The sequence below is a fragment of the Corynebacterium sp. 401_CJEI genome (assembly GCF_001076435.1).
Taxonomy (GTDB): domain Bacteria; phylum Actinomycetota; class Actinomycetes; order Mycobacteriales; family Mycobacteriaceae; genus Corynebacterium; species Corynebacterium jeikeium_D.
The window spans coordinates 57,672-115,342 of sequence record NZ_JVIP01000015.1; the positions used below are offsets into that span (position 1 = coordinate 57,672).

Sequence of the window (57,671 nt, forward strand, 5' to 3'; positions counted from 1 at the left end):
ACAATTTCCGCGACCCAGTTGATAAAGGACCAGGTGAAGGAAAGAGCCAAAGTTTGCACGGGCAACTTCACGCTGGTCAGCTGTTTGACGGACTCTTCAAGTCGGTCGACATCGGTGTCCGCGGGCTTCTTTCGAATCTTGTTAAAGACACGCAGACACCACGCGCCTGTCTTGTTGAGAAAAGCCGGGTTCTGCGAAATCCGCCACAGCAAAATGGTGGCTAGTAAAACCGCAATTGCCATAGCGATGAGCACCGCGGTCGTGCCACCCTGTCCGACGAAGAAGAGGCTGCCAAGCCCCAGAAATGCCAGACCTAAAAACGACAACGCGCCCGAAAAAAGCACGAACCAGCTGACAAGGACCGCGGATGCGCCCCACTGCATCATGCGCTTAATCTGTAGCGCCGTGGAGAATGCAGCACCACCGGGAACGGTGACCGCCCACGCGTTGGATGCGAGGGTTAGCGCATTGGTGCTACGGCGAGTGGCTGCTTTTACGCCTCCAGCTCGCAACAGCAGACGCATCACTTCCGCCATCGCGTAGAGCGAAAAAGCCACGGAAAAAATAGCGATGAACAGCCACTTAGCGTCGACATCCGCAAGGATTTGGAGCCCCTGGACGACGCTGTCCCAGTTTCTTACCGTCAGGACGACACCGGCAATCACGAGGGCCACGAGGATTATCGATCGTAGCCAGCTCGAATTGCCGGTTTTGAGGACTTTTTTAAGTCGTGACATAAATAAGAAGCCTGTTCGTCTTCCTGTTCGTCTCCCTAGACGTCGCCGCAGTGGTCTCCCTAGTCGTCGTTCTTGCCGTCGCGCTCCTTGAGCAACGAAGTGAGCGGACGGAACGGCTGCAGCCACGCACCGCCATCAGGCAGGCGGTCGAGATCGATACGCGGTAGCGGCTCGCGGAAGACGCCCTTGATTTCCTCCAGGTCAACGAAGCGAATCGCATCGGAGGCCAGCGCCCAGGAAGCGTGCTCGTGAAAACCGATGACGGTTACCCGAATCCCCTCGGATGCGAGCTTTTCCAGCAGCTCCTGGAAATTCTGGCCATCGGCGGACGCAACGACGACACTGCGCAACACGCCCTCGTCGTAACGCCGTTGGATGTGCGCAATCATGTCCGGGTCAACGTCGGTGTCCTCTTCGATCTTCGGCTTTGCGAAGACCGCGAAACCGACATTGCGCAGAGCCTCGACCCAGGGGCGGACAATCTCCGCTGAGCCCGGGTTGACGTTGGTGAACACCGTGGCCTCGGGGAGGACATCGGAACCGATTTTGTGGGATACGCGCTCGGCTTCGTCGATAAGCCATTTGCCCACGGCGTCGAAGCGGGGGCGGTGCGCGGCGGTCGGGCGGGAGCCCAAAATGGCGCCGAGCCCCATGTCCAAGTTCGGGGCATCCCACACGAGCAGTGCGGTGGGGTGCGTCTCGGTGGTGTTGTAGCTGGCAGAGGTGTTTTGGGTAGTGCTCATGTTCCTATGCCTCTTTCTTGCGCCAGATGAACTCGTGGATGTCGTGGTCGAGGTTCAGGCCGCGGGCTTCGAACTTGGTCGTCGGTCGGTCGAGAAGCATGGGGGATTCCGGCCAGGGCCAGGCGATGGGCTCGAGCGTCGGCTCGACCTCGCGGAGCTCCTCGATCCATTCGGCGTAGTCCGCATGGTCGGTGGCGGCGTGGAAAATGCCGCCGGGCTTCAGACGCGAAGAAATCAGGCGCAACGTGCCGGACTGCACAATGCGGCGCTTGTGGTGGCGTGCCTTCGGCCACGGGTCCGGGAAGAACAGGCGTACGCCGGCCAGCGACTCCGGCTCGATCATGCGCTGCAGGACCTCGACGCCGTCGCCGCGGACCATGCGGATGTTCGACACCTCATTGCGCACGGTGGCGGAGAGCAGTTTCGCCAGGCCAGGGCGGTAGAGCTCAACGGCGATGATGTTGTGGTCCGGTTCTTGCGGAGCCATAGCCACGGTGGACGTGCCGGTGCCGCAGCCAATCTCGACGATGGTCGGTCCCTTGCGGCCGAACCATTCCTCCACGTCAATGACTTCGTCGGAGAGGACCTTGCCGTACGTGTCCCAGTTGTCTTCCCAGATCTTTTCCTGGTTGGGAGTCAAAGTGCCGCGGCGGAAGGACAGATTGCCGATGCGCGGGTAGTCAAGACCATCGTCGAATTGGGTCTTTTCCGGACGACCTGCAGGCAATTCGCCCTTCTTCGGCTGGCGTTCATGCGGTTGTTCCGCCTGCTCGTCCGCGCGAGTTGGCAATGGTTCAGATTGCTGCGAAACCGCAGGCTGTTCGATATTTTCAGAAAAATCAGAAGTAGTCACGTTCCCTATTGTCCACGACATCGGCCAACTATCCAATCATTGCCCCTAGGATTTTTGTTGTTGTCCTGGCGGTTTCACGCCGGTTGACGATGCCGCGTCGTCCTGAATAGGCGGCACGGCGGGGAAAGTTGTTTTGTCGACTTGCCGAATCCGCGGTCCGCTGTAGGCTGAACGCGAAGCCGCGCTTATTTGTTGGTTGAAGCGGCGCTTGGGGTCTGCCTAGCGCAGCGTTTCAGGGCGCGGAATCTGGCTCACGGGCCGTATGGGGGTTACGCAGGTTTTAACTAAACCACGCAGGGGCTTTATGGGAGGGGACTAGGCCGAATGGACCTTATTTCCGCAACTGATGTCACGGAAACAACACAGCCGTCAACGGGATCTACATCGTCGTCGTTGCGCGCTGCCGTGGTGGACTGGCTGTCATCACGGCAGGCCGCGCACTCGGACACCGCTAACACGAGCGGCGCGGAGGTGTGCGTCGCCAAGGCGCTTGAGCGCGAGAAACGGCCACCGATAATCTGCGCGCGATTGCGCAGGGGCGTGCGCGAAACCGCTGTGCGCGAGGCATTTTCGCAATGTCACGCGGAGCTGGCCGACAAGCTGCCCGCCCCTGTCGCGCTGGTCATCGAGCAACAACCGATTCGCCATTCGCTTGCCGACGAGTATTGCGACATCTCCACAAACGAGACAGCTGAACACACTTTTTTGTTCAGCTCCGCGTTGCGGAAGATTGCTGAACGCTACGGTGCGGAAGACGAATCACGCGATGATGACGGGCTACTCGCAGTGCAGTTGACTGAGATCGCGGCAGCCTTTCCCGCGGCTAGAGACAGCCTGGAGGAGTTGCTATGGCAACACCGGACGTAGTTGAGCCACGCCCGGTCTCGGCGGAGGGGTCTGAGCAGCCACCGCTCCTTGTCACCAAAGCTGGGGATGCAGCGGACCGCGCGGACCTCTCGCAGATCGTTGACACTGCGATGCCGCCACGTCGGCTGGAGTTTGTGGATAAACGCAGCGCCGTCGTGCTCTATGTTGCAGACAGCGAGGTGCAGCCCACGCGGGAGTGTGTCAGCACGGTTGCAGCAATTAGCCAGGCCACCGGCCGCGTTGCAGTTGGCCTGATTGGCAATGGTGAGTATGCCGAGGCCTGGCGCCAGGAAATCGACAGCACAATCCCGATGGGAGCGCTGGACGAGAGAATGGCCAGAACCCTGGTTCTGCTGGCAGAAGGCCCGCCCAGAAACTCGGGAGAAACACTGAGTGCGCGCCGGGCTCGAAATGTGCGAGCTCAGCTGGCGCAGGAGCGATCGCGCGGAGCCGGGGCGGCGGCGCGATTGCAGCGGAAGATGCAGTTGGTAGCTGAGAGTGCAGTGCGGGATGCGCTCCAGGAAGTGGCTGACGGACCCGCAGGTGACCAAGCGGAACTTCAGGGCCGCGCCGAGGTCGCAGCGACGCGGCTGCAGCAGCGGTGTGGCGACGAATTGGGCTTTCGTGTGGAAATCCCGGTGCCCGCTCCAGAAAACCCAGCTCGCCCCAGTTATGCCATGGACGCGCTGGTGGCGGTGGCCTCGCTTGGCGTGGCGGTCGGCGCAGTGCGGATCATCCACGGGGTGCTGATGTGGGTTGGGGTGCCGACGCTTGCGGCGCAGCTGGCCGCACTTGCAATAGGCCTCGGCGTTGCGGTGGTGGCGGTGGGCGCAACGATTCGTCGTAACGCACGCCAACGCACCGCGCAGTGGCGGGCAAATTACCTCGCCCATCTGCGGCGAAAATGGACACAGTCCGTGGAGATGACGGTGCGCGAAGCCCTTGGTGCGCGGGGTCCGGGATGGCGGATAGAGCAGCTGGCGGAGTACACCGGAACGCCTGCCCGATAGCCGTGACAGCGAAGAGAAATAGGGGGATATCACGATGGATGAGTTTTCATTACTGCAGTACTTTTCCGACCAACCCGCGTCCGAGGTCGGGGTGGAGGTGCGTTCGCCCGCTACGCCGTGTGGTTTGGAGGCGGCGACACCGATTGATGGGCAGTCGGTGGACGTTGGTGGCGCCGGGCTGGTTGTGGAGGTCGATGGGCAGCTCTACGACCTCGGCGACGACGAGGGGTCAATTACGCTTGCCGACGATTCCGGGTTGTCAATCTATTCAGATTTGGACGGTGACGGCACGGTGGATCACGTTACGACGGTCCGTTTTGACGGCACTTGGGAGTCTTGGAGCAGTGATGATGTGAGGGCTGCTGACGCGATGGGCGAAGCAGCAGTGGAACCGGCATCAGCCGCGGGGAAGTGGGATGCGTACTCATGGGAGCAATCCGCTCGGGGCAGCTGGGACTAACGACTTTGGAACCACGGTGCGCGGGGGTACCCGTGTCTCGGTTGCTTACAAATGGGGGTAACTGCAGCCAAAGGGTTAATGGTTGTAAATTTATGCGGTGAGGCTGGCCTTATTCGCTGGTTATAGCCATAAATGAACAGGTCGCAAGAATGGGGCGAGGAAAATTATTTGTTGTAAAGCCGTGATGTAACGGCTTGCAAATGAGGGAACGAGCCGATTGTCGATGTGGGGCCCGGCAACTTTCGGTATCCCCCGGTAGCCTTAAATTAAGACGCGAATCAATGAGTCAGGAGAACTGATGTCCGCACCTTCTATTCCTGGTCTCGAGGGCCAGGCCCCGACCGAGAACGCCGAACTGCTGCGCTGGATTGCTGAGGTCGTAGAACTGACCCAGCCAGACAAGGTTGTCTTTGCTGATGGCTCGGAAGAAGAGTGGAACCGCCTTACCCAGGACCTGGTTGATAAGGGAACTCTTATCAAGCTGAATGAGGAAAAGCGCCCGAACTCTTTCCTTGCCCGCTCTAACCCGAAGGACGTTGCTCGTGTGGAGTCCCGCACGTTCATCGCTTCTGAAAAGGAAGAGGACGCTGGCCCGACCAACAACTGGGCGGATCCGGTCGAGCTGAAGAAGGAAATGACCGAGCACTACCGCGGTTCCATGAAGGGTCGCACCATGTTCGTCGTTCCGTTCTGCATGGGTCCGATTACCGACCCGGAGCCGAAGCTGGGTGTTCAGCTGACCGACTCGGAGTACGTGGTTCTCTCCATGCGAATCATGACCCGCATGGGTCAGGATGCCCTGGACAAGATTGGTCCGGACGGGGACTTCGTCCACGCTCTGCACTCCGTTGGCGCTCCGCTGGAGGAAGGCCAGGAGGACGTTGCATGGCCGTGCAACGATGAGAAGTACATCACCCAGTTCCCGGAGACCAAGGAGATTTGGTCCTACGGTTCCGGCTACGGCGGAAACGCCATCCTGGCCAAGAAGTGCTACGCACTGCGTATCGCTTCGGTCATGGCCAAGGAAGAGGGCTGGATGGCTGAGCACATGCTCATCCTGAAGCTCACCAACCCAGAGGGCAAGGCCTACCACATCGCCGCTGCATTCCCGTCTGCATGTGGTAAGACCAACCTGGCTATGCTGACTCCGACCATCGAGGGCTGGAAGGCCGAGGTTGTCGGTGACGACATCGCATGGCTGAAGTTCGGTGAGGACGGCCGCCTGTACGCTGTCAACCCGGAGAACGGCTTCTTCGGTGTTGCACCGGGTACCAACTACTCCTCCAACCCGAACGCCATGAAGACCATGGAGGCCGGTAACACCCTGTTCACCAACGTCGCACTGACCGACGATGGCGACGTCTGGTGGGAAGGCATGGAAGGCAAGCCGGAGCACCTCATTGACTGGAAGGGCAATGACTGGACTCCGGATTCCGACGAGCTGTCCTCGCACCCGAACTCCCGTTACTGCACCCCGATTTCGCAGTGCCCGGTCGCTGCACCGGAGTATGACGACCCGCAGGGTGTCCCGATTGACGCCATCCTGTTCGGTGGCCGTCGCCCGGACACTGTGCCGCTGGTGACCCAGGCTCTGTCCTGGAACCACGCAACCTTCATCGGTGCAACCCTGGCTTCCGGTCAGACCGCTGCTTCCGCTGAGGCTAAGGTTGGCTCCCTGCGTCACGACCCGATGGCAATGCTGCCGTTCATTGGCTACAACGTCGGTGACTACCTGCAGCACTGGATTGACATGGGTGTCAAGGGCGGCGACAAGATGCCAGAGGTCTTCCTGGTCAACTGGTTCCGCCGCGGCGAAGACGGTCGCTTCCTGTGGCCGGGCTTCGGCGACAACTCCCGTGTTCTCAAGTGGATCATCGACCGCATTGAGGGCCGTGTTGGCGCCAAGGAGACCGTTGTTGGTCACACCGCTAAGGCGGAGGACCTGGACCTGACTGGCCTGGACATCGACTTCGCCGATGTCAAGGAAGCCCTGAAGGCGCCGGCTGCTAAGTGGCAGGGTGACCTCCCGGACAACGAGGAGTGGCTGAAGTTCCTCGGCGACCGCGTTCCGCAGGAGGTCTGGGACGAGTTCGAGGCTCTGAAGGCTCGTATCGAGAAGAGTCTGCAGGACTAAGATCTTGCTAGCTAGCCTTGCTAAAAGCTAGAACCTAGAACCACCCCCTTGTTGCCCGAAGTGGCTGGCAAGGGGGTGGTTTGTGCAGTACAACGATGAAGGGTGACACGCAATGCAACTAACGCTTTTCTCTGATTTGAGCCTGCGTGTCATCACTTTGATGGCGACGGGGGAGCCAAGGCGCAAATACACCGCTGCCGAGGTAGCGGAGTCTCTCAATGCGTCTCGCGCGCATGTTTCCAAGGTTGTCTCGCGGCTTGTGGAGCTCGGCTTCTTGGAAGCGGTCAAGGGGCGCAATGGTGGCATTTATCTGCGGGATTCGGCTACGGAAAAATCCGTCGGCAAGCTGCTGCGCACTCTGGAAAACAACGAGGTCGTCGATTGTGTCGGCACTGACTGTCCATTGCTGCCGACGTGCCTGTTACGCGGCAAGTTAGCGGCCGCACAGGAGGCGTTCTTCGCCGCGCTGGATCCGGTGTTGATTGCTGATCTCATTCCCGCCAAGTCGGTTGATGGTGCGGATGGTGATACTCCCGAGGGAGGTAGCTTGCCTGAGGGTTCTCGGCTGAATATTCGTCCGGTTTAGGCGTAGAGCTGAAGGCCTGATTTCGATTCGAAAAGAGCTGAGAGTGGTGCTGTCGAAGCCTGTCTGTCAAAACTTTCGGTGGCGCCGTTTCTGCAGCTAAAAGCGGTTGATTCGCAACTGCAAAGACTAATTTTGGCGCCAACAAACTATATTGCGCAAACAAAATGCGCAATATAGTGATAGTGTGAAGTCATGCCAAACCTGAATGTCAACAAGAACGGTCTGACTCCAGAGCAGGCCGAAGTCGTCACCCAAACCCTGCCCGTCGTCGGTGCCAACATCGAGAAAATCACGCCGAACTTCTACAACCGGATGTTCGCTGCTCACCCCGAACTCATTGCCGATACCTTTAACCGCGGCAACCAGAAGCAGGGGGCTCAGCAGAAGGCGCTGGCGGCATCCGTCGCTACCTTCGCAGCTACCCTGGTCGACCCAGACGCTCCTGCCCCGGAGGAACTGCTTTCCCGCATCGGCCACAAGCACATTTCCGTTGGTATCAAGCCGGAGCAGTACCCAATCGTGCACAAGCACCTCTTCGATGCCATCGAGGAAATCCTCACCCCAGAGGTCTTTCAGGGAGCTGTCCGCGACGCATGGGATGCCGTCTACCTGGAGATGCAGCGTGTTCTCATCAACTTCGAGAAGGGGCTCTATGACGACCTCGGTGTCGAAGCAGGTGATGTTTTCCGCGCCGCTCACGTCGTCTCTCGCGAAGAGCGCGGTGATGATGTCGCAGTATTCTCCGTCAAGCTTGACGGCGAAACCCCCGTTTCCTACCTCCCGGGACAGTACATCTCCGTGCGTCAGACCATGCCGGACGGCGCCGGCCAGCTACGTCAATACTCTCTGGTCGGCGGCAAGGAAGGTGTTCTGACATTCGCGGTTCGTCGTGTCGATGCCTCTGAGGACCTGCCGGCTGGCGAAGTTTCCACACAGCTGTGGGAAAAGGTGCAGCCGGGCGATGCCATCGAGATCTCTCTGCCTGCAGGCGACCTGGTGTTGGACACCAAGTCCGATGACCCGGTGGTGCTCATTTCCGCAGGTATTGGCGCAACTCCGATGATCGGCATGCTGGATGCCCTGGTGGCTGCCGATTCCAAGCGTGATGTCGTCGTTCTCCACGCGGACCGCGCAGAAACCGCAGATGCCCTGCGCGCAGAGCGCAACAATGCTGTCGCCGCATTGGCCAATGCTCGCCAGCAGGTGTGGTACGAGCCGGATTTGATGAATCTGGCGGATACGGAGCTGCCGGAGGGCGCTCAGTACTACCTCTGTGGTGGCAATGGCTTCCTGCAGGCTATTCGCCAGCAGCTCGCCGATCGCGGTGTTGCTCGCGATAACGTTCACTTCGAGCTGTTCAGCCCGAACGATTGGCTGCTAGACGCTTAGCGCCACAACCGCGCCGTCGCCATAAAAGCCGTCGTCACAAATAAAACCGAATGACCAGCCGCGAAATAGGTCCGGGGCTGGTCATTGTGCTGTTTGTGGCTTCGGTGACTTCGTATTACTCGGCTGAGCCGGAAAGCTCCGCAACAACATCGCCCGCATATTGAACCTCGCACTGCGCAAACGCGATACCTGCCCACAAATTGAGATACTCGGGATCGACGGCCTTATTCGCCGCGCCGCGAAGCGGTGTGGTCAAGTAGTGCAGTTGCGGGTAAAGCTCCGGCGCGACCCTAGAAAACTCCCGGGTAAACGTGTTCTCGATGGCACGTGCAGGTTTACCGGAAAAGGCGTGAGTCAAAACAGTTTCACGCTCCACCAAATCACGCAGTGCCCGTCGGTGCGTCTCCTTCGTACCCGCCTCCGCGGTGGTGAGGAACCGTGTGCCAACTTGCACAGCCACCGCGCCGGCTTCCACAAGCTTGACGACGTCCTCTCGGTTACCCACCCCACCAGCGGCGATGATAGGTACATCGGTTACCGCACATGCTTCGGTGACTGCTTGGGCGAGCTCTTCTACAGAGGCCCCAATGCTGTCGGACGAATCCTTCCCCTTCACAAATGCGCGGTGCCCACCCGCAGCTAGTCCCTGCAGGACAATGCGATCAGCGCCAGCCTCCGTCGCCGCCCGTACACCCTCAATTGAGGTCGCATTCAAAATCACTTTGCGGCCTGATTCCTTTACCCGAGCAATGACCTCGTTGTCTGGGTGGCCAAAGGTGAAGGAGACGAACTTCAGGGCATCGGGATTGGGCAGAAAGTCATCAGCGAGAATTGCCTCGACTTTCGCCGAGAAGTAGTCATCTGACCAGGTCGGAGTGTCAGGCAAATCGATGTCGAAGTGGGCAGCGGCCGGCGCCAGACGATTACGAAAAGCGGTCCACTGAGCAAGTTCCTCCTCTGAGGTTCCGACACCGGCGTCAGCTGTGTTGGGGCAGAAGAGGTTGATGCCGAAACCTTTGCCGTCGTCAAGCAGTGTGCACGTCTGCTGTGCCTGTTCAGTGAGCTTTTCGACAGTGAGGTAGCCGGCGGCAAGGGTGCCAAGCCCGCCAGCATTGGAAACGGCAGCGACGAGTTCGGGCGTGGATGGGCCACCGGCCATCGGTGCCAAAATGATTGATGAGCGTCGGAGGTTTTCGAGTGTCTGCGAGGTTGTACTGCTCATAAGGGCGAGAGTAACACTAAGGCCGGATTCCCCCGCGTGGGAGAACCCGGCCGGTTCCGACGAGCGACGTTGCGCAATAGACGTCGCGCTACCGCCTCAAAAACTCAAGAACTACTTGGTGCTCTCCGGCGGATCCAGCGGCATACCCTGGCCAGCGCGGTAGAACGGAATGTCCTGCGGTGCCAGCGGGGTCTTGCCGGCGATGAGATCAGCGGCCTTTTCGGCAATCATCATGGTCGGTGCGTAGATATTGCCATTGGTGATGCCCGGCATGACCGAAGCGTCAACCACGTAGAGGCCCTCGGTGCCGTGAACCTGCATGGTTTCCGGATCGACCACGGCCATCTCGTCGGAGGCCGGCCCCATCTTGCAGGTGCAGGATGGGTGCAGTGCGGTCTCGGCGTCCTTGCGGACCCACTCGAGAATCTCCTCGTCGGTCTGCACATCTGCACCCGGGGAAATCTCGCCGTCGGTGTACTCCTTCATTGCCGGAGTGTCCAGCAGCTTACGGGAGACCTTCACAGCCTCGACCCATTCACGGCGGTCCTGATCAGTGGACAGGTAGTTGAACAGAATCGACGGCTTGACCTTGATGTCCGAGGAGGTGATGTGGACATGGCCACGGGCATCCGAGTACATCGGACCAACGTGGAACTGGAAACCGTGCGGGCTATCGATCTTCGTGCCGTCGTAACGCATGGCCAGCGGCAGGAAGTGGAACATCAGGTTCGGGTAGGGCTCGTTGTCGTTGGAGCGCGCGAAACCGCCACCCTCGAAGTGCGACGTTGCCACCGGGCCCTTGTGGGTGAGCAGCCACCACAGGCCAATGAACGGCCAACGCCACTTCTCCAGGTACGGCTGTGAAGACACCGGCTGGGTGGCGTTGTACTGAATGTAGACCTCCAGGTGGTCCTGCAGGTTTTCGCCGACACCAGGCAGGTGCTTGACGACGTTCACTCCGGCGGCATTCAAGACCTTCTCATCGCCAATGCCGGAGACCTCGAGCAGCTGCGGAGAGTTGAAAGCGCCACCGCAGAGGATGACCTTGTCTGCTCGCACCTGACGTGTGCGCCCCTTCCAGGCGTACTCCACGCCGACGGCCTTGGTGCCCTCGAAGAGAATGCGGGTGGCTTCTGCGCGGGTGCGAAGCTCCAGATTTGGACGCTGCAGAGCCGGGTGCAGGTATGCGCGGGCAGCGGAGAGGCGACGGCCCTTGTCGATGTTCGCGTCGAAGGGGCCGAAGCCCTCCTGGCGGTAGCCGTTGACGTCCGGGGTGTAGTTGTAGCCGGCCTGCTGGACAGACTTGAAGAAGGCCTTGAACAGCGGAGAATCGGCCGGACCGCGCTTCATGCGCAGTGGGCCGTCGTGGCCACGGCGCGGGTCGTCCTTGTCGGAGCCGAGTGCATTTTCCATGCGCTTGAAGTAAGGCAGAACGTGGTTCCAGCCCCAGTTCTCCAGCCCCTTGGTGTCGCCCCACTTGTCGTAGTCCATGGGGTTACCGCGCTGGTAGATCTGGCCGTTGATGGAGGAGGAACCGCCGACGACCTTGCCGCGGGCGTGGTAGATACGGCGACCGTTCATCTCCGGTTCCGGCTCGGATTCGTACTTCCAGTCGTAGTACTTGTTACCGATTGGGAAGGAGAACGCCGAAGGCATGTGAATGTAGAGGTCCCAGAGGGAGTCCATGCGGCCGGCCTCGAGTACGAGCACCTGCTGAGTGTGGTCTGCGGACAGCCGGTTAGCCAGCACAGAGCCGGCAGAGCCCGCGCCAACGATGACGACGTCGCGGTGTTCGACTGTGGTGTTGCCATTCTTTTTACCGAAGTTGAAGACAGCCGGGAAAGCTCCCATGTTCTGGTGTACCTCCGTAGGTTGTTTGCCGATGTATATCGGACTGGTTTTCAAGGACTGCGATAAGCCCCGATAAGCCCCAAGTAATATTTAAAGGCAGGCCCTATATATTGATATTGGAATAAGTGGCCGGAGGCGTATCTCAAATCCCCTTCACCTATATAGAATGCCACACAATTGGTATTCAATTCCAGTTGGAATGATTTTAAACGCCTTGAAAACTGGATAAATATGCAGGTGAAGATGTTGATGTTGGGGTGGAGAATTCTTCTGAATCGATTCTTAAACTTGAGGGATTATTCAAACTAGGTATGCTGGGTTAGTTCCCGAATCTGAAGGATTTTCCTATGTCTGATACTCCGCCAACTGAGAAGGTAACGGAGGAAAAATCTGGATCGTCGCAAGGAATGCAGCGATCGCAGTCGGCCCCTCCACAACAAGCGCAAGCGAGTGTGACCTCCGAGCCTGAGGTCAACTGGCCTGTATTTATTATTTCAGGTGTTGGCATTCTTGCCATTGCCCTGTGGGCTATTTTTGCCCCGGACAATGCAGCGGACACCCTAGCTGGCATTGTCGCCTGGGTATCGAAGAACTTCGGCTGGTTCTATATTGTGACCGCGACGGTGGCAGTGCTCTTCATGCTCTACGTCGCTATCTCGCGAACGGGACAGATTAAGCTCGGCCCCGATCACGCCAAGCCTCAGTTTGGTCTGTTCTCCTGGGCCTCTATGCTCTTTGCGGCGGGTATCGGCATTGACCTGCTCTTCTTCTCGGTAGCGGAGCCGGTGGCACAGTTTTATGGCCCGCCGACCGGAGACGCGGAGACCATCGAAGCTGCACGTCAGGCAGTGGTGTTCACGCTCTTCCACTATGGCGTGACCGGTTGGGCACTCTACGCCCTGATGGGTATGGCATTCGGCTACTTCGCGTATCGCCTGAACATGCCGCTGACCATTCGTTCGGCGCTCTATCCGATTATCGGCAAGCGCATCCACGGCCCCGCTGGTGAAGCGGTCGAAATCGCGGCGATGCTGGGTACCGTTTTCGGTGTCGCAACCTCGCTGGGTATCGGCGTCGTCCAGCTGAATTACGGCCTGCGTGTGCTGTTCGGGGTGGATGAGAGTACGTCCTGGCAGATCGCTCTAATCGTCGTGGCCGTATCGGTGGCTATCGCCTCCGCAGTTTCCGGTGTCGACAAGGGAATTCGTCGTCTCTCGGAGCTCAACGTTGGCCTGGCCATCTGCTTGATGCTCTACATCCTGGTTACCGGCCGCACCGCGTTCCTGTTTGACGCACTGGTGATGAACGTCGGTGAGTACGTCTCGAAGTTCCCGTCCATGACTATGGATACCTACGCGTTCTCCGGAGCGCAGGAATGGTTGAACTCCTGGACCCTGTTCTTCTGGGCTTGGTGGGTGGCCTGGGCACCGTTCGTCGGTTTGTTCCTGGCTCGCATTTCCCGTGGCCGTAGTCTGCGTCAGTTTGTCGTCGGCACGCTGACCATTCCATTCCTCTTCGTTCTGATGTGGGTATCGGTGTTCGGTAACTCGGCTCTGGACCTGGTTATCGGTGGCGATTCGGAGTTTGGGCAGACTGCATTGGATTACCCGGAGCGCGCCTTCTACCTTCTGCTAGAGCAGTACCCGGCACCGATGTTGGTGGCGGCAGTCGCCTCCCTGATCGGTCTGCTGCTCTACATCACCTCGGCTGACTCGGCAGCACTGGTGATGAGTAACTTCACTTCGAAGATCACCGACACACAGCAGGACGGTAAGAAGTGGACCCGTATTTTCTGGGCTGTCGTGGTCGGTGTGCTGACCATCGCGATGCTCTACGTCGGCGGTATTCCGACACTGCAGTCCGCGACGATTGTGATGGGCCTGCCGTTCGCCTTTGTCATCTATCTGGTGATGTATGGCCTCTTTAAGTCGCTGCGACTGGAGCTGCTGCAACAGGATTCGACACGTCGAGCCCTCCATGGGGCGATGTCGGGCCGCGCCGTAGATGGCGAACAGGGCGACTGGCGTAAGCGACTTGCCCGCTCCATGTCCTTCCCGGGCAAGAAGCCAGTCATGCGCTACCTCGACCGAGTGGTACAGCCCGCGCTTGAACAGGTGGCAGAAGCTATCAGGGATCGTGGCGGCGAAGTGACGCTGCACCGTGAACCAGCAGAAGAAGTTGGCATCGACCAGATTGACCTGCAGGTCGGTTTCGGCGAGGAGATGAGCTTCCGCTACCAGGTCTATCCGGTTGAACACTTGACGCCGTCTTTCGCTGGCCTGGTACACCTGGACAGTGATGCTGATATTTACTACTACCGTCTCGAGGTCTTCACGCTTACCGGCTCGCTCGGCTACGACGTCTATGGCTACACCCAAGAGCAGCTGATTTCCGACGTCCTCGACCTCTACGAACGGCACTTGGAGTTCCTGCATATGCAGTCTGATCTCCCGGGCACCTCAGATCTGTCCGATAATGCCGAACCTGTCCGCGAATGGTCTGATGACTACGCCAAGGAGGATTCCTAAATGACCTTTAAGCCTTCCACTACTGATAAGGCTCTCGCAACCGAGACCGCCAAATCTCACGAAGGGGCCGCCACGCTGTTTATCAACGGCACCTGGTCCGCTGCAGCCGCTGGCAATACTCGCACCATCGAGTGCCCGGCCGACGGCTCTTTCATCGCCGAGGTCGCAGAAGCAGACGCAACCGACACCGAGCGCGCCATCGCCGCCGCCGACGCTGCTTTCCGACGTACCGGAGAAGGTTCCTGGGCATCCTGGAGCACAGCTGAGCGCAGCAAGTTGGTACTCGATATCGGAGCTGCCATCAGGCAGCGCAAGGACGAATTTGCCTGGGCAGAGGCTATGGATACCGGCAAGCGCCTGCCTGAGGCGGCAGCCGATATGGATGACATCATTGCCTGCTTTGAGTACTTCGGGAAGCTCGCGGGCAATGATGCCGGTCGTCTCGTGGATGCGGATGACCCGTCCGTCGTCGCGCGTATTGTGCGTGAACCTGTTGGTGTCTGTGGCCTGATTACGCCGTGGAACTACCCACTGCTGCAGACCGCATGGAAGGTTGCACCGGCGCTGGCCACGGGCAATACCTTTGTGCTCAAGCCGGCGGAGCTGACTCCGCACACAGCAATTCTGCTCATGCACGTCATCGATGATCTGGGTGTTCCGGCAGGCGTTGCCAACCTCATTACCGGAGCCGGTGCCGAAGCGGGCGCACCGCTGTCCTCGCATCCGAAGGTGGACATGGTCTCCTTCACTGGCGGTCTTGTCACTGGCAAGATTATTGCTGGTGAAGCGGCTAAGTCTGTGAAGAAGGTCGCGCTTGAGCTCGGCGGCAAGAACCCGAACATCATCTTCGCCGACGCCGATTACGAAGCCGCTTTGGACAATGCCCTCAATGCTGCGTTCCTGCACTCCGGTCAGGTGTGCTCGGCGGGCGCTCGCTTGATTGTGGAGGAGTCCATCGCCGAGAAGTTTGTCGACGATCTGGTCGAGCGCGCCGGACACATCCAGCTCGGCGGTCCGCTCGACGAGAAGGCCGAGACCGGTGCGCTGATTTCGAAGCAGCACCTGGATAAGGTCGCGGCATACGTCGATCGAGCTCGTGAGCAGGGCGCTCGTGTGCGCGTAGGCGGCGAGATCGCCACGGGCACCACCGCCGATGGTTCCGCCTCGCTTGCCGACGGCTACTTCTACCTCCCAACCGTGATTGACCAGGTCACCCGCGATATGGACTGCGTCCACGACGAAGCCTTTGGCCCGGTAGTGACGGTGGAGACCTTCACCACGGTTGACGAGGCCATCGAGATCGGCAACGACACCGAATACGGCCTGGCCGGTGCGGTGTGGTCATCCAACCGCGAGGTGTCTGAGCGCGTTTCCCGCGAGCTGCGTCACGGTACCGTCTGGATCAACGACTTTGGCCCCTACCTGCCACAGGCCGAGTGGGGTGGCTTTGGTCAGTCCGGTATTGGCCGCGAGCTGGGCCCGACCGGCCTGGAGGAGTACACCGAAGCCAAGCTGGTCTACGAGAACACAGCACCGGCTGTTACCGGTTGGTTCGAGGATCGTCGTTAAATAACTCGGAACAAGCCCGAGTAAAAATACGGGAAAACGACCCATCGGCCGTTATACTCACCGATTGAAAAAAATCGACTCTGCGCACAACTGCGATAAAGGTTTGCAGTTGTGCGCATTTTGTTCTCTAAAGGACATCTGCCGTGAACGCTACTACTCGCTCCGACAATGCCAGTTCTAGTACCGCCAGTGGGCCAGATACTGCCTGCGCCGATACTGCCAGCACCGCCGCGACCTTCACCCGCTTCACCTGGCGCCAGCATGTCATCGCCTGGGCTGTGCATGCCTTCACGCTGACCGGTTTGGTGTGGGCAACGCTGGCTGCGGTCGCACTGCTGGAGGGCAGCCCACATTGGATGTGGCTCTGGCTGGGCATTGCCCTCGTCGTCGATGGTGTCGACGGCAATATGGCGCGTAAGCATCACATCAAGGAAGTCGTCCCGTGGTTTAACGGCGCAGTGGTGGACAACATCGTCGACTATCTCACCTGGACCGCCATACCCGCGGCTTTCATGGTTATGTATCTGCCACTGGGGCCACGGCCGTTGGCGATTGCCCTGATTATTTTGGTCCTGGTGTCGTCGATGTTCTGCTATGCCAACGAAGCCGCCAAGTCCGGCGACTACTACTTCGTTGGTTTCCCTGCCGCGTGGAACATCGTGGCAGTCTTGCTGTGGGTATGGAACGCGCCCATGGCGGTGTGCATCGCTGCCATTTTTATCTTCAGCGCAATGACGCTGGTGCCGCTGCACTACACGCATCCATTCCGCGTGGAACGCGGCCGGATTGCCAACATTGCCGCAACGTTCATCTGGATTGTCTCGACCGGCATGCTTATCGCAAGTGAGACGATGGCAGCGTCGTTAAGCAAGGCGTCTATCCACGGGCTTGTGGCTGTCAACGTTGCCGCCGGTGCCTGGCTGATTATTGGCGGCGTGCGGCGCTCGCTTAGCGGTCGCTAGCGGCAGTTGGTGGGTGGTTGGCGCAGGATTGCGGAGATGGCGCGGTCGCGCAGCCAGCGGACGTATTCGACGGCGCAGGCTGCGACAATTAACGCGATGACAAAGATGGTGACCCACATCGGATAATCGCGCCCATTGGCCCAGAAGTAGACGTAAGGCGAGACGAAAGTCACTAGGGTGATCAGGAGCCCCAGCATTCTTCGGCCGAATGAGCGGCCGGTGATCATCTCGACAATTCCCCAGGTGTAGGGGATAGCGGTAATGATGTCGATGCTCCACAGCACCCAGACATTGCCGTGGAATCCGGGGACGAAAACCACAGGTAGCGCGCGGAGCGAAGAGTAGACCATCACCACCAGGTAGGCCAACACTTTCGGGTTGTAGAGCAGGCGCCACACGGGGTTGCGCTCGATGAGTTTGGTCCCGACTTTGCGTAGTGCATGCAGATCCTTTTGCTGCATGACCAGCGTATTTGTTCCCTCCAGCAGGTAAGCGAGCAGTTTTTGCTGCACGCGACTGCCGTGTGCCCAGGCCTGTACCAGCTCGCTTGGCGAGATAGCGATGGGCACCAGTGGTTCTCCGCGCTGTTTCAGTGCAGTGGGAAGCTCGAGGGTACTGTCATCGAGCTTATCGACGGCCAGTTCCGGGCCCACCACATGAACGATGTCGCTACCGAGGATGTTTTGTACCTTGTCCACATCACTTTCGGGCAGCGAGCTGAACCAGAGTAGCTGCCGGGAGGAAATCGCCATTCGCAAGGCGGTACCCAGAGCTTCTGCCGCGTCATCGATGGCGTAAAAGTCCTGCGTGTTGGTGTGGGCGAGTGAACGCAAGCTGTCGATTATTGCGACATTTTTGGCATTGAGCTCGCTGAGGCGGGCCACGCCGGAAATATCGATGACCGCCTGAGGATCAAGGGCGAAAGCATGGGTAAAAGGAAGGTCGAGTATCGAGCGCATCGCAAGGAACCGCTGGTGTCGCTGGTGTCCAACCAGGGCTGAATTCTGTGCGCTCATAGTGTTTTAGCTTGCCACAACTTGCGCTTCTCACCAGCAACTATACGGTTCGGTCTGTCTATTGGCAGGTGTTCTACCCTATGAAAACTTCATTAAGTTGGACTTTTTTCGCTGTGTAGAGTAGCTTCTAATCCACTAATAGACAGGTCTGTTCATTATGGCTTTGATGGCGGACTGGCTCATAATTTTAGGAGAAACACTCTCATGCTCATCTCAGGACTAGCGCTGGGCGCCGTGCTCGGCTTTGTTATGCAGCGAGGACGTTTCTGCGTCACCGGTTTCCTGCGCGATATCTTCACTCAGCGCAGCTGGCGCGGCTTCGTCGCCTTGCTGATTGTTATTTCCGTCCACGCCATCGGCCTGGCCGCACTGACCAGCGCCGGCGTGATTACTCCCGAATACAACGAACTGGCACCGGTGGCCGTTATCGTCGGTGGCGTTATCTTCGGGCTGGGTATCGTCCTGGCCGGTGGCTGTGCCTCGGGTACCTGGTACCGCTCCGGTGAGGGCCTGATCGGCTCTTGGATCGCACTGGTCTTTTACGCCCTATCCGCTGCTGCTATGAAGACTGGCTTCCTGGGCGGCCTGCAGAATTCCCTGAAGGACCGCACCGTCGGCCTGACCAGCATTCATGCCTCTCTCGGCATTAGCATTTGGCCACTGGTCATCGCGCTGAGCGCCGTCACGGCATACTTCGCCGTCCGCTTCCTGCGCGAAGAATTCTCCGGCCCGCGCCCGGTAACTCTGGCACCGCGTAAGTCCGGTCTCGCGCACATCCTGGCTGAGAAGCCCTGGCACGTGTACGCCACCGCCGCCATCGTCGGTGTACTTGGCGTTATCGCATGGCCGCTGTCCGCAGCTACCGGCCGCAACGATGGCCTCGGCATCACGACTCCGTCCTCCAACCTTGCCAACTACGTTGTCACTGGTGACACCGAGCGTTTCGACTGGGGCGTCCTCCTCGTCCTCGGCATCCTCGTCGGCTCCTTCATCGCGGCCAAGGCCTCCGGTGAATTCCGCCTCCGCGTCCCGGACGCCACCCAGGGCGCTCGCTCGGTCGTCGGCGGCATCTTCATGGGTGTCGGCGCTGCGTGGGCCGGCGGCTGCACCGTCGGTAACGGCATGGTCCAGACCTCGCTGTTCAGCTACCAGGGTTGGCTTGCGCTGGCGTCCATCGCCGCAGGTGTCGCTATCGCCGCAAAGCTCTGGCTGAAGCCGTCCGCACCTTCGCTTAACGACGTCCCGAGCACCCCTTCCACCACCAACGACACGGCGGTATCGGCAACTGCTCCGGTCGCTTCGGCTGCTACTTCTCCTGTGTCCCTGCCGGGTAGCGACAGTGCCGGTGCCGCTGGCACCGAGGCCTCCCCTCTGGCAGGTGCCTTTGCTGTCGCGCCGGTGGCGTTGCTCGACCGGAGCGTCGTAAAGCAGGAAGACGGCAAGCTCAAGCCGCTGGGCGGCGGGCGTTACGAGCTCGACACCGTCGGCGCGGTGTGCCCATTCCCGCTGATCGAGGCCAAGGACGCGATTGGCAAGATTGAGATCGGCGAGGAGCTGGTGATTCCATTCGACTGCACCCAGGCCACGGATGCGATTCCGCGGTGGGCTGCGAAGGATGGCCACGAGGTCACCAATTTCGAGCAGACCGGTGAGGCTGGCTGGACTATCTCTGTTCGCCGAGGGCGATAAGTCCTGGTGACGCTGGGGGAGCGTTGTTAGGCTGAGGTCATAGATTGATTGACACCAACAACAAAGGAGCTCAACCATGGCAAAGAATATTCGACCACTAGATGCTCTCGTAGCCGCGGGTGCCGCCAGCGTCCTTGTGCTGGCCGGTTGCTCCTCCGATGATTCGGCTAGTACTGAGGCAAGCAGCACTGTTAGCGAGACCAGCTCTTCCGTGTCGGCCACCAGCACTGAGGGCCATGACGACATGGATGATATGGACGATGCCGATGATCATGGCGGTCATGGTGACCACGGTGATGACGCGATGGCCGGCCATGACCATCCGGCCGATGGTGGTCCGGCTCCAGAGGGAATGATTGCGGCGGACAACGCGAAGTTCCCGGTCGGCAGTGAAGTGCAGGTTCTCGCCGATCACATGCCGGGCATGAAGGGTGCAGAAGGCAAGGTTGTTGGTGTTTTCAACACCACTACCTACTCCGTTTCCTACACCCCGACCGATGGCAGTGAGCCGGTGAAGGACCACCGCTGGGTCGTTCATGAGGAGCTGGAGAACCCAGGCGAAGCACCGCTTGCCGACGGCTCCGAGATCACCATCAACGCCGAGCATATGGCGGGCATGAAGGGGGCCAAGGGCACTGTTGACTACTCCACCCAGGAGCCGGTGTACATGGTCGACATTGACGATGATGGTATGACCATGAAGAACCACAAGTGGGTTACTGAAAGCGAGCTTGCTCCGGAGGACTAATCAGCTCCGGCGGACTAATTAGCTTTGGTTGGTTAGTTAGGCACTTCTAGGTCGGCTAATTCAGGTCGGTTGCTTCGACCTACCTCAATCCATTTACAAACCGGGTATCACGCGGTAAGCGTGGTGCCCGGTTTTTTTGATGCTCGCGTCCAAAAGCCTTCGGGTAGCGCGTGGTCCGGCTGGGGGCGGGGCGGAGATGGCGGGGGCTGAGGCGGCGGGGCGAGGGCGGGGACGGGGTTGGGCGGCCACTTGTCGATGCGTTATTCACTGATGCCCACGCTATAGCGCATCGACAGGTGAATAGCTCATCGACAAGTAGCCAGGTAGACCCCACAGCGTGCGCATAAGTGGTGGAAAACCATCGATAAGACAAGGGAAGTCATCGACAGGTCACGGAAAACCATCGATAAGTCGGCGACATCAGCGCGCCTGCCCAGATCTCCCTCCCCACTTGGTCCCAGAAGTGGCTATTAATTCGCCGCGTACCTGCATTGGCACTTTCTTAATCAGAAGTGCATTCGCGCATCTCTAAGCGCATAACCCCAGTTCAGTCGGGTGTTAAAAAAGCGTTAATAGGTGCCCGCCGCAGTAGGTATGGGTGTTTTATAACTGTCATGTTCGTAGACATTTTGCTTCTTCTACTCACCATTGCGGCCTTCCTGCTACTGCAGGGCTGCGCAAAGGCGGTGAAGAAACTATGACGTGGGAATTGATCGTCGGCGCCATTTTAGGTTTGGCGGCATTGGGCTATGTCCTGGTCGCCCTGATTGATCCGGAGCGATTCTCGTGAGCAACGTCATTATGGGATTTGTCCCGGTAATCATCGTGATGGCCGCACTGGCCATCCTTTACATCCCGCTCGGCAATTACATGGGGCGGGTATTCACCACTGATAAACACTTGGGTGTTGAGCGCGGTTTCTACCGCGCCATCGGTGTGCGCCCAGAGGCCAACCAGCACTGGACAAAGTACACCGCCAGTGTGTTGAGCTTCTCCGCTGTCAGCGTCATCTTCGTCTACCTGCTGCAGCGAGTGCAGCAGTGGCTACCGCTCAACCACGGCAAGGGCCCAGTTTCTCCGGACCAGGCGTGGAACACCGCGGTGTCGTTTACCACCAACACCAACTGGCAGTCCTACTCCGGTGAAGAAGCCATGACAGTGCTAACCCAGATGGCTGGCCTGGCAGTTCAGAACTTCGTCTCCGCCGCAGTCGGTATTGCAGTGGCGGTGGCGCTGGTCCGAGGCCTGGCCAACCGTCACGGTGACGGCAACATCGGCAACTTCTGGGTAGATCTGACTCGTACCGTCCTGCGAGTGCTGCTGCCCATCGCCGCTATTGGTGCAATTCTGCTGATTTCGCAGGGTGCCATCCAGAATTTCTCGGCCCCACAGACTATCCAGACTGTCACCGGCGGCAGCCAGACTATCCCGAGCGGTGCCGTGGCATCGCAGGAGGTCATCAAGGAATTGGGCACCAACGGCGGTGGCTACTTCAACGCCAACTCCGCGCATCCATTTGAAAACCCGAATGCGTGGACCAACATGCTGGAAATCTTCCTTATCCTGTTGATTCCGGTCTCGTTGACCAGGGCATTCGGTGTCATCATCGGTGACAAGCGTCAGGGCTGGGCAATTCTGTCCACCATGGCGGTGCTCTACTTCATCTCTCTGGCTGTCGTTATGTCCAGCGAGACTGCGCTGCAGACCTTCCAAGGTGGCGGCATGGAGGGCAAGGAAATGCGCTTTGGCGTGCTGCCGAGTTCCTTCTTTGCGGTGACCACCACCATGACGTCGACAGGCGCGGTGGACAGCTTCCACTCCAGCTACTCACCACTGGCAGGCGGCATGCTCATGCTGAACATGCTGCTGGGCGAGATCAGCCCTGGTGGTGTGGGCTCCGGTCTCTACGGCATGCTCATCATCGCCATCCTGACCGTATTCATCGCCGGCCTGATGGTCGGCCGTACCCCGGAATACCTGGGCAAGCGCATTGGTGTTTCGGAAATCACCAAGGTTTGCCTCTACATCCTGGTCATGCCAGTGCTGGTGCTGGCAGGTGTCGGTATCTCCACCATGCTGCCGTCGACGCTGGACTCCGTGTCCGCTGACGGACCGCACGGTTTCTCCGACCTGATTTACGCCTTCACCAGTGCGTCCAACAACAATGGTTCGGCATTCGCGGGCTTCGGTGCCGATACCCCGTGGTTCAACATGAGCCTCGGTTTCGCCATGCTGTTTGGTCGCTTTCTTCCAATTGTCATGGTGCTGGGTCTGGCTGGTGACTTCGCCAAGCAGCGACCAGCCGCCGAGACCGCTGGCACCCTGCCAACTCACCGACCGCAGTTTGTCGGCCTGACCGTTGCCATCGCAATCATCGTCAGCGCCCTGACCTTCCTACCAACCCTCGTCCTAGGTCCGCTGACGGAGGCCCTGTCATGAGCAAGAATTCCAACGCATCTTCCGCATTTTCTCCCAGCGCACTGAAAGCGGCTCTGCCGCTGGCGCTGAGCAAGATGAACCCGCGCCAGCTCATCGCCACCCCGGTGATGTTCCTGGTCGAAGTCGGTGCCGCATTTACGCTGGTCCTGGCCATTGCGCACCCGTCGCTGTTCAGTATTTCCATCACGGTGTGGCTGTGGTTGACGGTACTTTTTGCAACGCTGGCGGAAGCCGTCGCTGAGGGCCGCGGCAAGGCACAGGCGGAATCGCTGCGCGCTTCGCGCACCACCTCTGATGCCTTCAAGCTCAACAACGGCGCCAACGCCGCTGCAGCACTGGAGAACCCAGCCGCGCAGACCACCAAGGTCGCGGCCACGGACCTGGTTCCGGGTGACATCGTCATCGTCTCCGCCGGCGAGCCGATTCCCGCCGATGGCGACGTGATCGTCGGCGCTGCCAGTGTCGATGAGTCCGCCATTACCGGTGAGTCCGCGCCGGTCATCCGCGAGGCCGGCGGTGATCGGTGCGCGGTCACCGGTGGTACACGCGTGCTTTCCGACGCCATCGCCATCGAGGTCACCACCATGCCCGGTGAGAGCTTCATGGATCGCATGATTGGTCTGGTCGAAGGCGCACAGCGCAAGAAGACTCCGAACGAGCTGGCACTTGGTTCCCTGCTGCACGTGTTGACCCTGATCTTCCTCATGGTCGTCATCGCCTTGGCACCAATGGCTGTCTTCAACGGCGCTGAGCAGGACCCATTGGTACTGGTCGCACTGCTGATCTGCCTGATCCCGACCACTATCGGCGCGCTGCTGTCCGCTATTGGTATCGCCGGTATGGACCGCCTGGTTCAGCACAACGTGTTGGCCATGTCGGGCCGTGCGGTTGAGGCCGCTGGTGACGTCGCCACGCTGCTGCTAGACAAGACCGGCACCATCACCTTCGGTAACCGTCAGGCTGCGGAGTTCTCCGAGGTCGGCGACACCACGCACGCTGAATTGGTACACGCCTGCCAGCTTTCTTCGCTTGCCGACGAAACCCCCGAGGGCCGCTCCATTGTCGAGCTCGCGGAAACCGAATCGAATGAACGCATCGACGAATCCGTCTATGCCAATGCGACCTTCATTCCCTTTACCGCTCAGACTCGTATGAGTGGTATCGAGTTCCCCGCTACCGGCGGCGAGAAGAAACGCAAGGTAGTCAAGGGTGCCGCAATGGAGATTGTGAAGCTGATGAAGTGCATCGGTGCCACCGTGCCGCCCGAGGTCGATGGCATTGTCCAGCGCATTTCGGAAGCGGGCGGTACCGCGCTGGTGGTCGCCGAGGTATTTGGCGGCGACGAAGTAACCAGCGGTGAGTCCGGACGAGTGCTGGGTGTTATTTATCTCAAGGACGTCGTTAAGCCTGGCATGCGTGAGCGTTTCGATCAGCTGCGTGAAATGGGCATTCGTACCGTCATGATCACGGGCGACAATGCGGTGACGGCGCATGCGATTGCGAAGGAGGCCGGCGTCGACGATGTGCTCGCTGAGGCCACCCCGGAGCAGAAGCTAGAGTTGATCCGCAAGGAGCAGTCGAAGGGACGCCTGGTCGCCATGACCGGTGACGGCACCAACGATGCACCGGCATTGGCGCAGGCAGATGTGGGCGTGGCAATGAACACTGGTACGTCGGCGGCGAAGGAAGCGGCCAACATGGTGGACCTGGATTCGGATCCGACCAAGCTCATTGACGTGGTGGGAATCGGCAAGCAGTTGCTGATTACCCGCGGTGCGCTGACCACCTTCTCCATTGCCAATGACGTGGCGAAGTACTTCGCCATCATTCCAGCCATGTTCGTCACGGCGCTGCCTGGCCTGGACAAGCTCAACATCATGAACCTGCATTCGCCGGAAAGCGCCATCCTGTCTGCAGTGATCTTCAACGCGCTGGTGATTGTCGCCTTGATTCCGCTGGCTCTCAAGGGCGTGAAGTACCGCGCCGGGTCGGCTGCCTCACTGCTGAGCCGCAACCTGCTCATCTTCGGTGTCGGTGGCATCATCGCACCGTTTGTCGGCATCAAAATTATTGACCTCCTGCTCTCCGGAGTGTTCGGGATGTAAGTGCCTTGGCCTCGCGCCAAACGGCGCAGCCAGCGCACAGCACTTGGCATCTCGCAACATGTGAAAAGAATCGAGAAGGACATGAACAAGAACTTTCGGTTGGTATCCACCACAATCAAGGCATATTTGCTGCTCACCGTGGTTATCGGCCTGCTGTACCCAGCCGCAATCTGGGTAGTGGGGCGAATCTGGTCCGATAACGCTGATGGCTCGATGATGTATGACTCCGCAGGCAAGGCCCAGGGCTCGGAGCTCATTGCCCAAGAAGTGACAAAGCCGGGGTTTTTCTACCCGCGCCCGTCTGCTGCGGGGGATAATGGCTACGACGCGATGTCGTCTTCGGCATCGAACGTGTCGCCGTATAGCAAGGAGTTCCAGGCTGAAATCGAACAGCGCCGCACCGATGTCGCTGCCCGCGAGGGCATCGACCCGGCCCAGGTACCGGTGGAGGCAGTCACCGCCTCCGGTTCCGGTCTGGATCCGCATATCTCCGAGAAGTACGCACAGCTGCAAGCACCGCGCGTGGCCAAGGAGCGCAACCTGCCACAGGCAGAGGTTGAGCGGTTGATCTCGGAAAATAGTGAAAACGCAATTACGGAACAGGGCTCGCAGGATGGTGGGCGACTGGTCAACGTCGTAAAGCTGAACGCCGCTCTGACAGACGGACAGTAAGCATCCTGCGATTGGGCAAGGTATGGCAAGTAAAGGTCTGTAAGAAATGGCCAAGCGAGGAAAACTGAAGGTCTACCTGGGGTTCGCCCCGGGCGTGGGTAAGACGTGCGCCATGTTGAGCGAGGGGCACGATCTGTACTCCCGTGGGCACGAGGTAGTCATTGGTCTGGTGGAACACCACGGTCGCGAGCGGACGAAGAAGCTCATCGAAGGCCTGCCAGTGTTGGATTGTCGAAAGGTGTCCTACCGCGGCAACACCTATCGTGAGCTGGATGTTGATGCGATTATCGAGATGCGTCCCGAGGTCGCCCTCGTCGATGAGCTCGCGCACACCGTCGTTACCGATGAGCCGGACAACGAGTTCGTTCAGCAACGCAAGCGCTGGCACGATGTCTACCAGCTTCTCGACGCAGGCATCGACGTCATCTCGACGATGAACATCCAGCACTTGGAATCGCTTAACGACGTCGTTGCGGCCGTCACCGGCGTGCGCCAGATGGAGACGGTACCCGACCGTGTCCTCCGCGATGCGGACGAGATTGAGCTCATCGACTTGAGCCCGGACGCCCTGCGCATCCGCCTGTCTCGCGGCGAAATCTACCGCAAGGAGCAAGCGGAACTAGCGCTGCGCAAGTACTTCCGCCCGGGCAACCTCAGCGCCCTGCGTGAGCTGGCACTTTTGTGGCTGGCTGACAAGGTCGAGGAGGTGCTCGATGCCTACCGCGAAGACGAGGAGATCGACGACCACTGGACCACGCGTGAGCGCGTCGTGGTGGCCGTGCGCGATGATGAGAACGCGGAGTCCATGATTCGTCGCGGTGCTCGTATGACCGGTCGCGTGGCCGGCCGCGAGATGATTGTCGTGCACATCACCGGCGAGGACGACGGCCTTGACCGCGGGTATCTGCGTCGGCTGCGCAAGCTGCAGGATCTCACCGAGTCGCTGGGTGGGCAGTGGCGCACCATCGTGGGCGATGATGTGCCGGGAATTCTGCTGGAGTTCTCCCGCACGGTCAATGCATCGCAGCTGGTCATTGGCTCGGAGCGAGGACTGCGGCGCTACGTGGGCTTAAGTACCTCGCAGCGCATCATCGACCAGGCTGGGCCCATCGATGTGCACATCATCTCCTCAAGCTCAGAGAAGAAAGCCAAGCGGCGCAAGAAACTGCGCTCTCGCTTTTCCAAGGAGCGACGTATCACCGGTTGGCTGCTGGCACTGGTGGGGCCAGTGCTACTGACGTTGCTGCTCTACCAGCTGGACACCGGCCCGGAGTTCCTGGGCGTACTGCTGCTGACCTATCTGATGCCGATAGTCTTCGCCGCTATGGCGGCAGGGTTGGTGCCAGCGCTGGCGGCAGTGGTGGTCTCCTCAATTCTGGCAAACTGGTACTTCACCGCCCCGGTGAGAACACTGACCATCACCGAGCCGGCCAGCTTGGCTCAAATCCTGCTCTTCGGTGTGATTGCGGCAGCTGTGGCGACGGTGGTGGAGCGTTCCGAGCGCCGCCGCGAGATGGCGGACAGGAGTTTGCATCAGGCAGTCGTAATGTCCGAGTTGGCACACGGTGTCGTCCACGATGGCGACAACATGTCCAACCTGGTCCACAGCTTGGCGGATACGTTCTCGATGGAGCGCGTGGACGTGCAGCGTTACTCCTCAGAGCGCAAGAAGTGGTTGACCATTGTCACCACCGCCGAACACGGCTTGTCCGAACCGTGGCCGACAGAGTTGCCGATGACTAAGGTCAGCTCCGGCGATGACCTGCGCTTTGTGCTCAGTGGCCGTGAACTCACCGCCGCTGAGACTGCCATGATTGCGGCTCACGGTTCCCGCATCCGGGCGCTCATGGACATGGAGGAAATCGCCGCGATGCGCCGCGCCACCGCTGCCCTCGAGGCGGGCAACCGCGTGGGCAGCGCGGTGCTGACCGCCGTTTCACATGACCTGCGCACACCGCTGGCCAGCATCAAGGCTGCGATCTCCAGCATGAACATGGAGGACGTTGAGCTTGACGACGAAACGCGTCTCATCCTCATGGAGACAATCGAGAGTTCCGCTGACCGCCTAGAGGTGGTCATTGGCAACCTACTCGATGCCAGCCGCATCGACTCCAGCACCAAGCGGGTGGAAAGTGTGCCGGTTAGCGTCTCCGATGTTGTGGACGCGGTATGTGCGGAGCTGCCGGAAGCCGCAGGTCACATTGACCGCGATATTGACCATGACGCCTGCATGGTGGAAGGCGATCCTGGGCTGATCCAGCGCATTGTTTCCAACATTGTCATCAACGGCCGTCAGTACGCACCGGAGTCGAGCCTGACCATTCGTACGCGGCCCAGCGAGCGCGGTGTGCGCGGTCCCGCCGACATGCCGGTTATGGGCTCGCTGGGTGCTATCGCTGCGAGCGCATGCATAGACATTTTGATCATTGACCACGGTAAGGGCATCCCGGAGGATAAGTTGGAGGAGATTTTTCAACCGTTCCAACGCCTTGGCGACTACTCGGCACAATCTCAGGGCCTTGGTCTGGGACTTGCCGCCGCCTCGCGTTTTGCCGACGCCATGGGAGGCGCCATCCGCGCCGAACAGACACCCGGCGGCGGTGCTACCTTCGTGCTGACGTTGCCGCGTGCAATGGGCGAGAGAAAGTAGGATTCCATGAATCTCAGTTCAGGACAACCCGCTGGTCAGGCTGGCAACAAACCCGGGCGAAAGATACTCATCGTCGAGGATGATGTCGCCATGGCCCGCACTGTGCTTGTCAGTTTAAAAGCCCGCGGTTACGAGCCACGTGTCGCGCAAACGGCCACGCGGGCGTTAGCCGCGGTCAGCGAGTGGAAGCCCGACGCCGTTCTCCTGGATCTGGGCTTGCCCGATGTCAGTGGCCTGGAAGTTCTGCGTTCTTTGCGCAGGTGGAGCGATATTCCAGTGCTGATTGTCTCCGCACGTCACGACGAGGCGGGGAAAATCAACGCCCTCAATGAAGGGGCCGATGACTACGTCACCAAGCCTTTCTCGATGGGGGAGTTGTTGGCTCGGCTGCGTTCAACCATGCGGCGTGCTAGCAAAGTAGTGGTCGAAGAGGTGCCGAAGGTGACCTCCGCAGATGGTCATCTAATGGTTGACCTGGCCAAACGGCAAGTTCTCGTGGCGGACGAGCTCGTGCATCTGACCCCGCGCGAGTGGGACATCCTGGTCTACCTGGTGCAGCATCGTGGCGAACTGGTGACCAAACTGGAGCTTCTCAAGGCCGTCTGGGGTGACCAGTACGAAAAAGAGACCAACTACCTGCGCGTTTACATCTCCCAGCTGCGCCACAAGATTGAGCCTCAGCAGGCTCACAACAAGTACTTGCGCACTGAGGTGGGGGTCGGTTATCGCATGGTGCTGGACGAGGAGTAGCAGCCGGCTGCTTGCCCGTTCTTGCTTGCCCGCCTGCACGTTCCCGCCTTCCCGCTCGCCTGCCTGCCTCTCCTCGCGACTTCACGACACAGGTGTCACCTCATGCCACCTCCACAGCTGGTACGAGGTGACGCCTGTGTCGTGAAGTGGCCCAGAAGGGGGGGCGGAGCGAAGTGCCCTGGGGAAACAGGCCACCGCCCAGCTACAGATCCAAATCCAACGACGCACCAGGGATGGCGTCCAGCAGCCGCTGGGTGTATTCCTTCTCCGGGTGATCGAAGAGATCGTCGGTCGGACGGTGTTCAACCATCTTGCCGTGCTCCATCACGATGACCTCATCAGCCACCTGCCGCACCACAGCGAGGTCGTGCGTAATAAACAGGTAGGCCAAATCCATCTCTTCCTGCAGCTCGGCGAGTAGTTCGAGCACCTGAGCCTGCACCACCACGTCGAGTGCTGACACCGCCTCGTCACAGACCACAACCTCAGGGTTCAGGGCCAGTGCACGCGCAATCGCCACACGCTGACGCTGACCACCCGACAGCTCACCGGGGAAGCGGCGCCCCATTTCCGCGGGAAGAGCGACGCGGTCGAGAAGCTCGAATACGCGCTGCTCACGCTCCTTCTTGGTGCCAATCTTGTGAATCCGCAGCGGCTCCTCGATGGAGGAATGCACCGTGCGCATCGGGTCCAGCGTCGCATACGGGTTCTGGAAAATCGGCTGAATGCGACGCCGCAGCTCCAGCTCCTCTTTACGATTCCGGCCCTGGACGCGTTTGCCGTCGAAAAGCACTTCGCCTTCGGTCGGATCGAGCAGCCCCAGCGCCATGTTGGCGACAGTGGACTTGCCTGAACCGGATTCGCCCACGATTCCGATGGTGCGACCGCGACGCAGCGTAAAGCTGATGTCATCGACGGCGCGGAAGGAATCCTTGCGCCACGGACGGTCGCCGCGGATGGCAAAGTCGCGCACCAAGTTCTTCGCGACCAGAATCTCCTTCTGGTCCGCATCCGATGTCGTCGGCGCCGCCACCACGCGATCACCGCGCCGGGCAGCCAGCGATGGAGCCGCCGCGATTAGCTGCTTGGTGTATGGATGCTGCGGGCGGGTGAGGACTTCCAGAGCAGGGCCGGTCTCCACGACACGTCCTGCTTGCATAATGACGAGTCGGTCAGCGCGCTCGGCAGCCAAGCCGAGGTCATGGGTAATAAGCACCACGGACGTGCCGAGTTCGCTAGTGAGCTTGTCGAGGTGGTCGAGGATCTTCTTCGCCACGGTCACGTCGAGAGCGGAAGTGGGCTCATCGGCAATCAGCAGCTTTGGGTGCGCGGCCAAGCCCATCGCGATAAGCGCGCGCTGGCGCATACCACCGGAGAACTCGTGCGGGTACTGGTCGATACGCTTTTTAGCGTTTGGCAGGCCGGCCTGTTCCAGCAGCTCAATCGCCTTTTTGTGGGCCTCAGAGCCAGTGGCTATGTTGTTAGCGCGCAGCGCCTCCTTAATCTGGGAACCGACGGTCCACACCGGATTGAGATTGGTCATCGGGTCCTGGGGGACCAGGCCGATGCCGTTGCCGCGGATGCTAACAAACTCGCGGTCGGTCAGGTGTGTGATGTCACGGCCATCGAAGGTGATGGTGCCACCGGTGACTTCACCATCACCGGGCAACAGCCCCAGCGCGGCGTGGACAGTGGTGGACTTACCCGAGCCGGACTCGCCGACAATGGCGACCGTCTCACCGGGGAAAACCTCCAGGTCGACGTCATGCACCACATCGGTCAACGATTTACTGCGGCGGCCGGACGCTGTGGTCGTCGGAAAGCCAATGCAGACATCCTTCAAGGTGAGAATGGGCGCTGCGGAAGTATTGGTGTCGGTGCTCATCGACGACGCTCCTTCGGGTCGAGAGAATCCTTCAAAGCGTCACCCATGAGGATGAAGCCGAGAACGGTAATCGCCAGGGCGAGTGCTGGCCAGAACAGGTTGGACGGGGCCTGGCGGAGCACCTGCTGTGCGACAGAGATGTCGTTGCCCCAGGAAACGGTGGTCGTCGGCAGGCCAATGCCCAGGTAGGACAGCGTGGCCTCGGCGACGATGTAAATACCCAGTGAGGTCGTGGCCATGACGATGACAGGGGCGAGGCAGTTCGGCAGCACATGGCGGAAGAGAATGCCGGTGCTGGACAGACCGAGCGCCTTGGAGGCGGTGACGTATTCCTCGTTCTTCACCGAGATCACCGAGGAACGCACCACGCGCGCCATCTGCGGCCAGCCGAAAGCAGCGAGCACGAAGACCACGGACCAGATGGTGCGTTCGGTAAACAGCTGCATCAGCACGATGCCGGCGAGAATCAGGGGGATGGCAAAGAACATGTCCGTGATGCGGGAGAGCACCGCGTCGACCCAACCGCCGAGATAGCCAGCGATGGCACCGAGGATGATGCCCACCACGGTCACGGCCAGGGTGACGCCGATGCCGACGATGACCGAGGCGCGGGCACCGTAGATGACACGGGCGTAGACGTCGTAGCCCTGCTGAGTGAAGCCCATCGGGTGGCCGTCGCGGGCTGGGGCCAGCGAGTCACGCAGGTTTGCCGCCGTCGGGTCCACAGAGGTGAACAGCGACGGGAACGCGGCCACTGCGATGGAGAGCAAAATAATGAATGCGGAAACCCAGAACAGTGGGCGGTAACGCAGGTTCTGCCAGGCCGAACCCCAGAGCCCCAGTGGCGGGGTATCCGGCAACTGCTTGTGGTCGGGGTTCGTCGCCTGTGCGGCGGGGGCCTGCGCGGTGTTGGCCTGCGCGGTGCCGGTATGCACGGCGTTGGCCTGCTTTTCTGGCTGAGTCGAATCTAACTGCGTCGAATCTGGCTTAGGCATAACGAATCCTCGGATCCAGGACTGCGTAGAGCAAGTCGATGAGCAAGTTGGCGAACATGTAAATAACCACCAGGATGGTCACGATGCTGACCACGGTGGGAGCTTCACCAATCTGGACGGCGTGGAAGATCAGGCCACCGATACCTGGCACGTTGAAGATGCCCTCGGTGACAATTGCGCCGCCCATCAGAGCCGCGAGATCAGCGCCGATGAAGGTCACAACGGGAATTAGCGAGTTGCGCAAGATGTGGCGGCGGGTGACTTCAGAGGTTGGCAAGCCCTTGGCGCGGGCAGTGCGCACGAAGTCGGCATGGCGTGCCGACGAGACCTCGGAGCGCGTCAGTCGCAGAACATAAGCAACCGAGACGAGACCCAGCACGAATGCCGGCAGCAGCAGGGAGGTAAAGGAGGCATCGCTACCAACGGTGGGGGAGACAATCTCCCAGCGCACACCGAAGAGGTAGCGGGCCACGAAGCCGAGCACGAAGGTCGGAGTTGCGATAACCAGCAGGGACATCACCAGAACGGTGGAGTCGAAGAAGCCGCCCTTGCGCATACCGGCAATAACGCCGAGGCCGATACCGAAAATGGCCTCAATGGCAACGGCCATCAGAGCCAGGCGAATTGTAATAGGGAAGGCCAGCGCGATTTCCTCGCCGACCGAGCGACCGGAGAAGGTCTCGCCCATATCCAGGGTGAACAGGCCCTTGAGATACTCCCAGTACTGGACGAGGAAAGGCTCATCCAGGTGGTAGTGGGCGCGCAGTGCTGCGACCTGCTCCGGTGGCAGCTGCTTATCGCCAGCTAGTGCGGCGATGGGGTCGCCTGGCATGGCGAAGACCATTGCATAAATCAGCAGTGTGGCACCGAAGAAAACCGGCACCATCTGCAGGAGTCTCTTTCCGATATACCAACCCATGGTGCTAGTCCTTCTCAATCATTGGGTAGTCCAAGATGCCGTCCCACATCACTACGGCATTGCGCAGCTTCGGGTTCCACGCCACCGAAGCATTGGGGTACCACAGCGGAATCGCTGGTAGGTCCTCCATCAGCACAGACTGAGCCTTGACATAAATCGGCTTGGCATCTTCTGCGCTCTTTGCCGAGGCCGCCTCCTGAATCAGCTTGTCGAACTCCGGATTGGAGTAGTGGTTGTCATTCGAGGAACCACCGGTGACGAACTGCGGGATCATGTAGTTGGCCACAGATGGGTAGTCAGCTGCCCAGCCAGTGCGGTAGCCGCTGGTGATGGTCTCGTTGGAGATTTCATCGCGCAGCTGCTTGAAGGTCGGGTAGGCCTTGCCGTGGGAATCGATGCCGAGGGTCTCGCCAATCATGTTGGTCACCGCTTCGACCCACTGCTGGTGTCCGCCGTCGGCGTTGTAGGCGATGTCGAACGAGCCGGTAAACGGCGCAATTTTGTTGGCTTCGGCCCACAGTTGGCGGGCCTTCTTCGGGTTGTATTCCAGCACCTCTTGGCCAGGTACGTTCGGGTCAAGGTCACCGAGCGTCAACGAGCTGAACTCGCGCGCCGGGGTGCGGGTGTCGAAGAAAATCTTCTCAGTGATTAGTTTCCGGTCAATCGCCATAGAAATCGCTTGACGACGAAGCTTGCCCTCTTCACCCGAAAAACCTGGCAGATTTCGCGGAATTGCGAAGTACTGCGAAGACGAGGTCGGGACATTTGCGCTGGAGTCGGGGAAGTCGGTTTGGAAGCTGGCGAGAGCCGTTGGTGGAATTGTGCGTGGCAGCGTGTCCAGGCGGCCGGCCTGGAGGTCTGCATATGCGGTGTCCACGTCCGAGTAGAAGCGGTATACCAGGCCGTTGTTACGGGCCTTGTGCTCACCGGCGAAGTCATCATTGCGAACCACAGTTAGCTGGTTGTTGTGCAGCCAAGCGCGGCCTTCGGCCATCTTGTACGGTCCATTGCCGATTGGGTGTTCACCGAAAGCCTTCTTGTCTTCGAACGCGGCCTTCGGCAGCGGCATAAACGCGACATAGCCGAGGCTGAGCGGGAAGGAAGAATCTGGGTTGGTCAGATCCACGGTGAACCTCAGGTCATCGACCTTTTTCAGGCCGGAGAGTGTTTTCTCCGTGGCCTTTTCTCCCGAAACAGCATCAAAACCCTGCACGTTGGCGAAGAAGGACTGCTGCTTCTGCAGGTTCGGGCCGTAGGCAGCGTAATTCCAGGCATCGATGTAGCTCTGCGCGGTGACTGGTTCGCCGTTGTGGAAGGTCCAGCCCGGTTTTAGCGTGATGTCGAAATGGGTCGAGTCCTCGTTGGGCTTAATTTCTGCCGCATGGTCCAGGATCATCGAGCCGTCGGTGTCGTAGCGCACCAGACCTGAGTAGAGCATGCGGAGGATATCGCCACCACCGGTTTCATTGGTGTCAGTGGTGTACAGCGGCGACTGTGGTTCGGAGTTCTGGACCACAATGAACCCCGCGCCGACCTGTTGCTGGTCAGTGCTGCAGGCAGCGAGCGCGCTTCCTGGCAAGGCGATTACCAGCAAAGCCGCCAGGATCTGGCGGACATGCAGCGTGAACTTTCCTTTTCCGCTGAGCGTTGTTGCGTGCAGTTTTGTGGCACGGGACTTCTCTCGCTGTCGGAGCTTCCGCCGGAGTTTCTGCCGGGTGTGGAAGGGGCCGGAGGCAACGGGTCTATGCATCGCGAGCCTTTCTAGATTCTGCCAGATAGGCGATATGAATTTGGTGATCGGCTCACTCCAAATGACTTAGATACCCACCTCCCACCTGCATAGGCAATGGTGGTGGTGACAACTTGGGTGTGGTGGGCTCTAAGGTTTGGATACGACCGTTCAATACAGTCTCTAACCATACAAGTCCAAAAAACATATGAGTATTAATCAGGCGAACCATCCCTTATTTGACGGTGTCTTTTACCCTCGATTGGGGAGTTAATCCTGTGCAGTGGTGCAACGTTGTAACATCCTGGCACCCCCGCAGGGGTTGCCCTTTGGTTCTCCGCGCCGCTGGCACTCAGTCAGGGCCCTACCCGCGTTGGGCCCGTCCGCGGGCCCCATCCGCGACTTCACGACAGCTATGTCACCTCATGCCACCTCCACAGTTGGCACGAGGTGACACCCGTGTCGTGAAGTGGGTTTTGGAAGAGGAAGTGGACTTTGAAGGAGGCGGAGAGACAGCGCATTAAGTCCCGCAGTACGAGTGGAAAGCACCCAACTCCCGCGGTGCCGGCTCCGTGAACCCCGCTGGGACGTCTTGCGACTCAAAGGGGTTGGTTACCGCCTCCAGCAGGTGCCGGTAGTCGGTCAGATCCCCCGCCCCTGCCGCCGCTAACGCTTCCGTGACCAGGTGGTTTCGCGGAATATACAGCGGATTCGTTTCCTCCATAAGTGCCAGGGCCGTCGTCCGGTCGATTCCCAGCTCCTTCCGCGTCCGCTTCCACAACTGCCCCCACTCAGCCGCGGCGGCGGGGAACGCAGGATCAGCGGTCAGCCTGGTCAGCGCAGCCAACGCAGCAACTGTATCCCCATCACCATCGGCCAGAACCTCAATCAGCGCCCGATGAGCATTCGTATGGTCGAGCCCAAACTTCGCCAGCAACGCCTGCCACTGCTGCACCAGGGGGATGGCCAGCGGGTCGTCGTAAAGCGAGGGGAGAATCCCCAACTTGGGCAGCCACCTGCGGCTGAGCGCATCGGTGAACTCGTCGGCGAATTCGCCCAGGAGGTCGCGGGCGCGTGCGAGGGCTTCCTCCGGGGTGCCTGCGAAATGCGGTAGCAAAGTCTCCGCAAGCTTCGACATGTTCCACCCGGCAATCGTCGGCTGCGCGCCGAACGCGTATCGACCGCCTCGATCAATGCTGCTAAACACCGCCCGCGGATCGTGCGCATCCAGAAACGCACACGGCCCAAAGTCGATGGTCTCGCCCGCGATGCTGGCATTGTCGGTGTTCATCACGCCGTGGACAAATCCACAGGCCAGCCACGCCGCAACGAGATTAGCTTGCCGCTTGACGACGTCCCGGAGAACCGACTCCGCCGAACCCTCGTAGCCATGCCGCTGCGCGGCGAACTCGATGAGCCGATCCATGATTCCGGTGTCCGTTCCGGAGCGAGCGACCAGCTCGAACGTGCCAACTCGCAGGTGGCTGGATGCTACGCGCACGACGATGCCACCCGGTTGAAGTTCGGTGGTGGGGTCGGTGTTGTCGAATGGGGTTTGCGAGCCGCGGTAAATCTCTTCGCCGGTTTTGATGACCGCCAGCGCGCGGGTGGTGGGGATGCCGAGTGCATACATGGCTTCGCTGATGAGGTACTCCCGCAGGGCGGAGGTCAGCGTGGCTTTGCCGTCACCGCCACGGGAGAAGGGCGTGGGGCCGGTGCCTTTCGCCTGAATCTCGTAGGCCTGGGTGTTGTCGCTGTGGGTTGTCTCTTTGGGGCAGTCGGGCTGGTTAGGCGGACAGTGCAGCCCAGTCAGCCCCGGTTCAGCCTCAACTGTGGCAAGCAAGAGCGCGCGACCATCACCGAGTAGGCCTGCGAAGTTGCCGAACTGGTGGCCGGCATAGGCCGTGGCCATCGGGGTTGTGTATGCGCCGAGTGGGGTATCGGTTTCCTGGCCGACTCCGTGATCGGCGCCGCGGCCAGTGAGGAACTTCAGGCCAGCGTCTGACCGGAGCCACTGTGGGGAGAGACCGAGTTGGGTCGCGAGCTCGTCGTTAAGCATGACCAGCTGCGGTGATGGGGCGGCGAATCCCTCCTGGGAGATAGCGAGTTCAGGCAGTGCGGTGGGAAGATCAGCGACATTTCGAGCCATGTGCGCAGTTTAACGGGTAGGCCGAATTGGGGTTGGCGCGCTGGTGCGTTCAGCGGTGCTACGCGCGTAGAGGTGATCTCGAAGGCGAAAAACCCCGGTTACTGGAACAATTCCAGCAACCGGGGTGCGCTCGGGGTAGCCTTACTTCTTCAGGGACTCCGGAGCGTTGAAGCGCTCACCGTGCTTAGCGGCCAGCTCTTCGGCGCGCTCGACGAAGCCCGCGACGCCGCGGCGCTCCGGGTGAGCTGCGGCCGGGTCGACAACAGTGGCGCCGTCGTAGTTCTTAATGAACTGGCGAGTACCACCGGTCCAGGCCGGGTAGCCGATACCGAAGATGGAGCCGATGTTGCCGTCGGCGTCGTGAAGCAGAACGCCCTCGTCGACGCACTTCTGAGTCTCGATGGCCTCGATGAAGAGCATGCGGTCAACCAGCTCCTGCAGGTCGGTGTCCTCCGGAGCGATCGGGGTGATGTTCAGCTCTTCGCGGAGCTCGTTGAACAGGCCCGGCCAGAGACCGGAGCGCTTGCCGTCGACGTACTCGTAAAAGCCCTTGCCCTCGAGCTTGCCCGGGCGCTCGAACTTGTGCAGCATGGCCTCGACCAGAGCCGGTACGCCGCCCTCGTCCAGGGTCTGGCCTGCAGCCTCGGCGGCAGCGCGGGTCTCGCCAGCGATCTTCTCCATGAGTTTGAGGTTCAGCTCGTCGGCAAGCTGGAGCTGCGGTGCCGGGTAACCAGCCTGGCGACCAGCGGCCTCGATGATGGCCGGGTCGTAGCCCTCAGCGACCATGCGCAGGGCCTCGTTGATGACGGTGCCGATGACGCGGGAGGTGTAGAAACCGCGGGAGTCGGTGACAACAATCGGGATCTTGCGGATTGCAACAGCGAAGTCCAGCGAAGCGGCGAGGATTGCCGGGTCGGTGTTGTCGCCGGAGATGATCTCAATCAGCTGCATCTTGTCCACCGGGGAGAAGAAGTGCAGGCCGATGAAGTCCTTCTCACGCTTGACGTGGGAAGCCAGCTCGGTAATCGGCAGGGTGGAGGTGTTGGAGCCCAGGATGCAGGTCTCCGGAACTGCGGCCTCGATCTCGGCGTGAACCTTGTGCTTGAGGTCGGTGTTCTCGAAGACGGCCTCAATGACCAGGTCGACGTCGGCCAGGTCGTCGTAGGACTCGGTCGGCTTGATGCGGTTCAGCAGTGCTGCGGACTTCTCCTCAGTGGTGCGACCGCGCTTGAGAGCCTTCGCCTCCAGGCCCTCGGAGTAGGACTTGCCGCGCTCGGCGTTCTCCAGGGAAATGTCCTTCAGGACAACTTCCATGCCAGCCTTTGCGCACACGTAGGCGATACCTGCGCCCATCATGCCGGCGCCAACAACGGCCACCTTCTTAAACTCACGCTTCGGGTACGGGGTGCCGTCAGCCTGCAGCGGACGGGAGCCGCCGCCCTGAGCGTGGTTGAGGTCGAAGAAGAACGCCTGCATCATGTTCTTCGACTGGGTACCGGTGACCAGTTCGGTGAAGTAGCGGGACTCGATACGCAGTGCGGTGTCGATGTCGACCTGAGAGCCCTCGATGGCAGCCTGCATCGCAAGGCGCGGAGCCTTCATCGGGGAGCCCTTGAGCTGCTTGGTCAGGTTTGCCGGGAAGGACGGCAGGTTCATTGCGAACTTAGGAGTCTTCGGGTCACCGCCTGGGATCTTGAAGCCCTTCTCATCCCACGGCTGTGCGGCCTTGGCGTCTTCGCTGGTCAGCCATGCGCGGGCGGTGTCGATGAGCTGCTCCGGAGCAACAACCTCGTCAACGAGGCCAGCTGCGAGGGCCTTGCCCGGGTTCATCTGAGCGCCGGTCAGAATGACCTTCATCAGCGCGTCCTGAATGCCCAGCATGCGCACGACGCGGGAAACGCCGCCGCCACCCGGCAGCAGGCCGAGGGTGACCTCTGGCAGGCCAATCTTGGAACCGCGGACATCGGCAGCAACGCGGTGGTTAGCAGCCAGCGCGACCTCGAGGCCGCCGCCCAGTGCTGCGCCATTGATGGCAGCAACAATCGGCACCGGGAGCTTCTCCAGGCGACGCAGGGAGGCCTTCATGTCCTCGACCATGCCGAACATGTCAGCTGCATCGTCTTCAGTGGCCTTGGACATCTGCTTGATGTCGCCGCCTGCGAAGAAGGTCTTCTTCGCAGAGGTGATGATGATGCCCTTGATGGAGGTCTCAGAGCCGTCGCCAATTTCGTTTTCCAGGCGCTCCACGGTGGCGCAGATGTCGTCCTGGAAGGTCTTGTTCATGGTGTTGACCGGCGCATTCGGGTCATCCATGGTGAGGGTGACGATTCCGGCGTCGTCCTGATCCCACCGGAACATGTTATCTGTGCTCATAAATCAGTCAGTCCTTTGTGGTTATCGCGGTGTGACCGCGGTAATTGTCGCTGTGAGTTTCGTTCCGGTTTGCTTTAGACGCGCTCGATGATGGTTGCAACACCCATGCCGCCAGCCACGCAGAGCGAGATGAGAGCGTAGCGGCCACCGGTGCGGTGCAGCTCGTCGATTGCGGCGCCGGTGATCATGGCACCGGTTGCACCCAGCGGGTGACCCATGGCCATTGCGCCACCGTTGATGTTGAGCTTGTCGTAGTCGATGCCCAGGTTCTGCTGAGCGTGCTTGACGACGGCGGCAAACGCCTCGTTGATTTCCCAGACGTCGATATCGTCGACGGTCAGGTTGGCCTTGGCCAGTGCCTCGCGGACAGCCGGCTCGATACCGGTCAGCATGATGGTCGGCTCGACACCATTGACGGCGGTGGCGACAACGCGTGCGCGTGGGGTCAGACCCATGTCTGCGCCGGCCTTCTCAGAGCCAACCAGAGTCAGTGCAGCGCCATCGACGATGCCGGAGGAGTTACCTGCATGGTGGACGTGGTTAATGCGCTCAAGCTGCGGGTACTTCTTCAGTGCAACTGCGTCGAAGCCGCCCTGCTCACCCATCATGGTGAAGGCTGCGCGCAGACCGGAGAGGGACTCTGCGGAGACGCCTTCGCGGATGGTCTCATCACGATCGAGGATGGTCAGGCCGTTAGCGTCCTTGACTGGGACGACGGAGCGGTCAAAGCGGCCCTCAGACCAAGCCTTTGCGGCACGAGCGTGGGAGAGTGCTGCCATCTCGTCGAGGGACTCACGGTCAAAGCCGTCGAGCGATGCAATCAGGTCAGCGGAAATACCCTGCGGGACGAAGTCGGTCGCAAACGAGACCTGTGCGTCCATCGCCATTGCACCGCCGTCGGACATCATTGGCACGCGGGACATGGACTCGACGCCACCGGCGAGGACGAGCTCGTCCATGCCGGAGCGGACTTTCTGAGCAGCCAAGTTGATGGCGGAGAGGCCGGAAGCGCAGAAGCGGTTGATCTGGACACCGCCGGTGCGGTACGGCAGACCTGCGGTGAGTGCTGCGGTGCGGGCAATGTCCGCACCCTGGTCGCCGACCGGGCTGACGCAGCCAACGATGAGGTCGCTGATGCGTTCTTCATCCAGCTCCGGGAAGCGGTTGCGAATTTCGTCGATGAGGCCGACGAGAAGTGATACCGGGCGTACCTCGTGGAGGGAGCCGTCCTTCTTGCCCTTGCCGCGCGGGGTGCGAATTGCCTCGTAGATGAAGGCTTCGCCGCCCGGCTGAATGGTGGCGGAAGTCATGTGTTTTTACCTCACAGATTCGTCGTAAAGTGTCGTGCGTCACTCTATAACGAATGCCGGATTGCCGGGGGTGATTTGAGGGGTACTGGGGAGAAAGTTAACTTGCCGTAGTCTCTCACCTGGGGTTATGGGAGAAACCGGGGGTAATTACATAAGTAGTTTGGGGCGTGGAGTCGCGGAAGTGAGGCGGTAACGGTCTGCTATGTGAAGGCCTAACCGTTACGCCCGCCCAGCTGCCACTCCGTCAGCCCCTCCAGCCCCCGCAAACGTCCGCCCGCAACCATCATGCCGCCTCTCCATCATCCTCGGCGAACCCCAAGTTCTGATAGCGTTCGACAAAGGCCTGGATGCGCTGCAGCACCCGCGTCTTGACCTTTTCACGCTCATTACCTGGGGTAAACCGCGACATTGGTGGAAGAACTCGAACAATTCCGGTGCCAAGCGTGCTGACAATGCCGGTGGTCAGCGCCTCTTCAATGAAAGATTGCGCAGTGGGCATCCGCAGTCTTTCTTCCGTGATGATCGCATTGAGTTCTTCCGTGCGTTTGGTCCTGATGAACTCCTCCCACTGCTCATCAACGGGCTGTGTCAGGCTCACGGTGCTGACGAACTCTTCAATCAGGTCGCGCTTGTTCCGCAGCGATGGGCTGGAGTTTGCAGCACGAGAAATCTGGGCACGAATTTCTTCTCTCTCGTCGCTGCCGTGGGTTTCACGGTATTGCTCGACGAGCATGAGAATGTAGTCGACATTGATCTCGACCTGCTTGATTAGCTCCATCTCGAAGACGACATCGTCATTGATGGACTCCCGGTCCCCGTCGCTTTCAGTACGGAATTCCGCAAAAAGGTCGAGGTAGATACTGCGGTAATCCTGCTCCTGGCGCGGCGTCAACAGCGCGTCATCAGCGAATTGGTCGAAGGAAGTCAGGATGTTTTGGACACGCAGAATCGCGCCGAAGAGCTTGATGAACTCCTTCTTCGCCTTCTCGCCAACAATGACCTTATCCAGCGGGTATTCCTGGAGCAGTCGCTTCACTAGCTTGGCATATTCGGCAAAGTACTCAGCGTAGGGCTTAAGCAGTACCACGCTTTGCGCCTTGGTATCGCCGAAGAGCCGCAGCGCCTGATTTGTGGCGTCTTCGAGGTCTCGGAAGCAGACAATGTTGCCGTACGTCTTGACGGAATTGAGGATTCGGTTGGTACGCGAGAATGCCTGAATCAACCCGTGGTATTTCAGGTTCTTGTCCACGAACAGCGTGTTCAAGGTAGTGGCGTCGAATCCGGTGAGGAACATGTTGACCACGATGGTCATATCGACTTCCCTGTTCTTCATTCGCAGGGAGAGGTCTTTGTAGTAGTTCTGGAATTTCTCGGCGGAGGTGTCGTAGTTGGTCTTGAAATACCCGTTGTAGTCGGCAATCGCCGCTTCCAGGTAATCGCGCGCAACCTTGGGTAGCTGCTCGGGCTCCATGCCTTCTTCACGGAGCAGGCCTGCCTCGTCGGCCACGGCAGTAGCTGCCGCATCGCTTTTCTTTTCGCTTGACGACGGAATCGTCGGTGACTCATCCTTTTCGGCCTCATTTGGTGCGAATGAGTAAATCATGGCAATCTTCAGGCGCTCTGCTTCTGGCAGTGATACTTGCGCTTTTTTGAAGAGGTTGTAGTAAGTGTAGGCAGCCTCAACAGAAGCGGTGGCGAAGATAGCGTTGAAGCCACGAACTCGTTGTTCTTTCTTTATTTCCTTAATCCGACCGCGGTGCCGGGCCTTTGCTGAGGCGGATACGTTCTCGACAACGCGGTGTTCGTAGAAGGTTTCCCGCTTTGTTTTCTGAGCGAAGTGTTCGAGCGTGTAGTCGACGACGTTTTTCAGGCGTGGCTCCGCCAGGAGTGCGCCTTCGGTGTCGATGCCTGCGACTTCCTTGTCCTTAACGCTTCCAACCGAGATGGTGTTGACGTAGTCAATCCGGAAGGGCAGGACATTCTTATCGTTGATGGCGTCAACGATGGTGTAGGAGTGGAGTCGTTTGCCGAAAGCCTGCTCGGTGGTTTTGAGGTTGGCTTTGGTTCCGCTGGTGGAGTTGTCGGCGAAGATGGGCGTTCCGGTGAAACCGAAGAGGTTGTATTTCTTGAACGCCTTCGTGATGGCAGTGTGCATGTCACCGAATTGGGAGCGGTGGCATTCGTCGAAGATGATGACCACGTGCTTGCCGTAGACATCGTGGTGTTTGTTGCCTGCGATGAAGTTCGACAGCTTCTGAATTGTGGTGATGATGATGGATGCGTCGTCGTCTTCCAGCTGCTTCTTCAGCACGGCGGTCGAGGTGTTGGAGTTCGCAGCGCCCTTTTGGAAGCGGTCGTACTCACGCATGGTTTGGTAGTCGAGGTCTTTACGGTCGACGACGAAGAGAACCTTATCTACATGCGAAAGTTTGCTAGCCAGCTGTGCGGCTTTGAATGAGGTGAGGGTTTTCCCCGAACCGGTTGTGTGCCAGATGTAGCCGCCAGCCTCCGTGGTGCCAAGGCGTTCACGATAGTTATTGGAAATCTCAACTCGTTGCAGAATCTTCTCAGCGGCGACGATCTGGTATGGGCGCATCACCAGTAGTTCTTCCGCAGCAGTGAAGACGCAGAACTTAGTCAGAATATTGAGAAGCGAGTGCTTGGACAGAAATGTCTTAGTGAAGCCAACAAGATCCCGGATGGGTTTGTTGTTTGCGTCAGCCCACCACGATGTGAATTCAAAGCTCTTAGCACCGCGCGCCGGGCGGCCTTTTCCTCCCGTTTCTTTGATGTGTAGTTCACGGGTGGTGTTGGAGTAGTACTTGGTCAGCGTGCCGTTACTGATGACAAACAGCTGCACATAATCGAACAAACCGTCACCGGACCAGAAAGAGTCGCGCTGGTAGCGCCTAATCTGGTTAAAGGCTTCACGCAAATCTACGCCACGGCGCTTGAGTTCGATGTGCACCATGGGAAGGCCATTGACCAGGATGGTGACGTCGTAACGATTGGAGTGTTTCGCACCGCCTTCGCCCTTTCCAACCTCGTACTGGTTAATGACCTGCAGCCGGTTGTTATGGACATTTGCTTTATCCAGCAGTCGGATGTTTTTGCTCGTGCCGTCGTCACGCGTAAGAACCTGAATGTGGTCTTCGTGGATGCGACGGGTCTTCTCTTTGATTCCGTCGTTGGCGCTGGTGACGCAGGTGCGATAGAACCGTTCCCATTCCGCGTCGCTAAATGTGACGTGGTTGAGAGTTTCGAGTTGACGGCGCAGGTTGGCAACGAGGTCTGCTTCGCTGTGGATGGGCAGGTAGTCGTAGGCCTGCGACTGGAGGATGTCGATGAGTTCCTGCTCCAGTTGCGCCTCGGTTTGGTAGTCCTCCGAGATGCGCTCCTCGGCCTTGTACTCCGCTACGACGGTGCTTTGCTCACCGACAGCAATCGGGTCGTACTTGGTTACTCGTCGCTTGCCGACGCCGTCCTGGTTCATGCTGCCAATTCCTTAAAAGTCAGTAGTTGATTCCGGTAGTACTCGTACTGCTGCCGGCGAGCTTCAATCTCGGCTGGCAGGCCGGAGGTGAGGTTGTTCACGAGTGCATCGAACTTGTCGAGAATATTCACGATGCGCTCCTGCTCTTCGAGAGGAGGGATGGGGATTGGAACTGATTTCAGCCGCTGCACAGATAAACCTGGCTGGGCGGATTTTGTTGCGTATTGGTTTAAGTCAAGAAATTTGAGCATGTGGTAGGCCCAGCGAATGTTGACTGAATCATGGGCGTTCATAACAATCGCATGTTCTGTTGCGTAGAAATCTTCAGGAGCCCAATTTACATTTCCGCAAAGAGCCCCTTGTCTGCCTATCAGCACAGCCCTTTCTGGATGCGATGCCTCCCGAACATAGCCGCGAACTCCATTTCCGCCAAAGGCGGGAAATGGGTGAGAAGCAGTACGCACTGGACTGATTTCGTCTCGTCGTATCGCTTTGCCGGCCTTCATTCCGAATATGTCCCCTAGCGTTGTCCGCTGGACTCTCTCTCTCTCTCTCTCGGTAAACGTCAGCAGTTGATTACGATAAAACTCATACTGCTTTTTCCTCGCTTCCAGCTCCGCTTCCAGCTCCGCTTCCAGCGATTGGAAGGTATCGAGAATTTTTACGATTTCTTGTTGTATAGGTAGAGGTGGAATAGGAATCCTAAGTTTTTTTAGCTTGCTTTGAGTTTGACTTGGCACTCCACCAGCTTGATTCATTTCGCCCAGGCCGAGAGTTTGAAGTTCGTAAAACACAAATTTAGGCAACGCTATATCTTCATTAATCTCTGTTCTGAAAATAGTGTCTACTACCCAAAAAGGTCCCTCAACGTAGAAAAGATTGCCCAGGGAACCCTTTCGCGGAATGAGAACTGAAGGGCCCGAAGCAGCTGCCTGATTTACATGGCGCATGATTCCTCCGCTGCCGTAGACAGGAATCTCCCCATCCTCCAGGTGCTTATGGTCTTTACCATTTCTAATTGTCAGAAAGTCTTCGAGCGGCAGATGCGTTACACCATCCGGGCAGAGTTCCTCGATGAGCTTTTCGATCTGGTTCACTTCTGCTCCTTCGGTGGTTGCTGAATCTGTTTCTGAACTGCAGTGATTTCCTTGAGATAATCCCGTTCCACGCCACTGGGTTGGGTATCCATCACAGTTTTGTACTTCTCGTATTCCTCATGGGCCTTCTGTACAGCTTGGCGGTGGGAAACCGTTCCTTCTCCCTCCAAAGACTTGCCACCCATGGCCGCAATCATTGTGGTGAGGTGATCCATCCAGTCCGCCATATACGTTGGCTGGTGCATCTGCGCACGGAATTCTGCCGCATCGAAGTAGGCAGAAACCAAGGTATTCAGGCGTTTTAGTTCGTCCTCGGCAAGGTAGTTTTTGGCAATCTCCACCTCGGCCTTGGTGATGCGCTCGCCCTTCCAATTCGTCAACCCCATGTTTGGCTTTGTGGCATCCGAACGCTCGTAAACCACCTCGGCTGCCGTGTGGCCGTGAGCACCAAAATGAAGCTTATTCTGGACTGTCGCAAAGAACTTCTTACTCACAGCGGCCCGCGGGTCGTAATCCACGCTGGTGGCATACAAGTCTAGAACCTGACGATGAATGACCTTCTCGCTAGAGCGAATGTCACGAATACGCTCCAGCAATTCACGCCAGTACGTTCCGCCTCCGCCCTCTTTCAGCCGCTCATCGTCCATGGCGAAGCCCTTAATCAGGTATTCGCGCAAAACCCCTAGTGCCCACTGTCGGAACTGAGTACCCCGCAAGGACCTCACTCGGTAGCCCACGGAGATAATCACGTCGAGGTTGTAGTGCTCCCGCTCGCGCGAAACTTCCCTTGAACCTTCGAGTTGAACTGTTCGGAATTTCCGAACAGTTGCCTCTGACCTGGGAAGCTCACCTTCCGCAAACACATTCCTAATATGTTCGGAGACGTTCGCCTTTGACGATTGAAACAGCTCCACCATCTGGGCCTGAGTGAGCCACACGGTTTCGTCGACAAGCCGTACCTCAATGCGAGTAGCGCCGTCGTCCGTGCGGAACATCACCAGCTCGCCCGCAGACGCCATGCTCATGTCGCCGTTCGTGTCAGACATCGGTGCGGGTTCCCTCAAGATCTGCCACAATCTCATCGATGGCCTCGCGCAGCTGACGCTGGCGCTCCACGATGCCAACAATCTGCTTATTCAGCTCCACGATGTCAATGACCTCGCGGGTGTCCTCCGGCTCGACATAGGAGGAAACCGCGATGTTGTAGTCGTTTTCTGCAATCTCCTCAGCGGGCACCAGCTTGGTGAAATACTCCACATCCTCGCGGGCAGTGAAGGAATCCAGAATCTTCTTCTGATTCTTCTCATTTAGTCGGTTCTTGTTGCCACTTCGCTCAAACTCTGCGGAGGCATCGATGAAGAGAACCGAATTGTCCTTTTTCGACTTCTTCAACACGATGATGCAGGTCGCGATGGTAGTGCCGAAGAAAAGATCCGGCGGCAACTGGATAACCGTATCCACATAGTTGTTATCCACCAGGTACTTGCGGATTTTCTTCTCCGCGCCGCCACGGTAAAGCACACCGGGGAACTCAACAATTGCGGCAGTGCCGTTCGTCGCAAGCCACGAGAGAATATGCATCGTAAAAGCCAAATCGGCCTTCGATTTCGGGGCCAGGACGCCCGCCGGTGCGTAGCGTGGATCGTTAATCAGCAGAGGATTGTTGTCGCCCTCCCACTTGATGGAGTAGGGCGGGTTGGACACGATTGCCTCAAACGGCTGGTTATCCCAGTGTGCAGGTTCGGTGAGGGTATTGCCCAGCGCAATGTCGAAATTATCGAAGTTCACATCGTGCAGGAACATGTTGATGCGTGCCAAGTTATACGTGGTCAGGTTGATTTCCTGGCCGTAGTAGCCCTCGCGGACACCGCCTTCGCCAAGCACCTTCTTGAATTTCAACAGCAGCGAACCAGAGCCGACAGCTGGGTCGTACACCCTGTTCACGCTCTTCTTTCCCACCACGGTAATCCGGGTCAGCAGCTCAGAGACTTCCTGCGGCGTGTAGTACTCGCCTCCGGACTTGCCTGCCTGAGAGGCGTACATACCCATCAAGTACTCGTAGGCATCACCGAATAGGTCGATGGAGTTGTCATCGGCTTTAACGGTGAGAGGCATATTGCCGATGTGCCTCATCAGATCGTAAATCTTGTTATTGCGTTCGATGACCGAGTTGCCAAGCTTGTTGCTGTCTAGGTTGATGTCGTCGAAAAGCCCTTGAAGATCGCTTTCGCTAGCGGTGCCTTTTGCAGATGCTTCGATATTTTTGAATACCTGCTGCAGTCGTTCATTGAGGTTCTCGCGGTAGTGCTCGTCAGCCGCCTGCTTGCAGACGTTGGTAAACAACTCAGAGGGCACAATGAAGTAGCCCTTTTCCTCGACAATGCTGGCCCGGCCCCACTCGGCATCCTCGTCAGAAAGGGAAGCGTAGTCCGCGTCCTCATTTCCAGCGGCACGTTCGCCGTCATCGATGTACTCGGTGAGCTTCTCCGAGATAAAGCGGTAGAACATCATGCCGAGCACATAAGACTTAAAATCCCAACCATCCACGCTGCCACGCAAGTCGTTGGCGATGTTCCAAATAGTCCTGTGCAGCTGTGCCCGGTCTGCGTCACTCATAGTGAAAATCCCCGCTCAATCAGTAAAAATGCTTGAGTTTCCAGTCTAGTGGCAGACGATACGAAGTCAGGGGAGCACGCTCCGGGAGAAACTGACCCCCTACCGCTTCCGCAGCACCAACACCAGGTTCGACACCGCGAACTCGCGCAGCACCGGCACGTGCACCATCCACCAGGCCCACCACGGGTGGTAGCGCGGGAAAGCGGCCAGCAGCTCGCAGTCGCCGGCCTCCGCGGCAGCGCGCGCCCACTTCAATCCTTCACCGCAACCGACCTTGAACAGGGACTCGCCAAAATAGTTCTTCGGTCGCTTGCCGTGCTTCTTCTCATACATGCGCCGCGCGCGGTCGCCACCCAGGTAATGCGTCATCCTCATCTCGTGGCCGCCGAACGGGCCGTACCAAATGGTGTACGAGTAAACGACCAGTCCGCCCGGCTTGGTTACACGCAGCATTTCCTCGCCCATCGTCCATGGCTCGGGCACGTGCTCGGCGACATTCGACGAGTACGTCAGGTCAAACGCGTCATCGCGAAACGGCAGTTCCAGCCCCGATCCGCGTACCGACGACTCCAGCTTGATACCCGCCGCCGCCATCTCGCCCACATCGGGTTCGCAGGTGTAATATTCCACGCCACGCTGGGCAAATGCTCGGCCAAAGTACCCAGGGCCGCCGCCGACATCAAGGATGCGCTTGCCACGCAGTGCGGTATTCGTCGTAACGCTTGACGACGTGCCCCCTGTGTCCGTCGACCCCGCCGCACCATCCGCCCCAGCTGCGATGCCTTCCAACAGGCCGATGGTGTCCTCGGCCAGGTGCCCGTAGAAGATATCGGGATCGGTTTGCTCGTATTTGAAGTCGTTGAGCAGCCCGAATGAGCGCGACAGCGTAGCAAAGCTGCGCAGCTCTTTCAGAGCGGGCGGGACGATAAAAGCGGGAAAGCGAAAGCTGGTCACGTCAAACAATCTAATGGACTGGTTGGGTTTGGGAGTATGGATTTGAGCTAAAGCGGCAACGAAAGCCGCGCCGAGCGTTAGGCTCATATTGTTATGAAAATCTTACTGTTGTGTTGGCGCGACACTGGTCATCCCGAAGGTGGAGGTAGTGAGCGCTATTTGGAGCGCGTCGCAGGTTACCTTGCCGACCAAGGCCACACCGTGGTGTTCCGCACGGCCAGTTACCCAGACGCACCAGCCCTTTCGCGTCGTGATGGCGTGACTTTCTCCCGCGCTGGTGGAAACTTCTCCGTCTACGTGCGCTCCTGGACCGCGATGCTGGGTGCGCGACTTGGTGTGGGGCCAATTGCCAAGGCACTCGGCGGCAAGCCGGATGTCGTGGTCGACACCCAAAACGGTGTCCCCTTTTTCGCGCGGATTTTCTCCGGCGCACCGACGGTGCTGCTAACACATCACTGCCACCGCGAACAGTGGCCAGTGGCAGGGCCGATTATTAGCAAGCTTGGGTGGTTCATCGAGTCGCGTCTGTCGCCGATGATTCACCGCCGCTGCCGCTACATCACAGTTTCCGAGCCAAGTGCCGCTGAACTGGTAGAACTTGGAGTGTCGCCGGGGCGCATCGCGGTAATCCGCAATGGTGTGGACCCGATTCCGGAGGAGTTGCAGTCGACCGAAATCATGGCGGACCTATCCGAGTGCGACGGTCCAGCACCGCATTTGGTGACGCTGTCGCGATTGGTTCCGCATAAGCAGATTGAGCACGCCATCGATGTGCTTGCAGATCTTGTACAAGATCGTCCAGGTGCGATTCTCGATGTTATTGGCTCGGGGTGGTGGCACGACAACCTCGTGGAATATGCCCGTGACAAGGGCGTTTCGGATCATGTGGTATTCCACGGGCAGGTCACCGAGGCGGATAAACACCGCATTCTCTCCAAGGCGTGTCTGCACCTGATGCCTTCGCGCAAGGAGGGCTGGGGGCTCGCCGTCATCGAATCGGCGCAGCACGGCGTGCCGACGGTCGGTTACCGTTCCTCGGCGGGCTTGCGCGATTCGGTCAACGACGGTGAAACTGGCCTGCTGGCCAGCGATGAAGCTGACCTGATTGCCAAGACGCGACAGATTCTCGATAACGGCGAACTGCATCGCGCAATGTCCAAGGCCTGCGTCGCCCGTGCCGCGGAATTTGGCTGGGACAAGACCGGTGAGGCAGTTCTGAATGTCTTGGAAAACCCAACACTGGATAAGTTGCTACCTGCGGCGGGGCAGTAGCGCTTCCATTACTCCAGTCAGTAGCCCCGCCAGCAGCCCAGCGAGTAGGCAAAGAGTCCAGATTCCAAAGGCTGTCCACGCAGCTGCATAGGCCCCCTGGCTTGGTTGTGTGGCCGGCTCGATAACGCCGGGGACATGGTATAGCTGCAGGTCAGGTGTTTCATAGACGGGGTCTAACGCTGCCACAATGTCAGCTGAATCGCCGAAGTTGCCGGGCGAATTCTCCACTAGGACCCAGCCAACGCCCTGGTCCCGAAGGCTCTGGAGCGCAGACGCAAGCTCCTCCTGTCTCTTTGCACCGCCGAGCAGCGTACGCTCAACGGTTGTGGCTCCCTCGCCAGACACCGACTGCCCAGACACGATCAATTCGCCGGAGCTCACCACCGGAGCGGGCAAAATCTTCGTAGCCGGGTCGAGGACAGGGCGCCCATTAATGATGCGGTAAGAACCGGCAGGTAGAACCGCAACGCGATCGTCGTCAAGCGCGACGACACCGGAAACCGCCGACCAGCCCTCCCATGACGGAATGGGGCGGAGTGGAGCGACATCGGCGGGTAGCGTGGGGACAGCGGCAATGATGATGAGCGCGCTGACGCCAGTAGCCAACCACTGGCCGATAGTGGCGGTGGCGCTGCGAGCGCGGCGTGCCAGGTACTCCGCACCGCTGGCGGCGAGGATGACATAGGCGGGGACGGCGAGCGCGATCCACTTTTGCGTATCACGAAGCAGGCCCGCGCCCGGGATGTGCTCCAGCGCCCAACCCATCATCAAAATGCCCGGCGTTGTTGCGGCGAGAGCGACGAGCATGATGGCCGTGGCGCCAGTGATAATCAGCCCCCGCCAGCGCTCTTGCGAATGCCAGGCACGACGGAATCCCAGACCCATAAGCACCAGGAGTGCCAGCACCATAATCGCCGAAAAACCAACCTCGCGCGTCAGTGGCACAGCCTGCTTATTCCAGATGCCACCCAATCCCAACAGGCTGCCGAGCGTGCCGACGTGTGCCTCTGCTCTGGCCGCAAATGCGGCAGCGCCAGCTACATCGGAGGACCCAGCTGCACTGGGGTTCAGCAAAGATGCCACCAGCCACGGTGAACTGACCGCTACTGTTGTGGCCGCAATCCAAGCGCGGTCGCGGTTATTGCGAGCGGCAACAATACCGGTGATACCAGCCAAAAGGGCGCCAGTCGGCGTGAGACCCGCAGCGGCAATTGCGCTGGTGCGCCACAAGGCGCTACCCATCTGTGTTGCCAGAACAACTGCCGGAAGCAGCAATACGGCGATGACCAGTGACCACTGTCCCTGGAGCAAACGCTCGACCACAAACGGGTTCCAGAGCAGCATCGTCGGTGCAATCAGCTGGCTGGCCAAGCTCGGAGTCATGGGTACAAGGCCCGCACCGGATGCGCTACTGGTGCCCGAGCCGTGGCGAGTGAACCTGCGGGCGAGCTCAGCAGCTGCAAGACCACCAATCAAACAGGCGCCCACCATGCCGAAGCGCACCCAATGGCTGGCATCCACAAAGTAGCCCAGTGCCCACAGTGCGGTGTCCTGCGGAACAGCTCGTGCCGCAGCGGGGCCGAGTCCCAGGGCCGCGTCGGTAAGCGGTGGGTGATTGGGGATGACCATGTCGCGCAGCAGAAACATCGGTGCCCCAAAGCGACCATCAGCCTGGGCCTTGTGGGGCACAAAGAGAGGCCAGCACACGGCAGCAGTCAGCAAGAGAATCCACGACAATACAAAAACCCAGGCGACTCGCTCCGAATGAGAGCGAGCCGACTGGGTCAGAGTAGTGCGGAAACGTTGTGTCACGTGCCCTATATTAAATTATTTTTCGCTTTCCTCAGTGAAACTTAGGGTAAGCGAGAGCCTTGAGGCACCGTAGTTTGGCGTCTTAGGCAGACTTACTGCGAACACGGAAGCCAATCACGATGAGAACCAGGCCGAGGATACCGAGGATCCACGGTGCGACAGTGCCACCGATAGTCAGCGACTTACGGGCTTCCTTAGCGCGGTCCATCTGGCGGCCCTTGGAGCCTTCGTCCCACTGAGCGGTGTACTTCATCGCGGTACGGTTCTGCTCCTTGGCCTCCTTTTCGCGGCCAGCCTTGGAAGCAATTTCTTCCGCTTCCTTGTCGTCCTTGGCGTAGAACATGAACATCTCTTCAGTACCGTTGACGATCACGCCAGAGGTCGGCTCGACGCGGACAGTACGGACGTTGGTGTAGTAACGATCCAGCTCGACGTCGTCGTCACCCTCCAGGCCCCACTTGTGAGCCGGGAAGCTCAGGCGCATGGAAGCCAGCGAGGACTTGTCAGCCTCGGTGAGCTTGCGGCCGTCGCGAGTGAAGTGCTCGGTCAGGGACTCGTAGAGGTTCTGCGGCGGAATGGTCATGGAGTACTTGTAGACCTTGACGCCATCCTGAGTTTCCTCACCGACGAAGTCAATCTCGAAGTTACGCATCGCCTGGACGTCGTAGTACGGGTAGGACTTCTTCTCAGCGCCAAACGGGAACTGGTACTGGATGCCCGGACGGGTGAACGTCGGCGGCTTGGTGTCCGAACCACCCTGCGGTGCGTTAATAGCAACGCTGGAGATCGGGTCATCTACCGGGTACGCAGTGCTGCGGTCAACAGTGATGCGGTCGAGGGTCGCATTGATGAGGTTCTTCGGCTCTTCGCGGTCATCGCGCAGCAGAGTGGTACCGACCTGGAGGGTTGCAATCTTGTCGTCAGCCGGCTCCTCAATCTCAACGTGGCGCTTCGACTGCATCGGAGTCTTGTCGTTGATGAAGCAGTGGACCGGGAGATCGCGCTTCTCTTCGTCCGTCTCTGCCTTGCAGCGCGGGTCATTCTTGCGGTTTGGCGTTGGCTCATTCTTGCCCAGCTGGCTGGAGTCCAACAGAGTGCCGTCGCGCACCTCCGTGATGGTATCGCTCACAGTGTCAAGTGGGATGACCCGGAGGCGAGGCACCAGGAAGGTTGGCAGAAGGACGGCAATGACAATCAATGCAGCACCGATGATAATCAGTGCATGTCCGAGAGTTCTCTTCATCAGCGGATAGTCCTTTAACTGTACGTAACTTTCTGCTGCAAAACCTAGCAGGAAGTTAGGAGTTATGTGGTGTGTTTTTTAAAAATAACTTGTCGGGAAAACAAAAGAGTTTTGGAAAAACCGGCCTGAACAGGACTTATTTCATAATAAAATACAAGTGATTTTACTCATTCCGGTATCCGTGTAAGAAAGTACTATGACGTCCAAGGCATATGCGGCAGCGCCAAACGCTGGGCAAGACACAGTGTCGAGCTCTGTGCCGAACTCTACGCCGAACACTGCATCCAGCTCGGGATCCAACACTGCATCGAGCTCTGCCACCACATTCCGCCCAGGCTTCCTGCCTTCGCTGGAGGGCCTGCGAGCTGTGGCTTCGATGGGCATCATCGGCACGCACGTCGCATTCCAGACCGGGCATGATGTGGGAGCCCTGTGGGAGCGCATCCTCGGCCGCTTCGACTTCTTCGTGGCCGTATTCTTCGTGCTGTCCGGATTCCTGTTGTGGCGTTCTCACCGCTCGGGTTACGGCGGAATTCCCCGTCGTAAAGCATTGTCCGATGCCGACGGCGGACGGAAGAAGAGCTGGGCGAAGTACTACAAGAAGCGCGTCGCGCGCATTATGCCCGCGTACTGGGTGCTAGTGCTTATTGTGCTCATCGCACTGCCGGTGGGGCGCGGCGCGGATCTCAAGATTTGGCTAACAAATCTGACGCTGACACAGGTGTATTTCTCCGGCTCGCTGCACGGTGGGTTGACGCACCTGTGGTCGTTGTCGGTGGAGGTCGCGTTCTACATCTCGCTGCCGCTGTTTGCCATTGGGCTTAGCCGGTTGGACCCGCATCGCCAGCAGGGGTGGCGCATAGTGGCGATTTCCCTGCTCGCGATCTTGAGCTTCGGCTGGCCCTACCTGCCACTGCCGTACCCAGAAGGCGTTAACCCACATATTCAGCCGATTGCCTACTTTTCCTGGTTCGCAGCTGGCATGATTCTTGCCGAGCTGGAATCGCTCCAGGGCGTCGATACCGATGCCGCCCGCGCGAAGGTGGAGACCATGCAGCGCTGGGCACGCCGCCGTTCGCTGTGGCTGGCAATCGCCGTTGGTGCGCTGGTTCTGGCTTCCTACCTGGGGCCCGAAGGGCTAGTCGAGCTCACCAACTGGGAATTCACCCGCCGCCTGCTGTGCGGTCTGGTCTTCGGTGCCGCCATCATCGGCCCCTGGACGATAGCGCCGGAGTCTCGCTTCCTCGAACACCCCATCATGCAGGCGCTAGGGCGCTGGTCGTACGGTATCTTCCTCTGGCACGTGGCGATGCTCTCCATTGCATTCCCGCTGCTTGGCGTGAAGCTGTTCACCGGACATCTGCTCAGTGTCACCATTGTCACGGTCGCACTGTCGATTCCGGTGGCCGCCGCCTCCTACGCGCTCGTCGAGGAACCTGCCCGCCGCTTCTTCGCACGCGTCTGGGTCAACCGCTAACGGCTTTTAATCAGCGGTGTTGTCGGTGTCGTCATCAGCACCGCCACCGGAAAGCATCGAGCAGCACGCCACGATCGTCAGCGCCGCCGTCAGCAGTAACTGAAGCGGCCAGCCGGCACCGGCGTAGTCATCCTTTGGCCATGGGTTCGCCGCCAGCACCAAGCCCGCAATCGACATCATCGCAGCAAGCGCCACAATTAGTGCATTTCGCACGTTCAGCCATGGTTTGACGACGTCCCCACGCTTCCGTGCCCAGAAAACCGCACCAAGGGTAGCGGCAACCACCACGAGGGCAACGACCACGCCAGGCCAGCTGGATACCAGGGTCACTGTCGCGGCAGCCGCAATGCCAATAGCCGCCCGCGGCAAGTCATTGCCCAGCGAAGATGCGGGAATCGGGGTGGTGAGAGCGAATCGTCGCCAAGCGAAAGCCAGCCCCACAGCGACCAGTGCGTACACAGCTGCGAGTGCGCCGCCTGCGAGGATTCCAGTACGCCAGGTCTGCTGCGGTGGATAGGTCAGCTCGACTGCACCACCAATTCCAGCCGGAATCGTCCAACCCTGCTGCCAACCAGAGACCGTTACCGGCTTCATGGGGGCACCTCCGACACGAAGCTCGTGGCCAGCATTGACAGAGATTGGCAACCACACGATGCGATCGTGGTCGGCAGCGTCAATAGGATTGTTCAGGTCGATTGGCGTGGCTTTCTGCTGCTCAGCTGACGGTGCGAAGTAGTCAGTCGAGGTGAGCGATACCCAATCGGACTTGGCATCGATGCGCCATGGCCCCGGCGAGAGCTCAATCTCTTCACCACAGGTCAGCCCGCGGTGATCAGAACCGTCACCGCGCTGGAGGCTGGCCCACGGGTCTCCGATGCTGCTGCGGCAGGTATCAGCATCGACCTTCACCTTTACCGGCTTCGGAACGGTGAACAGGCGCACCAGCGTGCCCTCGTGAATCTCCTGGCCAAAGACCCAACGCTGAGCCAGCGACGAGGAATTCGGTACCACCGGGACACGAACCGGCGTGAGGTCCTCCGCTATATCCTCGGCGGAAAGTTCCGCTTCTTCATCGGAATCGGGGTTGCTGGATTCGAATGCGTCGAAGCCAGTGTCCCGCTTTGGAATCACCAGTCCTAGCTCGGAGATAGCAAACCCCACAGGAGCAATCTTTGCTGTGATGAGCACAGATGTGGTCTTGCCGCCGGGCAGCGGAATGCGGGTCGTCTCACCCGGGACCAACTGTACGGAGCTGGAAGCTGTATCGGTCTGGATGCGCAGTTGCGCCGGAACGCGAGCACCGGTCAGGCTGAGCACTGCGTTATCGGTCGGTTCCTTCCACGACAGCTTGACCCACTCAGCCTGACTCTTGCCTGCCAGGGGTTCCCACCAGGTAGAGGTGTCGCCGTCGAGCATTGCGTTGACCGAGTGGTCAGCCGATGCACCACCGACGTTGTATGGCTCAGAGGCCGACGATGAAACCTCAATTGTGGCGCGACCCGTTGCTGTCTGTGTTAGCGGCAGTCCCGCGACGGGGTAGTCCGGAACGAGGTTGCGGACATATGAGTCCTCGTCTTCGGCCAGGATTGCCGACTCCGCTCCGACGACTTCACCATAGTTGCGGCCGCGGCGTGCGGGAGTGTCGGTGACAGTGCCGGCGTTCTTACCGGACAGGATGCGCACCGGGGCATCGGAATCGACCTCATCAAGCCGCGGGAGCACTTCAGGACCACCGGCGACCAGCGGCACCTGTGTAGTGTCCACCAACCGCGGCGAAAGGGCGTGATTGCGCAGATCCTTCGGGCCCGCGCCCCAAATCTGGATAGCGGTATGGCCGTCCTCGTCCGTGAACTCCGCCACCTTTTCCATGGTCGGGGAGTCCTGCAGCGTGGAGGTGATGGCGCGCAGCGAATCGCCCCTCGAGGTAACTCTCAAGTCGTGGCGGACCAGCACATAGCCGATGCCATTGTTGCGCAGGGTGGCATCCAGTGCCGGTACCTCGCGGCCCCGAGTCAGCGAATCGCGCAGACCGTCGAGGCCGCGAATCGCCTCTGGGGGCACTAGTGGCACGGTATCGCGGACGGCCCAAGGCACGTCGGCAAGCGGCTGGAGCGGTTCGTCGCGAGTATTGCCCCATGTCTGATCAGCAAACGGCGATGATGGCACCACCAGCGTGCGGGTGTCCTCGCCCTGCTCATTCAGCCAGTCGGCAGCTTCGTGCCAGTAACCCGGAACCTCGGAAAAACCGCCTGCCGGAGCGAGGCGTGCGCTCCACGTAGGTGCGGTGGCACTGGCGATAACCACCAGAACCAGCATCGATGCGATAGCGCGCGGGTGCTTCTCAGGGTGCAGCCACTGCTGCCAGCCAGTGGCTGCTGAATCGCTCGCCGTCTCGTTCTTGTGCTCGTTCGCCGGCTCTCGCCACGGCCATGGCAGCTGGGCTGTCGCATGAGCGAAGCCGATAACAAGTGGCAGGCGCACAATTGTGTCGAATTTGTGCAGGTTGCGTACTGCTGCGAGCGTGGAATCGAGCACCTCTCGAGCCGATTCCCACACCAGCCCGAATGGCTCCGTCCAGGCCGCCACGATGACAAGCCCGATGAGCAGCATCATCAGCCACATCCGACGCAGCGGCAGTGAGCGCATGACCAAGCCAAGCAGACCAATCGCCGCTACGGCCAGAGTGGCGTAAATGAGAATGGGCTCCGCGACCAGCGCATTTCCGCCCACTCGCTCGAAAGAGACAAACGGGGTCCACGAGGTGGAGCCGCGGAGCGTCTCGCCGAGACTCAACCAACGAGTGGTCACGCCGGAGGACTCAATGTAGTCCGTAAACGGTGGTGAGTACTTGCCCAGCAGCAGTAGTGGCACAATCCACCACATGCTGACCGCTGCACACGCAGCCAGCCAACCGCCGAGCATCGCCCACGCACGCCCGCGGCGAGGCCCCGTAAAAGCGAAGAAGAGCAGCATTAGACCTGCGGGGATGCAAGCCGCCGCTGTACTGACCGCATTGACCGCGCCAGTGCACAGTACCGCTAGACCGGACAGCAATACGGCGCGGGCAGTCGCGCGCCAGGGCAGTTCCTCGCGCCGGGCCGCGACCCGCAGGAGCGGAAGCAGAATCCACGGTGCCAGCGCTACGGGCCAGGTCTCGGACGAAATCGCGCCCAACGTCGTAATCACCCGCGGCGACAACGAGTACAACAACGCCGCCAGTACGCGAGAGGTATGCGTGCCGACGCCTATAGCTTCGGCCACGCGATATGCGCCAGTAAAAGCCAAGCAGAGAGTAAGACTCCACCACAGCGCCTGGATGATCCAGCCGGGCGCTAGGACATCGGGCAGCAAGCTGAACAGCGCGAAG

The 57,671-nt window shown here is 59.4% G+C and carries 40 protein-coding genes (2 of these 40 cut by a window edge); 19 read left to right on the top strand and 21 right to left on the bottom strand.

Annotated elements, in window-relative coordinates:
• The 3 genes in view from ADM64_RS03600 to trmB are tightly spaced (at most 59 nt apart) and all read right to left on the bottom strand, a layout consistent with a single transcriptional unit that may run on beyond the window.
• On the bottom strand, window positions 1-737 hold the 5' portion of the coding sequence (locus ADM64_RS03600) for a lysylphosphatidylglycerol synthase transmembrane domain-containing protein (RefSeq protein ID WP_049193158.1). 307 nt of this gene lie to the left of the window's left edge; only the first 737 of its 1,044 coding nucleotides appear in the window; its start codon is at window positions 735-737; its stop codon lies off the left edge, out of view.
• Between the two features lie 59 nt (window positions 738-796).
• Window positions 797-1,480 (bottom strand): NYN domain-containing protein, encoded by a 684-nt coding sequence (locus ADM64_RS03605; protein ID WP_005510460.1) that lies wholly within the window; start codon window positions 1,478-1,480, stop codon window positions 797-799.
• 4 nt (window positions 1,481-1,484) lie between these two features.
• Window positions 1,485-2,333, bottom strand: coding sequence for a tRNA (guanosine(46)-N7)-methyltransferase TrmB (gene trmB / locus ADM64_RS03610; RefSeq protein WP_224784268.1), 849 nt, complete (start codon window positions 2,331-2,333; stop codon window positions 1,485-1,487).
• A gap of 324 nt (window positions 2,334-2,657) precedes the next feature.
• On the opposite strand from trmB, the gene ADM64_RS03615 reads away from it, so the two are divergent.
• The 6 genes from ADM64_RS03615 (at window position 2,658) to ADM64_RS03640 (ending at window position 8,779) form a co-directional block, all read left to right on the top strand.
• Window positions 2,658-3,200, top strand: coding sequence for a hypothetical protein (locus tag ADM64_RS03615; RefSeq protein WP_049193159.1), 543 nt, complete (start codon window positions 2,658-2,660; stop codon window positions 3,198-3,200).
• Window positions 3,182-4,210 carry a hypothetical protein gene (locus tag ADM64_RS03620; protein ID WP_049193160.1) on the top strand — a complete coding sequence of 343 codons (1,029 nt, stop codon included), beginning with the start codon at window positions 3,182-3,184 and terminating at the stop codon, window positions 4,208-4,210. The genes ADM64_RS03615 and ADM64_RS03620 overlap by 19 nt, the downstream gene beginning before the upstream one ends.
• Before the next feature lie 34 nt (window positions 4,211-4,244).
• On the top strand, window positions 4,245-4,670 hold the full coding sequence (locus ADM64_RS03625) for a DUF6802 family protein (RefSeq protein ID WP_049193163.1): 426 nt from the start codon (window positions 4,245-4,247) through the stop codon (window positions 4,668-4,670).
• A 298-nt stretch (window positions 4,671-4,968) separates the two neighbouring features.
• Window positions 4,969-6,804: a phosphoenolpyruvate carboxykinase (GTP) gene (locus tag ADM64_RS03630; protein ID WP_049171801.1), complete on the top strand. Its 1,836-nt coding sequence runs from the start codon at window positions 4,969-4,971 to the stop codon at window positions 6,802-6,804.
• Window positions 6,805-6,916: 112 nt separating this feature from the next.
• Complete coding sequence (locus ADM64_RS03635; protein ID WP_049193165.1) at window positions 6,917-7,390, top strand: Rrf2 family transcriptional regulator; 474 nt, start codon at window positions 6,917-6,919, stop codon at window positions 7,388-7,390.
• A gap of 192 nt (window positions 7,391-7,582) precedes the next feature.
• A complete protein-coding gene (locus ADM64_RS03640) occupies window positions 7,583-8,779 on the top strand; it encodes a globin domain-containing protein (protein WP_049193167.1) in 1,197 nt (398 codons plus the stop codon).
• Between the two features lie 115 nt (window positions 8,780-8,894).
• Here the strand turns inward: ADM64_RS03640 and ADM64_RS03645 are convergent, their stop codons facing one another.
• Together ADM64_RS03645 and betA are read right to left on the bottom strand one after the other, a co-directional pair.
• Window positions 8,895-10,001 (bottom strand): NAD(P)H-dependent flavin oxidoreductase, encoded by a 1,107-nt coding sequence (locus ADM64_RS03645; protein WP_065428874.1) that lies wholly within the window; start codon window positions 9,999-10,001, stop codon window positions 8,895-8,897.
• Between the two features lie 111 nt (window positions 10,002-10,112).
• Entirely contained in the window at window positions 10,113-11,852 is a 1,740-nt protein-coding gene (gene betA, locus ADM64_RS03650) for a choline dehydrogenase (protein ID WP_049193170.1), read from the bottom strand.
• A gap of 347 nt (window positions 11,853-12,199) precedes the next feature.
• Here betA and betT point away from each other — a divergent pair, with 347 nt between their 5' ends.
• From betT to ADM64_RS03665, 3 genes are all read left to right on the top strand, one after another.
• Window positions 12,200-14,380, top strand: a complete 2,181-nt coding sequence (betT, locus tag ADM64_RS03655) for a choline BCCT transporter BetT (protein WP_049190998.1) — start codon at window positions 12,200-12,202, stop codon at window positions 14,378-14,380.
• Entirely contained in the window at window positions 14,381-15,949 is a 1,569-nt protein-coding gene (locus ADM64_RS03660) for an aldehyde dehydrogenase family protein (RefSeq protein ID WP_049171791.1), read from the top strand.
• Between the two features lie 143 nt (window positions 15,950-16,092).
• A complete protein-coding gene (locus tag ADM64_RS03665) occupies window positions 16,093-16,911 on the top strand; it encodes a CDP-alcohol phosphatidyltransferase family protein (protein ID WP_080971496.1) in 819 nt (272 codons plus the stop codon).
• Here ADM64_RS03665 and ADM64_RS03670 read toward each other — a convergent pair.
• The gene (locus ADM64_RS03670) at window positions 16,908-17,927 is read right to left on the bottom strand and encodes a hypothetical protein (protein ID WP_049193171.1); all 1,020 of its coding nucleotides are present in this window, start codon (window positions 17,925-17,927) and stop codon (window positions 16,908-16,910) included. The genes ADM64_RS03665 and ADM64_RS03670 overlap by 4 nt on opposite strands.
• Window positions 17,928-18,131: 204 nt before the next feature.
• On the opposite strand from ADM64_RS03670, the gene ADM64_RS03675 reads away from it, so the two are divergent.
• The 8 genes from ADM64_RS03675 to ADM64_RS03710 all read left to right on the top strand — a co-directional run bounded on the left by ADM64_RS03675 (window position 18,132) and on the right by ADM64_RS03710 (window position 28,980).
• Complete coding sequence (locus ADM64_RS03675; RefSeq protein WP_049193173.1) at window positions 18,132-19,616, top strand: YeeE/YedE thiosulfate transporter family protein; 1,485 nt, start codon at window positions 18,132-18,134, stop codon at window positions 19,614-19,616.
• Between the two features lie 76 nt (window positions 19,617-19,692).
• Window positions 19,693-20,364, top strand: a complete 672-nt coding sequence (locus ADM64_RS03680) for a YdhK family protein (protein WP_187404924.1) — start codon at window positions 19,693-19,695, stop codon at window positions 20,362-20,364.
• Window positions 20,365-21,061: 697 nt separating this feature from the next.
• On the top strand, window positions 21,062-21,154 hold the full coding sequence (locus ADM64_RS03685; RefSeq protein WP_016421618.1) for a potassium-transporting ATPase subunit F: 93 nt from the start codon (window positions 21,062-21,064) through the stop codon (window positions 21,152-21,154).
• Window positions 21,151-22,803 carry a potassium-transporting ATPase subunit KdpA gene (gene kdpA / locus ADM64_RS03690; RefSeq protein WP_049181802.1) on the top strand — a complete coding sequence of 551 codons (1,653 nt, stop codon included), beginning with the start codon at window positions 21,151-21,153 and terminating at the stop codon, window positions 22,801-22,803. The genes ADM64_RS03685 and kdpA overlap by 4 nt, the downstream gene beginning before the upstream one ends.
• Window positions 22,800-24,908, top strand: coding sequence for a potassium-transporting ATPase subunit KdpB (gene kdpB, locus ADM64_RS03695; RefSeq protein ID WP_049181801.1), 2,109 nt, complete (start codon window positions 22,800-22,802; stop codon window positions 24,906-24,908). Before kdpA ends, kdpB begins: the two co-directional genes overlap by 4 nt.
• A gap of 81 nt (window positions 24,909-24,989) precedes the next feature.
• Window positions 24,990-25,580, top strand: coding sequence for a K(+)-transporting ATPase subunit C (kdpC, locus tag ADM64_RS03700; RefSeq protein WP_048734312.1), 591 nt, complete (start codon window positions 24,990-24,992; stop codon window positions 25,578-25,580).
• 46 nt (window positions 25,581-25,626) lie between these two features.
• The gene (locus ADM64_RS03705) at window positions 25,627-28,230 is read left to right on the top strand and encodes a sensor histidine kinase (protein ID WP_048734314.1); all 2,604 of its coding nucleotides are present in this window, start codon (window positions 25,627-25,629) and stop codon (window positions 28,228-28,230) included.
• Window positions 28,231-28,236: 6 nt separating this feature from the next.
• On the top strand, window positions 28,237-28,980 hold the full coding sequence (locus ADM64_RS03710; RefSeq protein ID WP_049181799.1) for a response regulator transcription factor: 744 nt from the start codon (window positions 28,237-28,239) through the stop codon (window positions 28,978-28,980).
• 202 nt (window positions 28,981-29,182) lie between these two features.
• Here ADM64_RS03710 and ADM64_RS03715 read toward each other — a convergent pair whose 3' ends face one another.
• The 12 genes from ADM64_RS03715 to ADM64_RS03770 form a co-directional block, all read right to left on the bottom strand.
• The gene (locus tag ADM64_RS03715) at window positions 29,183-30,865 is read right to left on the bottom strand and encodes a dipeptide ABC transporter ATP-binding protein (protein WP_049193174.1); all 1,683 of its coding nucleotides are present in this window, start codon (window positions 30,863-30,865) and stop codon (window positions 29,183-29,185) included.
• Window positions 30,862-31,860 (bottom strand): ABC transporter permease, encoded by a 999-nt coding sequence (locus ADM64_RS03720; RefSeq protein ID WP_049171781.1) that lies wholly within the window; start codon window positions 31,858-31,860, stop codon window positions 30,862-30,864. The genes ADM64_RS03715 and ADM64_RS03720 overlap by 4 nt, the downstream gene beginning before the upstream one ends.
• Window positions 31,853-32,779 carry an ABC transporter permease gene (locus ADM64_RS03725; RefSeq protein WP_016421610.1) on the bottom strand — a complete coding sequence of 309 codons (927 nt, stop codon included), beginning with the start codon at window positions 32,777-32,779 and terminating at the stop codon, window positions 31,853-31,855. Before ADM64_RS03725 ends, ADM64_RS03720 begins: the two co-directional genes overlap by 8 nt.
• Window positions 32,780-32,783: 4 nt before the next feature.
• Complete coding sequence (locus ADM64_RS03730; RefSeq protein WP_049171778.1) at window positions 32,784-34,529, bottom strand: peptide ABC transporter substrate-binding protein; 1,746 nt, start codon at window positions 34,527-34,529, stop codon at window positions 32,784-32,786.
• A gap of 499 nt (window positions 34,530-35,028) precedes the next feature.
• Window positions 35,029-36,657, bottom strand: a complete 1,629-nt coding sequence (locus tag ADM64_RS03735) for a protein adenylyltransferase SelO family protein (RefSeq protein WP_049193175.1) — start codon at window positions 36,655-36,657, stop codon at window positions 35,029-35,031.
• Window positions 36,658-36,798: 141 nt separating this feature from the next.
• Window positions 36,799-39,030, bottom strand: a complete 2,232-nt coding sequence (locus ADM64_RS03740; RefSeq protein ID WP_049193177.1) for a 3-hydroxyacyl-CoA dehydrogenase NAD-binding domain-containing protein — start codon at window positions 39,028-39,030, stop codon at window positions 36,799-36,801.
• A gap of 74 nt (window positions 39,031-39,104) precedes the next feature.
• A complete protein-coding gene (locus ADM64_RS03745; RefSeq protein WP_048734356.1) occupies window positions 39,105-40,340 on the bottom strand; it encodes an acetyl-CoA C-acetyltransferase in 1,236 nt (411 codons plus the stop codon).
• Between the two features lie 283 nt (window positions 40,341-40,623).
• Window positions 40,624-43,833, bottom strand: coding sequence for a type I restriction endonuclease subunit R (locus ADM64_RS03750; RefSeq protein ID WP_049193179.1), 3,210 nt, complete (start codon window positions 43,831-43,833; stop codon window positions 40,624-40,626).
• Complete coding sequence (locus ADM64_RS03755) at window positions 43,830-44,930, bottom strand: restriction endonuclease subunit S (RefSeq protein ID WP_049193181.1); 1,101 nt, start codon at window positions 44,928-44,930, stop codon at window positions 43,830-43,832. Before ADM64_RS03755 ends, ADM64_RS03750 begins: the two co-directional genes overlap by 4 nt.
• Complete coding sequence (locus tag ADM64_RS03760; protein WP_049193183.1) at window positions 44,927-45,976, bottom strand: virulence RhuM family protein; 1,050 nt, start codon at window positions 45,974-45,976, stop codon at window positions 44,927-44,929. The genes ADM64_RS03755 and ADM64_RS03760 overlap by 4 nt, the downstream gene beginning before the upstream one ends.
• Window positions 45,969-47,546 (bottom strand): type I restriction-modification system subunit M, encoded by a 1,578-nt coding sequence (locus ADM64_RS03765; protein WP_049191026.1) that lies wholly within the window; start codon window positions 47,544-47,546, stop codon window positions 45,969-45,971. The genes ADM64_RS03760 and ADM64_RS03765 overlap by 8 nt, the downstream gene beginning before the upstream one ends.
• A gap of 99 nt (window positions 47,547-47,645) precedes the next feature.
• Window positions 47,646-48,500 carry a class I SAM-dependent methyltransferase gene (locus ADM64_RS03770; RefSeq protein WP_141758926.1) on the bottom strand — a complete coding sequence of 285 codons (855 nt, stop codon included), beginning with the start codon at window positions 48,498-48,500 and terminating at the stop codon, window positions 47,646-47,648.
• A gap of 93 nt (window positions 48,501-48,593) precedes the next feature.
• Between ADM64_RS03770 and ADM64_RS03775 the strand changes: the two genes are divergently transcribed.
• Window positions 48,594-49,772, top strand: coding sequence for a glycosyltransferase family 4 protein (locus tag ADM64_RS03775; RefSeq protein WP_049193185.1), 1,179 nt, complete (start codon window positions 48,594-48,596; stop codon window positions 49,770-49,772).
• Here ADM64_RS03775 and ADM64_RS03780 read toward each other — a convergent pair.
• Together ADM64_RS03780 and ADM64_RS03785 are read right to left on the bottom strand one after the other, a co-directional pair.
• Window positions 49,752-51,584 (bottom strand): membrane protein, encoded by a 1,833-nt coding sequence (locus tag ADM64_RS03780; protein ID WP_049193187.1) that lies wholly within the window; start codon window positions 51,582-51,584, stop codon window positions 49,752-49,754. The genes ADM64_RS03775 and ADM64_RS03780 overlap by 21 nt on opposite strands.
• Window positions 51,585-51,666: 82 nt before the next feature.
• Window positions 51,667-52,827 (bottom strand): DUF3068 domain-containing protein, encoded by a 1,161-nt coding sequence (locus tag ADM64_RS03785; RefSeq protein ID WP_048734381.1) that lies wholly within the window; start codon window positions 52,825-52,827, stop codon window positions 51,667-51,669.
• 196 nt (window positions 52,828-53,023) lie between these two features.
• On the opposite strand from ADM64_RS03785, the gene ADM64_RS03790 reads away from it, so the two are divergent.
• Window positions 53,024-54,304 carry an acyltransferase family protein gene (locus ADM64_RS03790; protein ID WP_049193188.1) on the top strand — a complete coding sequence of 427 codons (1,281 nt, stop codon included), beginning with the start codon at window positions 53,024-53,026 and terminating at the stop codon, window positions 54,302-54,304.
• Window positions 54,305-54,310: 6 nt separating this feature from the next.
• Here ADM64_RS03790 and ADM64_RS03795 read toward each other — a convergent pair whose 3' ends face one another.
• A protein-coding gene (locus ADM64_RS03795; protein ID WP_049193189.1) for an alpha-(1->3)-arabinofuranosyltransferase domain-containing protein crosses the window boundary here: on the bottom strand, window positions 54,311-57,671 show its 3' portion. It continues 230 nt past the right edge of the window; 3,361 of the gene's 3,591 nt are visible here — the last part of the coding sequence; its start codon lies off the right edge, out of view; it ends in the stop codon at window positions 54,311-54,313.

Bases quoted from the DNA above. Each gene is read 5' to 3' on its own strand.
- ADM64_RS03740 (WP_049193177.1), bottom strand. From the start codon at position 39,030: ATGAGCACAGATAACATGTTCCGGTGGGATCAGGACGACGCCGGAATC.
- ADM64_RS03775 (WP_049193185.1), top strand. From the start codon at position 48,594: ATGAAAATCTTACTGTTGTGTTGGCGCGACACTGGTCATCCCGAAGGT.
- betA (WP_049193170.1), bottom strand. From the start codon at position 11,852: ATGGGAGCTTTCCCGGCTGTCTTCAACTTCGGTAAAAAGAATGGCAAC.
- ADM64_RS03790 (WP_049193188.1), top strand. From the start codon at position 53,024: ATGACGTCCAAGGCATATGCGGCAGCGCCAAACGCTGGGCAAGACACA.
- ADM64_RS03685 (WP_016421618.1), top strand. From the start codon at position 21,062: ATGACGTGGGAATTGATCGTCGGCGCCATTTTAGGTTTGGCGGCATTG.
- ADM64_RS03745 (WP_048734356.1), bottom strand. From the start codon at position 40,340: ATGACTTCCGCCACCATTCAGCCGGGCGGCGAAGCCTTCATCTACGAG.
- ADM64_RS03730 (WP_049171778.1), bottom strand. From the start codon at position 34,529: ATGCATAGACCCGTTGCCTCCGGCCCCTTCCACACCCGGCAGAAACTC.
- ADM64_RS03605 (WP_005510460.1), bottom strand. From the start codon at position 1,480: ATGAGCACTACCCAAAACACCTCTGCCAGCTACAACACCACCGAGACG.
- ADM64_RS03785 (WP_048734381.1), bottom strand. From the start codon at position 52,827: ATGAAGAGAACTCTCGGACATGCACTGATTATCATCGGTGCTGCATTG.
- betT (WP_049190998.1), top strand. From the start codon at position 12,200: ATGTCTGATACTCCGCCAACTGAGAAGGTAACGGAGGAAAAATCTGGA.
- ADM64_RS03675 (WP_049193173.1), top strand. From the start codon at position 18,132: ATGCTCATCTCAGGACTAGCGCTGGGCGCCGTGCTCGGCTTTGTTATG.
- ADM64_RS03725 (WP_016421610.1), bottom strand. From the start codon at position 32,779: ATGGGTTGGTATATCGGAAAGAGACTCCTGCAGATGGTGCCGGTTTTC.
- ADM64_RS03645 (WP_065428874.1), bottom strand. From the start codon at position 10,001: ATGAGCAGTACAACCTCGCAGACACTCGAAAACCTCCGACGCTCATCA.
- ADM64_RS03640 (WP_049193167.1), top strand. From the start codon at position 7,583: ATGCCAAACCTGAATGTCAACAAGAACGGTCTGACTCCAGAGCAGGCC.
- ADM64_RS03705 (WP_048734314.1), top strand. From the start codon at position 25,627: ATGGCCAAGCGAGGAAAACTGAAGGTCTACCTGGGGTTCGCCCCGGGC.
- kdpB (WP_049181801.1), top strand. From the start codon at position 22,800: ATGAGCAAGAATTCCAACGCATCTTCCGCATTTTCTCCCAGCGCACTG.
- ADM64_RS03715 (WP_049193174.1), bottom strand. From the start codon at position 30,865: ATGAGCACCGACACCAATACTTCCGCAGCGCCCATTCTCACCTTGAAG.
- ADM64_RS03670 (WP_049193171.1), bottom strand. From the start codon at position 17,927: ATGAGCGCACAGAATTCAGCCCTGGTTGGACACCAGCGACACCAGCGG.
- ADM64_RS03625 (WP_049193163.1), top strand. From the start codon at position 4,245: ATGGATGAGTTTTCATTACTGCAGTACTTTTCCGACCAACCCGCGTCC.
- ADM64_RS03620 (WP_049193160.1), top strand. From the start codon at position 3,182: ATGGCAACACCGGACGTAGTTGAGCCACGCCCGGTCTCGGCGGAGGGG.
- ADM64_RS03760 (WP_049193183.1), bottom strand. From the start codon at position 45,976: ATGTCTGACACGAACGGCGACATGAGCATGGCGTCTGCGGGCGAGCTG.
- ADM64_RS03750 (WP_049193179.1), bottom strand. From the start codon at position 43,833: ATGAACCAGGACGGCGTCGGCAAGCGACGAGTAACCAAGTACGACCCG.
- ADM64_RS03660 (WP_049171791.1), top strand. From the start codon at position 14,381: ATGACCTTTAAGCCTTCCACTACTGATAAGGCTCTCGCAACCGAGACC.
- ADM64_RS03615 (WP_049193159.1), top strand. From the start codon at position 2,658: ATGGACCTTATTTCCGCAACTGATGTCACGGAAACAACACAGCCGTCA.
- ADM64_RS03630 (WP_049171801.1), top strand. From the start codon at position 4,969: ATGTCCGCACCTTCTATTCCTGGTCTCGAGGGCCAGGCCCCGACCGAG.
- ADM64_RS03635 (WP_049193165.1), top strand. From the start codon at position 6,917: ATGCAACTAACGCTTTTCTCTGATTTGAGCCTGCGTGTCATCACTTTG.
- ADM64_RS03710 (WP_049181799.1), top strand. From the start codon at position 28,237: ATGAATCTCAGTTCAGGACAACCCGCTGGTCAGGCTGGCAACAAACCC.
- kdpC (WP_048734312.1), top strand. From the start codon at position 24,990: ATGAACAAGAACTTTCGGTTGGTATCCACCACAATCAAGGCATATTTG.
- ADM64_RS03720 (WP_049171781.1), bottom strand. From the start codon at position 31,860: ATGCCTAAGCCAGATTCGACGCAGTTAGATTCGACTCAGCCAGAAAAG.
- ADM64_RS03765 (WP_049191026.1), bottom strand. From the start codon at position 47,546: ATGAGTGACGCAGACCGGGCACAGCTGCACAGGACTATTTGGAACATC.
- ADM64_RS03735 (WP_049193175.1), bottom strand. From the start codon at position 36,657: ATGGCTCGAAATGTCGCTGATCTTCCCACCGCACTGCCTGAACTCGCT.
- ADM64_RS03680 (WP_187404924.1), top strand. From the start codon at position 19,693: ATGGCAAAGAATATTCGACCACTAGATGCTCTCGTAGCCGCGGGTGCC.